Genomic DNA, 53,084 nt, shown 5'->3' with positions numbered 1-53,084 from the left:
GCCCAGGTAAGGTTCTTCGCGTTGCATCGAATTAATCCGCATGCTCCGCCGCTTGTGCGGGCCCCCGTCAATTTCTTTGAGTTTTAGCCTTGCGGCCGTACTCCCCAGGCGGGATGCTTAACGCGTTAGCTCCGACACAGGACCCGGAAAAAGGGCCCCACATCCAGCATCCACCGTTTACGGCGTGGACTACCAGGGTATCTAATCCTGTTCGCTCCCCACGCTTTCGCTCCTCAGCGTCAGTAACGGCCCAGAGACCTGCCTTCGCCATTGGTGTTCTTCCCGATATCTACACATTCCACCGTTACACCGGGAATTCCAGTCTCCCCTGCCGCACTCCAGCCCGCCCGTACCCGGCGCAGATCCACCGTTAAGCGATGGACTTTCACACCAGACGCGACGAACCGCCTACGAGCCCTTTACGCCCAATAAATCCGGATAACGCTTGCACCCTACGTATTACCGCGGCTGCTGGCACGTAGTTAGCCGGTGCTTATTCAACGGGTACACTCACTCTCGCTTGCTCCCCGATAAAAGCGGTTTACAACCCGAAGGCCTCCATCCCGCACGCGGCGTCGCTGCGTCAGGCTTTCGCCCATTGCGCAATATTCCCCACTGCTGCCTCCCGTAGGAGTCTGGGCCGTATCTCAGTCCCAATGTGTCCGTACACCCTCTCAGGCCGGATACCCGTCGCCGCCTTGGTAGGCCATTACCCCACCAACAAGCTGATAGGCCGCGGGCTCATCCTGCACCAGTAAACCTTTCCACCACAAAACATGCATCCCGTGGTCGTATCCGGTATTAGACCCAGTTTCCCGGGCTTATCCCGAAGTGCAGGGTAGATCACCCACGTGTTACTCACCCGTTCGCCACTAATCCGCCCAGCAAGCTGGGCATCATCGTTCGACTTGCATGTGTTAAGCACGCCGCCAGCGTTCGTCCTGAGCCAGGATCAAACTCTCCGTTAAAGACTCTAGATTTCACTCCGAAGAGCCAATCAGTCAAAGACAAAAGAGCCAAATCACCAGCATGAAAACTCAAACTAGCTCAAACACTGGACCACCACAGACGGAAGAATGTGATGTCCAGCAACAACCACTCCACAAAAGCGAAGTGATCGCACCAATATATTATTGGCACTGACATTCATCGGCACACTGTTGAGTTCTCAAAGAACACGCACACACCATCACCAGCGAATCAGAATTCGCTCGCTCAGGGGCTGTTTGTTCGTTGCCGTCAAACCCTTCGGCTTGCGGCGCGACCACCAACCTTACCAGAAGGATTGCGTTGGTGGAAATCGTTCATGCGCCTTCGTCCAACCTCGTTTCCCAGTCCCTCAGGTCCGGGTCGGTGTCCGTGTCGCTCTGACCTGGATTAAGTTACGCGACGATGAATTCGATTCCAAATCGCCAGGTCAGAGGCTTGCCTGTGCGAATTTCCCCTGGTCACGGCGTGTCGCGACGTCCACGCCGCGCAGATCTCGTCCGGGTGACCCGCGGCACATCTTCAGGAGTCGTTGCGGACACGTTCGATTCCGCCGCCGAGTTCCTTGATGATCTCGACGAAACGCGGGTATCCACGGTCGATGTGGTAGACGTCGTGCACCTCTGTGACCCCGTCGGCACACAGGCCCGCAAGGACCAGGCCGGCGCCTGCTCGAATGTCGGACGACCACACCGGAGCGCTCGACAGTTCTTCGACGCCACGCACGACCGCGTGATGTCCATCCGTCCGGGCGTCGGCACCCAGCCGCACCATCTCCTCGACGAAGCGGAACCGTGCTTCGAACACGTTCTCGGTGATCATCGACGTTCCGTCGGCGACCGCGGCGAGCCCGATCGCCATCGGCTGCAGGTCCGTGGGAAAGCCTGGATACGGAAGAGTTGCGAAGTTGACCGCGCGAGGACGGTCGGTCTGGACGACGCGGAAGCCGTCGACTTCCGGGGTGACCTCTGCGCCGGCCGCGCGTAGTTTGTCGAGCACGAGGGCGAGGTGCTTGGGATTGACGCCACGGACCCGGACGTCACCCTGCGTCATCGCTGCAGCGATTCCCCACGTTGCCGCCACGATCCGATCACCGATGCAGCGGTGGGTCGTCGGCGCGAGCGCGGGGACTCCCGTGATGCGCAGGGTCGTCGAGCCGGCTCCACTGATTCGTGCACCCATCTGTACGAGCATGGTGCACAGGTCGACGATCTCCGGCTCCCGAGCGGCGTTGTCGATGGTTGTCTCGCCCTGCGCGAGCACCGCCGCCATCAAGATGTTCTCGGTGGCACCGACCGAGGGAAAGGCCAATCGAATCGTGGCGCCGTGCAGATCGTCGGCTTCGGCGACCACGCACCCGTGCTCGATCGTGCTGTGCGCGCCCAGTAGCCGCAGACCGGTCTGGTGCATGTCCAACGGACGCGATCCGATCGCATCACCCCCAGGCAATGCGACAACAGCGCGCCGACACCGCGCGACGAGCGGTCCGAGGACACAGACCGATGCGCGGAACTGCCGGACGGCCGCGAAGTCGGCACGGTACTGCGGCTGGGCAGGTGTGGTGACCCGAACCTCGTCGCCGTCGAGTTCGACGTCGCATCCGAGACCTCGGAGAACGTCCGCCATCAGGGGGACATCAAGTATGTCGGGGCAGTTGGTGATGACACTGGTGCCTTCGGCAAGCAACGTCGCGGCCATCAGCTTGAGAACGCTGTTTTTGGCACCACCGACGACGACCTCACCCACGAGCCGGCTACCACCGGTGACGAGAAAGCGTTCACTCACAACGCCACAGCGTAACGAGGACTCCGTGTTCATACCCGAGCCGGTACCGTGACGGCCATGGCTGTCCACCTCACGAGGATCTATACGCGCACCGGCGACGACGGGACGACGGGTCTGAGCGATTTCTCCCGGGTCTCGAAGAACGACCCGAGGCTGAGCGCCTACGCGGACTGCGATGAGGCGAACGCGGCGCTCGGCGTCGCGCTCGCGCTCGGCCAGGCGCCGCAGCGTTTCGCACCGGTCCTGCGGCAGATCCAGAACGATCTGTTCGACGCCGGTGCGGATCTGTCGACTCCGGTCGTGGAGAACCCCAAATATCCGCCGTTGCGGATAACTCAGGCGTACATCGATCGCCTGGAGAGGTGGTGCGATGAGTTCAACGAGGACCTCGAGCCGCTGAACTCGTTCATTCTTCCCGGCGGCACTCCCCTGGCGGCGTTGCTGCACACGGCTCGCACGGTGACGCGGAGGGCGGAACGGTCGGCGTGGGCGGCGGTGGAGGCGCATCCGGACGACACGAACGTGCTGCCGGCGAAGTACCTGAACCGGCTGTCCGACCTGCTGTTCATTCTGGGTCGGCTCGCGAATCCGGACGGCGACGTCCTGTGGAAGCCGGGCGCAGGCGCCTGAGCAGGTCGTGCGCGGTTGTGGCAGTCGCAACCACCTGTAGTCGCAACCACCTGTAGTCGCAACCACCGGGACCGCGCACGGAGAGGGTCAGTTCGGGCGGCGGCGTTGCGACCGATCGGACGGACGGGACTCCACCCAGGACAGGAACGCGGTCAGCGCACCGCTGTCGAAGGCGACCTCGAAAGCGTCGGTGCCGTCGGTCAACTCGAGGATGACGATGTCCTCGGTCATGATGTCGTACTCGTTGCCCGTCGGCTTGCGTCGTTCGCGTACCTCGACACCTTGACGGGTAATCCGGGAATCCGGCCCGAGGCGGAGACTGGACAACTTGTAGAAGGCAAGGGTGTTCTCGCCGTACCGGACGATGCCGTGCCGCCAGCCGCTTCCGGCCGCGTTGGGCATGAGCCGGAGGATCGCGGCGGTACCACCGCCGCGCAGACTACGGAGGCGATATAGAAAAGCCGCGACGGCGCCGGTGAGCAGCACGACAAGAATGATGAGAACGATCATTCCTACTGTCACTGCTCGTGGCTCCGTCGCGGCTTCTCGTGACGTCGATCAGGCCCGCTCGACGGCCCGCAGACGGCCTCGGGCCACTGCGATCTCCGTTTCGTCCTGGCTCTCGGCCAGGATCGCCTTCGCGGCGTCGATGTCGATGTCCTCCACAAGATCTGCGTCCTCGGCGAGCACGGTCACCGACGTCGCGGTCACCGACAGGAAGCCCCCGTGTACGGCCGCGACGATGCGCTCACCGTCCACGGTCGTGATGGACACGACGCCACCCTCGACGAGCTGGCCGAGAACCGGCTCGTGCCCCGGCATGATGCCGATCTCGCCCTCGGTGGTCTGCGCGGTGACGAGCTTCGCCGAACCCGACCACACACGCTGCTCGACAGCAACGAGGTCCACGGTCATTTCAGCCATGGCGGACTACTTTCCGGCGATCTTCTTGGCTGCGGCCTCGACGTCGTCGAGTCCACCGCAGCTGTTGAACGCCTGCTCCGGCAGGTGATCGAACTCGCCCTTGCAGACGCGGTCGAACGCCTCGATGGTGTCGCGCAGCGGCACGACCGAGCCGGGCTCACCGGTGAACTTCTCGGCGACGATGAAGTTCTGGCCGAGGAACTTCTGCAGGCGACGGGCGCGACCGACGAGGACCTTGTCCTCCTCGGCGAGCTCGTCCATACCGAGGATGGCGATGATGTCCTGCAGTTCCTTGTACTTCTGCAGAATCCGCTTGACCTCGTTGGCGACGCGGAAGTGCTCGGCACCGACGATGCCGGGCTCCAGGATGCGCGAGGTCGACGTCAGCGGGTCCACAGCGGGGTAGATACCCATCTGCGAAATCGGCCGCGAGAGCTCGGTGGTCGCATCGAGGTGCGCGAAGGTCGTGGCCGGCGCCGGGTCGGTGTAGTCGTCGGCGGGGACGTAGATCGCCTGCAGCGAGGTGATCGAACGGCCACGGGTCGAGGTGATGCGCTCCTGCAGCTCACCCATCTCGTCCGCCAGCGTCGGCTGGTGGCCCACGGCGGACGGCATACGGCCGAGGAGGGTCGAGACCTCCGAGCCTGCCTGCGTGAAGCGGAAGATGTTGTCGATGAACAGCAGCACGTCCTGGCCCTGCACATCGCGGAAGTACTCCGCCATGGTCAGCGCGGACAGGGCGACGCGCATACGCGTTCCCGGCGGCTCGTCCATCTGGCCGAAGACGAGGGCCGTGTCCTGGAGGACGCCCATCTCTTCCATCTCGAGGTGAAGGTCGGTGCCCTCACGGGTGCGCTCGCCGACGCCTGCGAACACCGAGGTTCCGGAGAACTCGCGGGCGATACGGGTGATCATCTCCTGGATCAGAACGGTCTTGCCGACACCGGCACCACCGAACAGACCGATCTTGCCGCCCTTGACGTACGGGGTCAGCAGGTCGATGACCTTGATGCCGGTCTCGAGGATCTCGGTCTTGCCCTCGAGCTGGTCGAAGGCCGGGGGCTTGCGGTGGATGCCCCACTGCTCGCCGTCACGGCCGGTGCCCGGCGCATCGAGGCAGTCACCGAGGGCGTTGAACACGTGGCCCTTGACGACGTCACCGACGGGGACCGAGATCGGACGACCGGAGTCGACGACCGCCGCGCCGCGGACCAGGCCGTCGGTCGGCTGCATCGAGATGGTGCGCACCAGGTTGTCGCCCAGATGCTGTGCCACCTCGAGGGTCAGGGTCTTCGCCACGGACGGCAGAGTGACCTCTGCGTTGAGGGCGTTGAACAGCTCGGGCACGGCGCCCCGCGGGAACTCCACGTCGACGACGGCGCCGATGACGCGCACGACGCGACCGGCCGAGGCCGAGGCCGCACCCGCCCCGTTGTTGGTTGTTGCTGCTGCGGTCATGTGCTTCAGTCACTTCCTGCACTCGAGGCGAGCGCACCGGCACCGCCGACGATCTCGCTGATTTCCTGGGTGATCTGGGCCTGGCGGGCCTGGTTCGCCTGACGGCTGAGGTTGTTCACCAGTTCCGTGGCGTTGTCCGTCGCGGCCTTCATCGCGGTACGGCGAGCAGCCGACTCGGAGGCTGCGGCGTCCAGCAGCGATGCGAAGATTCGCGTGCTGATGTACTTCGGCAGCAGCGCCGCGAGCAGCGTCCCGGCCTCCGGCTCGAAGTTGTAGTCGGCACGTGGCCCTTCGCTGCCCGACGCGCGGCTGCCGTCGGAGAGCATGTCCTCGCCGAGGTCGATCTCGTCCTCGGTGATACTCACCTCGAGCGGCGCCATCCGCCGGACCTCGGGGGTCTGCGTCAGCATCGACACGAAACGCGTGTAGACGATGTGCAGTTCGTCGACGCCCTCGATGGTGCCCTCGCCGTTCGGCGCGGAAACCTCGGAACCGGAACCGGCCATGAACAGCTCCACCAGGTGGCGGCTGGCCTTCGCTGCGTCCGCGTAACCCGGTGCCTGCGAGAAGCCGGTCCATGCGCCGGCGACCCGGCGTTCACGGAAGGTGTAGTAACCCAGGCCCTTACCGCCGAGCACGTACAGCACCGGCTCCTTGCCCTCGCTGATGAGCAGCTGACGCAGCTCTTCGGCTTCCTTGAGGACGTTGGAGTTGTAGCCACCACACATTCCGCGGTCGCTGGTCACGACCAGCACGGCGGCACGCTTGGGGTTCTCACGCTCGTTGAGCAGGGGATGATCCAACGACGCCGACGCGCTGGCCAGCTCCGAAAGGACCTTGGTGATCTCCTCGGAGTACGGCTTCGACGCGGCGACCCGCGCCTGAGCCTTGGTGATGCGCGAGGTCGCGATCAGTTCCTGCGCCTTGGTGATCTTCTTGGTCGAGTTGACCGACTTGATCCGCGAGCGCAGCTCACGCAAGTTCGCCATTTGTCGATCACACTCCCTTCACTGGACGCTGGGTCATGGTCGCCCCGCTCACTTGCGAACGGTGGTGCGCTTGACGGAGACCTGCTCCTGCGCAACCTCGTCGGCACCGAGGGTGTCGGCCTCTGCCTCGTTCACGACACGGCTGCCGTCGGAGGCGATGAAGCCCTCCTTGAACTTGTCGGTCGCGCTGGTGAGCGCCACGATCGACTCGTCGGACAGTGCCTTACCACCGGCGATCTGCTCGTACGCGCCCGCAGCGTTGCGGTGCAGGTCTTCGAGGAGTTCGGTCTCGAAGCGGCGGATGTCGGTGACCGGGACGGAGTCGAAGATTCCTTCACCCGCGAGGTAGATCGACACGATCTGATCCTCGACAGCGATCGGCGAGTACTGGTCCTGCTTGAGCAGCTCGACCAGACGCTGGCCGCGCTCGAGCTGAGCCTTGGACGCGGCATCGAGGTCGGATGCGAACGCCGCGAACCCTTCGAGCTCACGGAACTGCGCGAGTTCCAGACGCAGCGAGCCGGAGACCTTCTTCATGCCCTTGGTCTGCGCCGCGCCGCCGACTCGGGAAACCGAGATGCCGACGTTGATGGCCGGGCGAACGCCCTTGTTGAACAGATCGGACTCGAGGAAGACCTGACCATCGGTGATGGAGATGACGTTCGTCGGGATGTAGGCCGACACGTCATTGGCCTTCGTCTCGATGATCGGCAGTGCCGTCAGCGAACCGCCGCCGAGCTCGTCGGACAGCTTGGCGGAGCGCTCCAGCAGGCGGGAGTGCAGGTAGAACACGTCGCCCGGGTAGGCCTCGCGTCCCGGCGGACGACGCAGCAGCAGCGAGATGGCGCGGTAGGCCTCGGCCTGCTTGGTCAGGTCGTCGAACACGACCAGGACGTGCTTGCCCTGGTACATCCAGTGCTGACCGATGGCCGAACCGGTGTAGGGGGCGAGCCACTTGAAGCCGGCGGAGTCGGAGGCCGGAGCTGCGACGATGGTGGTGTACTCCATCGCGCCGTTCTCCTCCAGCGCCTGCTTCACACCGGCGATGGTGGAACCCTTCTGGCCGATCGCGACGTAGATGCAGCGAACCTGCTGCTTCGGGTCGCCGGTCGCCCAGTTGGCCTTCTGGTTCAGGATCGCGTCGATGCAGACCGCGGTCTTGCCGGTCTTGCGGTCGCCGATGACGAGCTGGCGCTGGCCACGGCCGATCGGGGTCATCGCGTCGATGGCCTTGATGCCGGTCTGCAGCGGCTCCTCGACCGGCTGGCGCTCCAGCACGGTCGCGGCCTGCAGCTCGAGGGCGCGGGTCTCGGTGGACTCGATCTCGCCGAGACCGTCGATCGGCTGTCCCAGCGGGTTCACGACGCGGCCGAGGTAGCCGTCGCCGACCGGCACCGACAGAACGTCGCCGGTCCGCTTGACTTCCTGGCCTTCCGCGATGCCCTGGAAGTCGCCGAGGACCACGGCGCCGATTTCGGTGGCCTCGAGGTTGAGGGCCACGCCCAGCACGCCACCGGGGAATTCCAGCAGCTCGTTGGCCATTGCCGACGGCAGACCGCTGATGTGCGCGATGCCGTCACTGGTGTCGACGACCACGCCGACCTCCTCGCGGGAGGCCTCCGGGGAGTAGCTCGCGGTGTAATTGTCAATCGCGCTACGGATCTCGTCGGAGGAGATCGTCAGCTCCGCCATGTTCTTCCTGCTCTCGGTATCTGGTCTTCGAAAAGATCTCTAGGTGTGTGTTCGGTAGTGGACTACGTGAGGCTCTTCCGCACAGCCGCGAGTCGACCCGCTGCGGTGCCGTCGATGACCTCGTCGCCCACCCGGACGACCAATCCACTGAGGAGCTCGGGATCGACCTCGACGTGGACCGTCACAGGCTTCCCGTAGGTGCGGCTCAGAATCGCGCTGAGGCGCTCGGTCTGAGCCTCACTGAGGGCGGCGGCGCTGCGCACATGCGCGACGGCGCGGTCCCGCTGCGTGGCAGCGAGTGCCGACAGTTCGTCGAACGTGTCGGCCGGGGCCTTCTTCAGGCGTCCGACGGCCTGCACCGAAAGTGCTTCGGTGACTGCCGTGCACTTGCCGTACAGGAGGCGGGAGAGAAGCTCACGCTTGGCCTGCACCGGGGTCGTGCGGTCGGACAGTGCCTGCTCGAGATCTCCGTTGCCGGCAACGATGCGACCGAGCCGGAACAGCTCGTCCTCGACCGTGTCCAGTTGGTTCTGGTCCTCCGCAGCCTTCAGCAGGGCCTCGCGGCCGAGCTGAACGAGCGAGTTGGTCAGGTCGGACTGCGCCGACCAGTCCTGGCCCACCGCGGCCTTGACGGTCGCGAGGGCCGCGGCCGAAACCTTGCCCCCGAAGACCTGCTCGGCCAGCGCCTGACGGACTGCGCCGGGGGTCGAGGCGTCCGCCAGCGCACCGCGGAGGGTGCGTTGGCCGTCGAGCACCTCGACCACCGAGAACAGTTCGGAGCCGGCCTGTGCCGCAGCGGCAGTCGCGGCACCCGCACCAGCGGATGCGGTGCTCGACGCCAAGGCGTCCTGCAGCGCGGATCGCGTATGAGCGAGTGCCTCACGGCTTGCTGCGTACATGGTGCTCACTTTCCGGATGCAGAGTCAGCGCTGAGGGATTCGAGCTCGCTGAGGAAGCGGTCGATGGAACCGGCACGCTTGACGTCATCGGAGAGCGACTCACCGATGATCTTCTCGGACAGGTCTACGGCGGTGCGGCCGAGATCACCACGGAGTTCGGTCACGATCTGCTGGCGCTGGGCCTGCAGCTGCGCGTGACCGGCGGCGACGATGCGGTCGCTTTCCTCCTGTGCCTGCACCTTCATGTCGGCGATGATCTGCTGCCCCTGGGTGCGGGCCTCTTCACGGATCTGCGCCGCCTCGGTGCGTGCCTCGGCGAGCTGGGCGCGGTACTGCTCGAGCGCGGCAGCCGCCTCGGCCTGCGCCTCTTCCGCCTTCTTGATGCCGCCTTCGATCTGCTCCGAACGCTCGTCGAGGACCTTCTGGAACAGCGGAAGTACGTACTTCCAGAAGACGAGACCGACGATGATCAGGGCGACGAGCGACCAAACGATGTCATATGTCGCGGGCAGGAGCGGGTTTTGGGTCTCCCCCTCCGCCGCGAGCAACAGGATGCTGTCAGCCATGGTCGCGACGATCAGAAGATGAAGCCGGCAACGATGCCGATCAGCGCGAGGGCCTCGGTGAACGCGATACCGAGGAACATGGTGGTGCGCAGCTGTCCGGCCATCTCGGGCTGGCGAGCCATGCCCTCGATCGCCTTACCGACGACGATACCGATGCCGATGCCCGGGCCGATGGCTGCGAGGCCGTAGCCGACGGCACCGAGTCCACGGAAGGTGGTCTCTTCCTGCGCGAGGATCTCGACTGCCTGAAGCGCAACGCTCATTGGTGTTCCATTCCCTTTCTAGTGGCTCGGTCCCGGGGATCGGCAACCGAGTCAGTCTGTGATGTTCTCTGGTGGTTCGGTCGGGTCAGTGTTCTTCGGCGTGCAGAGCGAGGTCGATGTACACCGCGGTCAGCAGCGCGAAGATGTATGCCTGCAGCACGATCACCAGCAGTTCGAAGAAGGTGAAGGCGACGCCACCGATCAGCGAGCCGATACCGAACAGCTTCATCGCGCCCTCGGACGAGAAGAAGAAGAACTGGGTGGCACTGAAGAACAGCACCAGCATGATGTGGCCGGCGAGCATGTTGGCCATGAGACGGATGGTGAGCGTGAACGGCCGCAGGATGAACGTCGACACGAACTCGATCGGAATGACGAGCACGTGGAGTGCCGGCGGCAGGTTCGGGATGACGATGCTGCTCTTGACGTAGCGGAAGAAGCCGTACTTCTTGATGCCGACGTAGTTGAACACGATGTACGCAAGAGCGGCGAGCACGATCGGCATACCGATGCGGGCGTTCGACGAGATGTTCAGGAACGGAATGATCGAGGTGAGATTCAATCCGACGACGAGGAAGAAAATCGTCACGAGCACCGGGAGGAATCGGCGGCCCTGTTCCTTGCCGAGAATGTCCTCGGCGATCTGGATCCGAACGAAGTCGATCATGATCTCGGCGACGTTCTGTACGCCGCGGGGCACGATCTTCGGGCTGCGCAGCGCGAATGCGAAGAACGCCGCGACCAGCACGGCGACGACGACGCGGATGAGCATCAGCCGGTCCATTTCGAAGGGGGTGCCCTCGAAAAAGACTGCTGGTGGAAAGAAATCGGCTAGTGACGGCGCGTGGAATTCCCCGGCTGCCAAGGTGGTGACGCTCAGCGCTCTCTCCCGTAGTCGGCCGCAGGCATTGCCGTCTGCGGTTCGATCGGACATTGACGATCCAACAAGTCGACCAGGTCGGCTCGCGTATTCGCCAGCTGCTGTGGGCCGTCGATTCGGCCCAGCGTCTGTCGGTGTCGGCGACTCTCGTCGACTCGGCGGTCATTTGACCATGACCGCCTACAAAGTCACAACCGTGTGGTCCCATCAGGGCTACCGGCCGGTTGCGGCTCGCTTGTGCATCACACTATCAATACATCTACGACAACGCGTAGGCGGGTGCGAAGCCGCAGGTAATTGACAAGTGCAACTACTACTGCTCGTCGTTTCCGGTCTTGTCCGAATCGGGCACGACGTACAACGAGCGCTGTGACACGACGCCGTACGTTTCCGCGCCCAACACGATCACCAACGCGAACACGATCGTCAGGATCAGAGCACCCTTACTGTAGAAGTCCAGCGGCTTGAGCAGCGCCATCACCACGATCGCCAGGATCAGCTTGAGCAGCCACGTCCCGAGCAGCACCGCCCCCGCGGTCGTCGCGGGCAGTCGCGAGGTGAGCAGCACCCCGAGCGCCGTGAAGAGAATGAATCCGCCACCGACCGCGGCCCCGATCAGCGCACCCCACAGGCCCGGCATCCCCGCGACGAGCACCGAGATCACCGCGGACACGACCGTCAGGGCGATCAGCCCGAGCGCGCCGTACCGGACGGCGGCACGCATCGGCGCCGACGGATCGGACAGGGCGGGGAGAGGCTCGGCAGGCCGATCGGAAGAAGTCACGGGTACCAAGCCTATCCGACCCCACCACTTCCCCCGCCTCCACCGGCCTCGGTGTCACCGCCGCCCGGGGTGTCGGTGTCACCGCGGCGCAACGACGGCACCGCCGTGACGACCAGCGCAAACACCAGACCTGCCGCGGTGAGCAGCACCACCGCTCGACGGTCGATGAGCGCCGACCCGACCGCGCCGAATGCGAGGACGCCGACCCACAGGTAGATCAGCAACACGACGCGCCGATGCGAGTGACCTATCTGCAGCAGACGGTGGTGCAGATGCATCTTGTCCGGGCTGAACGGACTGACTCCGGCCCGGGTGCGCCGCACGATCGCGAGCAGCAGATCGAGAATCGGAATGAACATGACCGCACCGACCAGGAGCAGCGGAGACAACAGGCCGAGCAGATCGCGGGTACCGTACGCCGCCAGCGGAATCCGGCCCGACGCACTCGTCGACACCACCGCGAGCATGAGCCCGATCAGCATCGACCCAGAGTCCCCCATGAAGATCCGGGCGGGGTTGAAATTGTGGGGCAGAAACCCCAGGCAAGCACCGGCCAGGGCTGCGGCGATCAACGCAGGCGGATATGCACTGACGTCGCCACCCTGATCCTGCAACAATCCGACCGAGAACAAGCAGATCGCCACGGCCGCGATGAGTCCGATACCGGCGGCGAGACCGTCGAGGCCGTCGACGAAGTTCATCGCGTTGATCATCACGGCCGCGACCGCGACCGTGATCAGACCTCCCTGAAGTTGGTCGAGGACCAGCGTGTTTCCGCTGAACGGATCGAAGATGACGATCCAGCTCACCCCCATCACGGCGAGCATCCCGGCGGCGGTGACCTGCCCGACGAATTTGGTCAGCGCATCCAGTCCCCACCGGTCGTCGATGATGCCGACGACGACGATGATCGATCCGGCGACGAGCGCCGCGCCCATGTCCGGTGTGTATTCGAATCCTCGTGTCAGCGCGGGCAGTTGATACGCGAAAACCAGACCGGCGACAAGCCCGAGATAGATTCCGACCCCGCCGAGTCGTGGCGTCGGAATCACGTGTACGTCCCGATCGCGAGGCGCTGCGACCGCACCGAACCGGATTGCGGCGATCCGGATGAGCCCGGTTGTGAGAAAGGTCACGACCGCAGCGGTGAGCAGAACCAGCAGCAGTTCGCGGAGGGGTACACCCGCGCCGCGACCCGACTGGGCCAGCACGAGTGCAATGTCGACGGAAGTCACCTACGCAGGTCCCTGTCCGTCACTCTCCGCCGACACGCAGGCTGTCCGGGGCGTCGCCCAGAACCTCCGCGATGGCCTCGATCGACACGGCCCCCTCACGGAGCACGCGCGGGCGATCCGAAGTCATGTCGACGATGGTCGAGGCGACCGCATGCTCCGATGGTCCGCCATCGAGATAGACACTCACCGACGCACCCAACTGCCGCCGTGCATCGTCGGCGGTGACTGCCGGCGGCTGACCGGAGACGTTCGCACTCGACACGGCGAGCGGGCCGACCTCGCGCAGCAGTTCGAGGATCACCGGGTGCAACGGCATCCGCAGCATCACCGTGCCGCGCGTGTCACCCAGATCCCATCCCAGCGACGGTGCCTGATGCACAACGAGGCTGAGACCACCCGGCCAGAACGCCCGGATGAGCTCACGAGCCTCGGGACGGACGGTGGTGACCAGTCCGTCGATCGTGTTCCACGAACCGACCAGCACAGGGACCGGCATGTCACGCCCACGGCCTTTGGCGCGCAGCAGACTCGCCACCGCGTCGCCGTCGAAGGCGTCGGCCGCCACCCCGTAGACGGTGTCGGTCGGCACCACGACGAGCCTGCCTGCTTTCAGCGCGCCTCGTGCCGCATTGACACCTGCTGTTCGGGAATCTGGCTGACTGCAGTCGTAGACCGTGCTCACGCGCCCATCCTTCCATCCCGTGCGGCGCGGCCGACATCGCGCCCGGGACTCGTCACCCGTGCGTCCCAGAATCGTCCCCTGCCGGCCCGGCTGCGTCATACCCTGCGGCCCCGGCTGCGCGGGCTCGTTGCGCTTCGGCGTCCGTCGGAACCCGCAGCGCGACGACGAATCGCGGCCGTCCCACCAGGTCTGGGTGTTCGGCGACCTCGCCGAACACTCTGCGCTGGGAAAACAGTGCCGCGGTCAGGTCGCCGTTGGTGTCGTCGTGTTCGACGGCGACAGCGCCGCCGATGCGTAGCCAGCGCGCCACGTTCGACACCAACGGCTTGATGACGGACAGGCCGTCGGGGCCGCCGAACAGTGCGGAATGCGGGTCGTGGTCGACAACCTCGGGTTCGAGTTCGGTGCCTTCCGGGATGTACGGCGGGTTCGCGACGATCACGTCGACGCTGCCTTCGAGTTCGGTGAGCAGGTCGCGGTCGGTGACGTCGCCCTGGTGGAGCACGATAGGGGTATCGCCCTGCGACGCCAGATCCTCGGCGTTGCGTCTGGCCCACGCGAGCGCTTTCGGCTCGAGTTCGACCGCGTGGACGACCGCGTCCGGCCTGGCATGCGCAATCGCGAGGGCGAGGGCACCGGATCCCGTGCACAGGTCGAGCACGACCGGGGATCGCCGTGGGTAGCCCTCGAGAAACGCCAGCGCCCAGCCGAGCAGCAGTTCCGTTTCGGGCCGCGGCACGAACACCCCCGGCCCGACGGCGAGATCGATCTCCCCCATCGCCGACGTTCCGGTGATGTATTGCAACGGGATTCGTTTGGCGCGCTGCGCGATCATCGCCCGATACGCCTCGACCATCGCGACATCGACCAACGGCACCAGACCCAGCCTGGTTCGTTCGATTCCGAGCAGGTGCGCGGCGAGCAGTTCGGCGTCCGCCCGGGGGCTCGGCACACCCGCTTCCTCGAGCACCGATACTGCCTCGATGATGGCCAGGCGCAGAGGTTGACGATTCACGGCGTACAGACTGCCATGCCGGTCACGAACAGCGAACGGATAGGTCACAGTCCGCACGTCCGCGATGGTTCACCGATAGCGTCGGGCGAACCCGAGAAACGGAAAGTGGGAGCGCCATGACGAAGTCGAGAAAGGTCCTACGCGCCGCAATCACGGCCGCATTCGCCGGTGCCACAACGATGACCGCAGCGGGTGTCGCGACCGCATCACCCATCGATATCCAGCCGACACCGCTGCTCTGCCCGGACGGAATCGCCGTCGTCCAGTCGGTCACCCATGATGAGCAGGAGGCCGTCGAAGCCGAGGAACTGCTGTTCGTCGTCAACGAGCAGGGCGGTTCGGGCGGCACGATCAACTGGTTCAATCTCGGCAACGGCACCTCGGGCAACGCGTCGTTCGGCCCAGCCGAGGACTGGCACAACATCCCGGTCGCGCTCGTCGAACCCGAAGCCGGCACGGTGGTCTCGGCCGTGTGGGGCATGTACCAGAACGCGCAGGGGCAGAACTGTTTCCTGCTTCCGGGGATCGACGTCGCCACGGTCCCGGCGGAACCGGACGATCCGGACTAGATCGGCCGCGCGAAGCCCACCCGGCCGTCGGCGGCTCTATTCGGCGGCGAGCCGGGCTTCCCGGTCGGCCTGACCCAGCGCGTCCAACAACGCCTCGAGGTCACCGTCGAGCACGGCGTCGAGGTTGTGCGCCTTGAAACCGATCCGATGATCGGTGATGCGGTTCTCGGGAAAGTTGTAGGTGCGGATGCGCTCGGAACGGTCGACGGTGCGCACCTGGCTGGCGCGGCCCGCAGACGCCTCGGCGTCGGCGGCCTCTTCGGCGGCGGCCTGTAGCCGGGCTGCGAGGACCTGCATGGCACGGGCCTTGTTCTGCAACTGGGACCGTTCGTTCTGACAGGTCACGACGATCCCGGTGGGCAGGTGCGTGATCCGCACGGCCGAATCGGTGGTGTTGACGCCCTGACCACCCTTGCCCGACGAGCGGTACACATCGATCCGCAGATCACCCTCGTCGATCTGCACTGCCTCGACCTCGTCGGGCTCCGGGTAGATGAACACACCGGCGGCGGACGTGTGAACCCGACCTTGAGATTCGGTGACCGGAACCCGCTGCACGCGATGGACGCCACCTTCGAATTTCAAGCGGGACCACACGCCGTCGCGGACGTCGGTCTTCGATTTGATCGAGAGCGTCGCGTCCTTGTATCCCCCGAGGTCGGAATAGGTGACGCCGAGCACCTCGACGCGCCAGCCGGCACGCTCCGCGAAGCGCGTGTACATGCGGGCCAGATCGGATGCGAACAGGGCGGACTCCTCACCGCCCTCGCCCGACTTCACCTCGAGCACAACGTCGTCACCGTCGTGCGGGTCACGTGGCGCGAGCAGATCGGTCAGGGTCTTCTCCAGCTCGGCGACAGTCTCTTCGAGTCCGGGGATCTCGGCGGCGAACGCGGCATCGTCGGACGCCAGTTCACGCGCCGCCTCCAGGTCCTCGCGGGCTGTCGTCAGCTTCGTGTAGGTCGCCATGACGGGGGCGAGTTCGGCGAACCTCTTGCCGACGCGACGCGCAGCCGCCGGGTCGTTGTGCAACGCCGGATCGGACAATTGCAGTTCCAGACCCGCGTGCTCGGCCAGGATGTCGTCGACGGCCGACGGCTTGGTCTGCCCCGCCATGAGTTCGCTCCACTCTGTTTCTGTCGTGCTGGTTCCGGTGACGGTCGCACTCGGACGGGAAATACTCGGGGCAGTCGACCAGCCCCGGAAAGCACCGACGCCCGGTCTGTGACGAGACAGGACCGGGCGTCGGCAGGGCAGCTAGCTGTCGGCAGCGGCCTTCTTCGGGGCGCGCTTGCCGTAGCGAGCCTCGAAGCGGGCAACGCGTCCGCCCGTGTCGAGGATCTTCTGCTTGCCCGTGTAGAACGGGTGGCACTGCGAGCACACTTCGACCGTGATGCGGCCCTGGTCGCTGGTGCTGCGCGTTTCGAATGTGTTCCCGCAACCGCAGACGACGGTGGTCGCCTGGTAGTTCGGGTGGATTCCTGCCTTCATGGTGTCCCTTTCGGTGGCCGCCGGGTCGCCTTCGCGGATCGAAGACGTGAACCGGAACCGGACTCAGCTGGTCGATTATGCCAAACGACGGCCCGGGGACGAAAATTCCCCGGGTGCGCCGGTTAGTCCTGCGATCCCCCAGGCGCGTTCTTCGTGACCTGCAGGAGGAACTCGATGTTGCTCTTCGACTTCTTGAGCTGACCGACCAGCAGATCGATCGCCTGGTGCGAATCGAGACCGGACAGAATCCGCCGCAGCTTGTGCACGACCGCGAATTCGTCGGGGCTCATGAGAAGCTCGTCCTTGCGGGTGCTGGACAGGTTCACGTCCACCGCCGGGAACACGCGCCGCTCGGCGATCTTGCGATCGAGCTTGAGTTCCGCGTTGCCCGTGCCCTTGAACTCTTCGAAGATCACGGTGTCGCCGGTCGAACCGGTTTCCACCAGCGCCGAGGCGATGATCGTCAACGAGCCGCCGTTCTCGATGTTGCGAGCAGCACCGAGGAACCGCTTCGGCGGGTACAGCGCCGTCGAATCGACACCACCCGACAGGATGCGGCCCGACGCAGGCGAACTGTTGTTGTACGCACGACCGAGGCGGGTGATCGAGTCGAGCAGCACGACGACGTCGCGACCGGCCTCGACGAGACGCTTGGCACGCTCGATGGCGAGCTCGGCGACCGAGGTGTGGTCGGACGGCGGCCGGTCGAACGTCGAGGCGATGACCTCGCCCTTCACCGACCGTTGCATGTCGGTGACCTCTTCGGGACGCTCGTCGACCAGCACCACCATGAGATAGCACTCGGGGTTGTTGGTCGAGATGGCGTTCGCGATGTCCTGCAAGACCGTGGTCTTACCCGCCTTCGGCGGCGACACGATGAGCGCACGCTGACCCTTGCCGATCGGCATGATCAGGTCGATCACCCGCGTGGTCAGCACGTTCGGTGTGGTCTCGAGGCGCAACCGCTGGTTCGGGTACAGGGGGGTGAGCTTGTTGAACTCGGGGCGACGCTTCGCAGCGTCGACCTCACCGCCGTTGACCGTGTCGAGGCGCACCAGCGGGTTGAACTTCTGACGCTGGTTGCCCTGTTCCCCCTCGCGGGCTACGCGCACGGCACCGGTGATGGCGTCGCCACGACGCAGGCCGTTCTTCCGCACCATGTTCATCGACACGTACACGTCGTTGGGCCCGGCCAGGTAGCCGGATGTCCGTACGAACGCGTAGTTGTCGAGGACGTCGAGGATGCCCGCCACGGGCTGCAGGACGTCGTCCTCGCGGAGTTCGGGTTCGCGGGTTTCGGTGCCCCCGCCCTCACCGCGATCACGTCCACGTCGCCGCTCGCGGAAGCGACGGCCCCGGCGACCGCGGCCGCCTTCCTCGTCGTCTCCTCCGCGGGGGTCACGGTTGTCCTGGCGCGGGCCCTGACTGCGGTCGTCGCGGCTGCGGTCGTCGCGGTTACGGTCGTCGCGGTTACGGTCGTCGCGGTTACGGTCGTCGCGCTGGGTGCGATCGCCCGGCTCGCGCTGGGTGCGCTGACGACCGTCGCCCTTGTCGTCGCCGCGTCCGTCCTGCTCGGTGTTCCGGTCCACGGCCGGGGACTCGCCCTTCTGTCCCTCGCCAGTTTGGCCCTGGTCCTTCTGGCCCTGGTCACCGCTCTGATCCGTGTCCTGGTCGCCGCCACGGCGACCGCGGCGCTGACGACCACGACGAGGTGATTCGCCTTCGCCTTCGCTGTGCGGATGTTCGGCGGCAGCTGTTGCCGGCTGCTCGGCCTTCGGCTCGTCAGCGGTACCGGCCTTCGGCTGCTCGGCCTTCGGCTGCTCGGCCTTCGGCTGCTCGACCTTCGGCTGCTCGGTCGCTGCGTCCGGTGCCGCTGCGCGGGCCCGACGCGTCCGAGCAGGCCGTGTGCTCTCGGCTGCGGGTTCGTTGACGGCAGATGCCTCGGACGGGGCCTGCGCGGACTGCGCGCTTCCGCCCTGACGGTCCTTGATTGCGGCGATCAGGTCGCCCTTGCGCATCCCTGAGGTGCCCTTGATGCCGAGTTCTGCCGCGAGTGTGCGCAGCTCGGCGAGCACCATGCCGGAGAGGCCGGCGCCGCGGCGCCCGCCGCCGCGCGGCGTGGTGGTCTGTGAAGAATCGTCCGCCTGCGCCCCCGCAGATGACCCCGGGGCGTCGAGAACAGGCGTAGCGATCAGATCCGTATCGGTCACGGAGATCCTTTCCTTCCCTCGCTCGCGCCACGCAGAGTCGAGGGTTCGTTCCCACAGATCGGTTCGTGCACCGATCCGGGATTTGCCGTACGTGTTCACGGAATCGAACGGCCGGCACGTCCGCTATCACGCCATCCTCCGGCACTGACAGTCCCTGGACCCGCCGAAACGAGAACATGTGAGGATCGATCCAGGACCCGGCGTTCCGATGACACTGGAGTCGATATCCTGACGAAGCCGACGGCTGAAACGCACGACGTGCGGACAAACCACAGGATAGCGACGAACTGTACGTTGAGCAAGAACACCCATCGACACACCCGAAACGGATACGGAGAAGTGTGGTCGTCGCCTCCGTCGGGTACCCGAGTTGCGACCCGGCGGTGGACCGGCGATGGAAGAGGCGGATCAGAGTACCTGGACGCCACCCGCGACATCGAGTTCGAGAACGGACAGGTCGTCGGCTTCCGCTGCGGCACGCAGTTCGGCGGGGAACTGCTCGGTCGTCAGTGCCAGCACGGTGGGTCCGGCACCGGACACCGTCGCGGCGATGCCGGCGGCGCGCAGCGCCGCGATCCACTTGGTGGTGAGCGGCAACGCAGGCGCCCGCTGCGCCTGATGCAGCAGGTCCTCTGTCGCGGGCATCAGCAGGTCCGGACGTTCGGTCAGCGCCACCACCGCCAACGCGGCACGACTGACGTTGAACGACGCGTCCCGATGCGGCACCAGGTCCGGCAACAATCCCCGTGTGTGCGCGGTCGACGAACGCACCGACGGAACCAGAACGACTACCTTGATCGCCGGGTGCACCGGCAGCGTGACCGCCCGGTAGGCACGCTGCTCGGCGTCGATTCCCGCTTCGCTCCACGCCACGACGACACCGCCGAGCACGCTCGCCGAGGCATTGTCGGGGTGTCCTTCGAACTCGGACGACAGTTGCACGAGTTGCGCATCGTCGAGAGCGCGCTCCGGCGCGGCCTTGCGCACGAGACCGTTGGCCGCGGCGAGCCCGCCGACGACGGCGGACGCGGACGAACCGAGTCCCCGAGAATGCGGAATAGCGTTGCGGCACACAATATCCAGGCCATCCGCCCACAAGCCGGCTGCCTCGAGGCCGCGCTCGACGGCCCGCACCACCAGGTGCGTGGGACCCCACGGCACTTCCTCCGCGCCCTCCCCTTCGACGCGGATGTCCAGTCCGGATCCGGTTGTCGTGACCGTGATCTCGTCGTACAACCCGAGTGCGAGACCGAGCGAGTCGAATCCTGGTCCCAAATTCGCACTCGACGCGGGAACCCGGGCGGTCACCGAGATCCCTGCCGGCAGAGTCTGCGTCATGTCGTGATTCCCAACAACGTGATTCCGAACAACAGAGGAGGGCGTGGCGGTCACTGTGCTGCGCTCGAGACTGTTCCGGAGCCCTAGGCCAGCTCGAGCGCCGAAGCCACGGCGACCGGGTCGACCGGGATCGGCTGGACCACCGGGACATCACGCAGGGCGGTGTCGGGGTCCTTCAGTCCGTTGCCGGTGACGGTGCACACGACACGCAGGCCGCGCGGCAACCATCCGTCCTTCGCGGCGGCGAGCAGACCTGCGATCGACGCTGCCGACGCCGGCTCGACGAAGATCGACTCGGACTTCGCGAGCAGGTGGTACGCCTCGAGGATCTCGTCGTCGGTGGCGGCACGGAACGCGCCGTTCGACTCGTCCTTCGCGGCGACCGCACCGTTCCACGATGCGGGAGCACCGATCCGGATGGCCGTGGCGATGGTCTCCGGATCCTTGACCGGATGCCCCAGCACGAGCGGGGCCGCGCCGGCGGCCTGCACACCGAGCATGCGCGGGCGACGAGTGCTCACACCGTCCGCGAAGTACTCGGAATAACCCTTCCAGTACGCGGTGATGTTGCCCGCATTGCCGACCGGGAGGACATGCACGTCCGGAGCGTCACCGAGCGCATCGACGATCTCGAACGCGGCGGTCTTCTGCCCCTCGATACGGACCGGGTTGACCGAATTGACCAGCCCGATCGTCTGGAATTCCGCGGTCGTCTTGCGGGCGAGTTCGAGGCAGTCGTCGAAGTTGCCTTCGACCTGGACGATCTTCGCACCGTGCATGACGGCCTGGGCGAGCTTGCCCATGGCGATCTTACCCTGCGGCACGAGCACCGCACAGCCGATACCGGCGCGGGCCGCATATGCGGCGGCCGACGCGGAGGTGTTGCCGGTGGACGCACACAGCACGGCCTGCTTGCCGGTGGCCAGCGCCTCGGTGACGGCCATCGTCATGCCGCGGTCCTTGAAGGATCCGGTGGGGTTGAGACCTTCGACCTTGACGTGCACGTCGCAGCCGGTGATCTCGGAGAGGCGGGGCGCAGGCAGCAGCGGCGTGCCGCCTTCGCGCAGCGTCACCGTCTTCCAGCCGTCACCGATCGGCAGTCGCGCGCGATATGCCTCGATCAGACCCGGCCACGGGGTGTGCACAGGGGCGATGTTCTTCTCGGCCGCGCTCATTCGGCGGATCCTTCCAGTCTCAGGACACTGGTCACAGCGGTTACGGATTCGAGCTGGTCGAGTGCTGCGACGGTACTCGACAACGCTTCGTCGGTGGCCCGATGGGTGAGCACCACCAGTCGCGCACCATCCCCCGCACCCTCTTGGCGCACGACGGAAATGCTGACACCGCGCTTGGAGAATTCGGCCGCCACCGCGGCGAGCACACCCGCCCGGTCTGCGACCTGCAGGTTCACGTAGTAGCGGGTGACGATCTCGCTCATGGGCGCGATCTCGAGATCGGCGTACTTCGATTCCAGGGGGCCCCGACCACCCTGCACCCGGTTGCGCGCCGCCATCACCAGATCGCCCATCACGGCGGACGCGGTGGGTGCGCCGCCCGCGCCCTGACCGTAGAACATCAGCCGGCCGGAAGCCTGAGCCTCGACGACGACCGCGTTGAACGCGCCGGACACGGTGGCCAGCGGATGCTCGCGCGGAATCAACGCCGGATAGACCCGCGCGGACACCTTCTCCTTGCCGTCGGCACCGATGATGCGTTCGCAGATCGCGAGGAGTTTGACGTTGTAGTTCAGCGCCCGCGCCGTGGTGAGGTCGGCGGCGGTGACCTTCGAGATGCCTTCGCAGTACACGTCACCGGCGGTGACCCGGGTGTGGAAGGCGATGGATGCGAGGATCGCGGCCTTCGAGGCCGCATCGTAGCCTTCGACGTCCGCGGTCGGGTCCGCCTCGGCGTAGCCCAGCCTGCCGGCTTCGGCCAGTGCCTCGGCGTAGTCGGCGCCGGTTTCGTCCATCGCCGACAGGATGTAGTTGGTGGTGCCGTTGACGATGCCGATCACCCGGTCGACGCGATCACCCGCCAGGGACTGTGTCAGCGGGCGGATCACCGGGATCGCACCGGCGACCGCGGCCTCGAAGTACAGGTCGACGCGCTTGGCCTCGGCAGCCTCCGCCAGCTCGCCGGTGTACTCGGCGAGCAGTGCCTTGTTCGCCGTGACCACGGACTTACCGGCGTTGAGCGCGGCTCGGACGAGCTTGCGAGGCAAGTCGATTCCACCGATGACCTCGACGACGATGTCGACATCGTCGCGGGCGATGAGGGTTTCCGCATCGACGGTGAGCAACTCGACCGGAATTCCACGGTCCTCGGATACGGTGCGCACCGCGACACCCCGCAACTCCAGGGGCGCACCGATACGTGCTTCGAGATCGGCCGCGTCGTCCCGGATGATGCGGACGACCTCCGCGCCGACGGTGCCGTGGCCGAGCACTGCCACACCGACCGAGCGCCGCGATCGGCCGGTCTCCAATTCGGTCGTCACTCCGTAGCCTCCAAGCTGAGCAGATCTTCCACAGATTCCCGGCGCAGGACGATGCGGGCCGCACCGTCCTTGACCGCCACGACAGCGGGACGTGGCAGCAGGTTGTACCTGCTGGACATCGAATAGCAGTATGCACCGGTGGCGGCGACGGCCAGCACATCACCGGCAGCTACGTCGTCGGGCATCCACGTGTCGCGGATCACGATGTCGCCGCTCTCACAGTGCTTGCCGACGACCCTGGCAACGACCGGATCCGCCTCACTGACGCGTGACACCAGCCGAGCCTCGTATTCCGCCTGGTACAGCGACGTCCGGATGTTGTCGCTCATTCCCCCGTCGACGCTGATGTAGCGGCGGCTCTGTCCGGCCGCGACAGCCACATCCTTGATGGTGCCGACCTCGTAGAGAGTGATGGTGCCCGGCCCCGCGATCGCACGGCCCGGCTCGACCGCGAGTGTGGGGGTCGGCAGGCCCGCCAACGCAGATTCGGTACTCACGATGTCGCGTAGCTTGGCCGCGAGTTCGTCGACGGGCGGCGGGTCGTCGCTCGGCACGTAGGAGATGCCGAGACCGCCACCGAGGTCGACGATGTTCAACTGCGCGGTCTTGTCGACACCGAACTCGGCGACGATGTCGCGCAGCAGACCGATCACGCGATGCGCGGCCATCTCGAATCCGTCGACGTCGAAGATCTGCGATCCGATGTGACTGTGCAAGCCCACGAGACGCAGATTGTCGGTCGCGAAGACCCGCCGAACGGCGGCCATCGCCACTCCCCCGGCCAGCGAGAGCCCGAACTTCTGGTCCTCGTGCGCGGTGGAGATGAACTCGTGGGTGTGAGCCTCCACACCGACCGTGACGCGGATCAGGACGTCCTGGACGATGCCGTGTTCACCGGCGACCGTGTCGAGCCGTTCGATCTCGGCCATCGAGTCGAGCACGATGTGCCCGACCCCGGCCGACACCGCGGCATCCAGTTCCGGGACGGACTTGTTGTTGCCGTGCATCGCGATCTTCGCGGGGGGGAAACCTGCATGCAGCGCGACCGCGAGTTCACCGCCCGACGCGACATCGAGGCACAACCCCTCCTGATGCACCCAGCGCGCGATTTCGCTGCACAGGAATGCTTTGGACGCGTAGTGCACCTTCGCGTCGGGGCCGAACGCGGCGGCGATGTCGCGGCAGCGGGAGCGGAAGTCCGCCTCGTCGATCACGAACAGAGGCGTGCCGTATTTCGCGGCGAGATCGGTGACGGAGACGCCGGCGATGTGCACGACCCCGTCGTCGCCTCGGGTCGTGCTGCGCGGCCACACCTGCGGATGCAGCGCGTTGAGTTCCTCCGCGGTCGCGGGTCGTTCGGGCAGTCCCGGTGCGTGCTGGATCTCGGCGTGCCGGGGCCCGGCCGGATGCGCGTTCACATCCGCTCCGGGGCGGTGACGCCGAGCAGTCCGAGACCGTTGGCGAGAACCTGGCGTGCCGCCGCGCACAGGGCGAGGCGCGCGGTGTGCAGATCGCCGGGTTCCTCGTCGCCGAGCGGGAGGATCCGGCAGGCGTCGTAGAACCGGTGGTACGTGCCGGCGAGTTCTTCGAGATAGCGGGCGACCCGGTGGGGTTCGCGTAGTTCCGCGGCCTTCGCGACGACCCTCGGATACTCCCCGATGGTGCGGATCAGGTCTCCTTCGCGGTCATGGGTGAGCAGCGCGAGGTTCGCGCCCTCGCCGCCGAGGCCGAGGTCGGCGGCGTTGCGCGCGATCGACGACAGCCGGGCGTGCGCATACTGCACGTAGTACACCGGGTTCTCGTTGCCGGTCGACGTCCACAGTTCCAGGTCGATGTCGATGCTCTGGTCGACCGACGAGCGCACCAGCGAGTAGCGTGCCGCGTCGACACCGATCGCCTCGACGAGGTCGTCGAGGGTGATGACGGTGCCGGCGCGCTTGCTCATCTTCACGGCCTGCCCGTCGCGGACGAGGTTGACCATCTGGCCGATCAGAACCTCGACGGTGTCGGGATCGTCGCCGAACGCGGCAGCCGCGGCCTTGAGGCGGCCGATGTAGCCGTGGTGGTCGGCGCCGAGCATGTAGATGCACAGGTCGAAGCCCCGCGCGCGCTTGTCCTGGAAGTAGGCGATGTCGCCGGCGATGTACGCGGCGTGGCCGTCGGATTTGATGACGACGCGGTCCTTGTCGTCACCGAAGTCGGTGCTCTTGAGCCACCACGCACCGTCCTCGTTGTACAGGTTGCCGGAGCCTTTGAGCGTCTCGACTGCCTTGTCGACCGCACCGGACTCGAACAGCGAGTTCTCGTGGAAGTACACATCGAAGTCGACGCCGAAGTCGTGCAGTGTGCGCTTGATGTGCGCGAACATCAGATCGACGCCGATCGAACGGAACACCTCGTGCCGGTCGGCCTCGGGCTGGTCGAGGGCGTCCGGCCGCTGCTCGACCACGGCGTCCGCGATCTCGGTGATGTAGTCACCGGCGTAGCCGTCCTCGGGCGGGGGAAGCTTCGACGCGGAGGCGATCAGCGAGCGGGTGAAGCGGTCGATCTGTCCGCCGTGATCGTTGAAGTAGTACTCGCGGGTGACCGCTGCTCCCTGCGTCGACAGGATCCGGCCGAGCGCATCGCCGACGGCCGCCCAGCGGGTACCGCCGAGGTGAATCGGGCCGGTGGGATTCGCGGAGACGAACTCCAGGTTGATCTTCTGTCCGGCGAGGGCATCGGCATTGCCGTATGCCGAGAGCTCGGTGAGAACATTCGCGACGATGGCGCCCTGTGCGTCGGCGGCGAGCCGGATATTGAGGAAGCCCGGCCCGGCGACATCGGCGGAGTCGATACCGTCGGCGGCGGTGAGCGCGGCCGCCAGCCACGTTGCGAGCTCGCGCGGGTTCACACCTGCCTTTTTCGCGACCTGCATCGCGACGTTGGTCGCGTAGTCGCCGTGCTCGGGGTTCCTGGGTCGCTCGACCGTGAGGGTGTCGGGCAGGACGGACACGTCGAGGTCACGCTCGGCGAGCACCCTCGCGGCGGTCTCGTGTAGCAATTCTGCAAGGTCGGCAGGAGTCACAGGGGTTCATCCTATTGGCTGGGCCCGACGAGCACCGACGGTGCCCCGGATGAGTGCGCCCGTACAGTTGTGGGGGCACGCGACCCCAGGGGTCGCCGTCTCGTTGTCCATCCGATCGAAAGAGCTACCAGCGATGCCCAGCGGTTCGGTTAACGGTGGTTCCGGCAAGAAGCCCGGCGCCAAGTCCGCGAAGGCCATTTCGGCCGCAGCGAAGAGCGGTGGGGGCCGCGGGCTTCCCAAACAGCGCCAGATCCCGTGGATGGTGATCGGCGGCGTCGTCGTGGTGATCGCTCTGATCGCGGTGATCGCGGTGAGTATCGTCCCGAAATTTCAGGATCAGCAGGAGCTGGCGGTATGGACGCCGTCGGAATCGAACCAGAACCCGTCCACCGAGATCGACGGCATCGTGACGGCCGAGTATCCGGCGGGGCGGCACATCGATTCGACGCAGCGCGTCGCCTACGACCGGACACCGCCGTTCGGTGGGCCGCACGACGCGATCTGGGCGACCTGCACCGGGACCGTCTACCCGGAAGCGATCCGCACGGAAAACGCGGTGCACTCGCTCGAGCACGGCGCGGTGTGGATCACCTACAACCCGGATCTGGTCGACGACGCCACCATCGACACACTCGCGGCGCGGGTCGACGGTAACTCCTACACCATGCTGTCGCCGTATCCGGGACAGTCCGCACCGATCTCGCTGCAGGCCTGGGGTCACCAACTCGCGGTCGATTCGGCCGACGACGAACGGATCGGTCACTTCATCGCGGCGCTGCGCCTGAACAAGTACACGTATCCCGAGGTCGGTGCGAGTTGCTCGACGATTCCCGGATCGTTCGATCCGTCGAATCCCCCGCCGTTCGATGCGTCCGCGCCCGGCCCGGATGCGGTGCCGATGGACGGCGGTGCCCTCGACCCCGCCGAAGCGCAAACCGACATGCAGGCCCCGGCGGGTAGCTGACGATGACCGACGATGTCGCGCAGGATCGCACGGCCCCCGGTTCGGGGCAGCGTCGAATGCTGGTGGTACTCGGGGTGATCGCCGCGCTCGCGGTCGGATTCCTGCTCGGTTTCCTGGCGCGGATTCCCTTCGGGGATTCACAGGCCGCTCCGGCAGCCGATTCCGTGGATGTCGGGTTCTCCCAGGACATGACCGTGCACCACAATCAGGCGATCGAGTTGGCCACGATCGCGCTGACCGAATCATCGGATCAGCGCGTGAAGAATCTGGCCTACGACATCCTCACCACCCAGCAGAATCAGGTGGGTCAGATGCAGGGCTGGCTGGCGCTGTGGGATCGCGCGCCGCTACCGGCCGGTGCGTACATGACCTGGATGGGCGAGGACGGCGAGCACGCACACGACGGTCACGACGGTCACGACGGTCACGGATCGGACGGTCACGGATCGGACGATGTCGGGACCGGACCGATGCCCGGGATGGCATCGTCGCAGGACCTGACCGATCTGCGTGCTGCCTCTGGTCCGGAACTCGACGTGCTGTTCCTGCAGTTGATGCTGCGACACCATGAGGGCGGACTGCCCATGATGGAGTACGGGGCCGAGCATGCGGAGGTCGCCACCGTGCGCACGCTGGCGCAGACGATGGTCGACACCCAGACCAGCGAATCGCAACTGATGACCTCGATGCTCGCCGAGCGCGGTGCGCAACCGCTTCCGATGAACTGACGATCTCGGGGTGAAAACCGCCGTTGACCAGGCGATGTGGCGTATGGCCGACAATGCGCTAGGCTAACTCCGCGCCACCGGTCAGCCGGTGGTTCCGGATGCCCTCGTAGCTCAGGGGATAGAGCGCTTGCCTCCGGAGCAAGAAGTCGCAGGTTCGAATCCTGCCGAGGGCACCACGAGAAGACGGGCCCCGCTTCGATTTCGAAGCGGGGCCCGTCTTCTTTCGTCCGGGTCTACTCGGCCGGCGCGGCCAGCGACCCCATATCGAAGTAGTCCCGCCACGCGGCGATCTTCCCGTCGGCCACCTCGAACGACCCCATGACGGGCACCTCGACCGGGCACCCGTTCACAGTCAACACGTCGACGCGTTCGTTGAGGACCAGGGTTCCGTTCGCCACCTGCCGGTGGATGCGGAAGTCGATACCGCCGAACGACGCGACCATCCCGGCGAAGTACTCCTCGATGGCAGCCCGGCCGTGGACCGCCTCCAACGGAATGTTGTGGTACACCGCATCGTCGGTGAAGTACGCGGCGAGCGTGGCGGGTTCCGGATCTGCCCAGGCGGCGCAGAATTCGGTCACGAGCTGTTCCGGTGTCATCGCGTTCCTCCTGATGCAGTCCGATCTGTTGCAATCCGATCTGTTGCAATCCGATCTGTTGCAATCCGATCGGGGATCACACGCGGACGAAGCGCGCCGGGTCGGTCCCCGGAACACGACGGGCGCGCCCCCGTTCGATGAGGTGCCGGATGTGCGCCGAGCCCTCGGACATGGCCATCTGCTTGCCACGCGGCGGGGTTTCGCCCCACGGCCGGTACCACGTCATGCGCTCGGTGGCCTGCCACAACGTCAACTCCTCGTCGCCGAACGCGTCGTACAGGTCGTCGAGGCGGTGTTCGTGGTGTTCGACGAGCGCCTCGGTGCGGGCCGCGAGGTCGTCGATCGGCTGCCGGTGCGCCGGCAGGGTACGCCGGGCGGGCAAGGTCGCAACGGCGCGCAGCGACTCGAGGAATTCACCCAGCGCGTCGCGTTCCGCGACGGGGAAGTCGAACTCGCCGACGTGCGGGGTCGTCGTGGCGAGCACATGGTCGCCGCTGAAGAGGATGTCGTGCTCCTCGATGTAGAAGCAGGCATGGCCGGGAGTGTGACCCGGGGTGAATACGGTGCGCAATGTCCGGCCGGCGAGCGGGATCGTCTCGTCGTCCTTCAGAATCCGATCCGGCATCTCGTCCGGGATGCCGTCGCGATCCCGCTCTGCGGCGAGGAAGACGTCGATCTGGTCTGCGGGGGCACCGGCCTTCTGCCATTGGTCGAGGTCTCGGCTTGCCCAGTCGCGGCTTGCTCGGTCGTGGCCGGCCATCATGTGCCCGAGTTGCTCGAAGTCGGCTTCGTGCATGCCGACCCAGCATCCGGACGCTTCACGGATTCGACCGGTGAGGCCGACGTGGTCGGGATGGAAGTGCGTGACGACGACGCCTTCGACGTCGGCGACCGACAACCCGGCCGAGGCGAGTCCGGATTGCAATGCGGCCCAGGATGTGTCGTTGTTCCAGCCCACGTCTACGAGGATCACCCCGCCCGGGGATTCGACCGTGTACACCTGGGTGTCGCCGACCGGAAGGTCTGCGACGGGCACCGGTATCGCATGGATTCCGTCACCGATATCGCGCGCTTGATTCATGTTGCCTCCACAATGTGCACTACTGCATCTTCCTCAACCTCTCTACATCTACGCCGCCGATCGAAAAGGTTCAACTATTCTGCGGATGCGGTTCGATAATCGCGACGATCGAGCGGATCTCCCCCGCCGGGATCGCGAAATGCTCGGTCACCGCCACCGTCACTTCCGCACCCGCACCCGCGTCGATGTCCAGCAGGAATCGCGCGACGACGTCGTGGTGCCACTCGCGGAACGTCAGGTCACGGACCCGCCGGAGCGGCCGATACTCGGGCCCGTTCTCGAGCCGGTCCCGGATCTCCGGGCCACTGTCGCCGGTGCGCTCGCCGTTCTCCACCCGCCACGCGTCGGCGGCCAGTCGCACGTGCGACGCGTCGTGACCGATCAGCGACGTGATGTAGGCGCGCGCCATCGCGACCCGCGGACTGTCGACGGGAGCGGTCGCGTGCTCGGCGATCGCAGCCATGAGCGTCGGGGCCCAGTCACGCCGGCAGATCACCAGATCCGGCAGGTACGGGTGCGGGCGGTTGTATTCGAGATCGCTGCCGTCGATCCGCGCACAGAACAGTCCCGCTGCCTGTGCGACCGCCACCGGGGCGGCCGAATCCCATTCCCATTGCCCGCCCGCGTGGACGTATGCGTCGGCCTCACCGCGGACCACCGCCATGGCTTTCGCCCCTGCCGAGCCCATGCGCACGAGATCCGCTCCGACGGTGGTGGCCACCGCCCCGATGAACTCCGGCGGACGGCTACCGCTGATCACGATGCGCGGCCGGCCGTCGCCGAGTGCGCGGCGCTTCGCGGTAGGCACGTGCTCGGTGCCGTAGACGGCGCCGAACGCCGGTTGCGCGACCGCGCCCGCGGTGAGTCCGCGCCCCGATTCCCACAGTGCGACGTGCACTGCCCAGTCGGTGCGCCTCGGCATTCCGTACTCCTTCGACCCGTCGAGCGGATCGATGATCCAGACCCGCTCGGCGTCGACGCGGGCCGGATCGTCGGCGGATTCCTCGGACAGCACGGCGTCGCCGGGGCGGCGACCTGCGAGCAGGTCGAGGATCAGGGCGTTCGCGGCGTGGTCGCCGTGGCGGCCGAGTTCGCGACCGCTCAGGGTGTCCCCTTCGGTGGCGCGGACCGTCAGGAGCAGTTCTCCCGCGGCTGCGGCGATCTCGGCCGCGAGGGCGGCGTCGTCTGTCATGCGCCCAACACTTTCATGATTCGGGCGGCCTGCGCGGCCGGATCACCGTCGGCAGGTCGCAGCACCAGTTCGGGCGCGAGGGGCGGCTCGTACGGGTCGTCGACGCCGGTGAATCCGGTGATCTCGCCCGCGCGCGCCCGGGCGTACATGCCCTTGGGATCACGTGCCTCGCAGTCGGCGATCGGGGTGTCGACGAACACCTCGACGAACGGGATACCGGCCGCGGTGTGCTGCTCCCGGATCCGGTCGCGGTCGGCGCGGTACGGGCTGATCAACGAACACACGGCGACCAGCCCGGCATCGGCCATCAGTTGCGCGACCGCACCGACGCGGCGCACGTTCTCGGCACGGTCGTCGGGACCGAACCCCAGGTCGGCGTTGAGCCCGTGACGCAGATTGTCGCCGTCGAGGCGGTAGGCCGGAATGCCTGCGGTGAGCAGCCGCCGTTCCAACTCGGACGCGACCGTGGACTTCCCCGAGGCGGACAGCCCGGTGAGCCACACCGTCGTGCCCGCGGCGCCGCGGTCGGCACGCCCGGCCTCGGCGGTGTGCCATACGACGCCGGCGTCGGTGAGAGTCGGTCCGGTGATCATGCCTGCCGCGACGGTGCTGCCGGTGGTCTCGTCGACGAGGATGAAACTGCCGGTGGTGCGGTTGCGCCGATACGGATCGAACAGCAGTGGCTGCTGCGTGCGCAGCTGGACCCGTCCGATCTCGTTGAGGCCCAGCGTGGTCGATGTCTCGTCTCGATGCAACGTGTTGACGTCGAGGCGGTAGTCGAGTCGCACGGCGCGGGCGTGGACCGACTTCGTGGTGTGCGCCAGCACGTAGCGGGCGGCCGGATCGAGACTCGAACGCTCGGTGAGCCAGCAAACCATCGCGTCGATCTCGGTGCCGACGAGCGGGCGGTTGTTGGGTCTGCACAGCATGTCGCCGCGGCTGATGTCGCGTTCGTCCTCGAGTTCGATGCACACCGCTGCGCCGGCGAACGCGCGGTCGAGCGATTGTCCGCCGGGGCCCCAGATGCGTTCGACCCGGGTCGCGAACCCGGACGGCAGTGCAACCACCTCGTCGCCCGGCTTGAAGACACCGCTGGCCACGGTGCCCGCGTATCCGCGGAAGTCGCGCTCGGTGCGGATGACGTACTGGACGGGCATGCGCGCGTCGATGAGGTTGTGGTCGGAACCGATGTGTACCTGTTCGAGGTGATGCAGCAGCGAGGTTCCCTCGTACCACGGCATGTTCGCGGTGCGCCCGACCACGTTGTCGCCCTGCAGCGCCGAGATCGGCACGAAACTCAGGTCGTGGATCTCGAGTTTGGCCGCGAATCCCCGGAACTCGTCACAGATGTCGTCGAAGCGGTCCTGCGACCAGTCCACCAGGTCCATCTTGTTGACACACAGCACGAGGTGCGGCACGCCGAGCAGGCTCGACAGGAAGGCATGGCGACGGGTCTGTTCGACCATTCCTTTGCGGGCATCGACGAGGATCAGCGCGAGATCGGCGGTCGAGGCGCCGGTGACCATGTTGCGGGTGTACTGCTCGTGCCCCGGCGTATCCGCGATCATGAAGCTGCGGTGCGGCGTCGCGAAGTAGCGGTACGCGACGTCGATGGTGATGCCCTGTTCGCGTTCGGCGCGCAAGCCGTCGGTGAGCAATGCCAGGTCGGTGTGCTCGGCGCCGCGGGACCGGCTGGTGCGGGCCACGGCCTCGAGTTGGTCTTCGAAGACGGCCTTGGAATCGAACAGCAACCGGCCGATCAGCGTGGACTTGCCGTCGTCGACGCTGCCTGCGGTTGCGATGCGCAACAGTCGGGACATCAGAAGTACCCTTCCTTCTTGCGGTCTTCCATGCCGGCCTCGGAGATCCGGTCGTCGGCGCGGGTGGCGCCGCGTTCGGTGATGCGGCTCGTGGCGACTTCGGCGACGACCTGGGCGGCGTCGGTTGCGGTGGATTCGACGCATCCGGTGCAGGTGGCATCGCCCACGGTGCGGAAGCGCACGAGCGCCTCGCGGGTTTCTTCGTCGGGCGTCGTCGTCAGGAATCTGGTGTGCGCGAGCAGCATTCCGTCGCGCTCGACGACGGGCCTTCGGTGCGCGTAGTACAGCGAGGGCAGGTCGATGTTCTCGTCACGCACGTACGACCAGATGTCGAGTTCGGTCCAGTTCGACAATGGGAACACCCGGATGTGTTCACCCTTGCGGTGCCGCCCGTTGTACAGGTGCCACAGTTCGGGTCGCTGGGACTTGGGATCCCATTGCCCGAATTCGTCGCGGAAGCTGAAGATGCGTTCCTTGGCTCGTGCCTTCTCCTCGTCGCGGCGCGCGCCGCCGAAGACCGCGTCGAATCGGCCGTCGCGGAGGGCACGAAGCAGGGTGCCGGTCTGCAACCGGTTCCGGCTCGCGTGCGGGCCGGTGTCCTCGACGGCGCGGCCGGCGTCGATGTCGTCCTGGACGGACGCGACGATCAGGCGGAGCCCGAGCGTGCCCACGATACGATCGCGGAATTCGACGAGTTCGTCGAAGTTGTGACCGGTGTCGATGTGCAGTACTGGGAACGGTAGCGGGGCCGGCCAGAACGCCTTGGCGGCGAGGTGGAGCATCACCACCGAATCCTTGCCGCCGGAGAAAAGCAGCACCGGCCGCTCGAAGGTGGCCGCGACCTCACGGAAGATGTGCACGGATTCGGCCTCGAGTGCGCCGAGCGGCGTCAACTCGTAGGAAGGTGGTCGGAACGGCTGTGCCGTGGTCATCGTTGCTCCCGGCCGGTTGGTCCAAATATGTACCGATATGGTCGAAACTTCTCGGCCAACGATAGAACGAGTTCCAATTCCGGGTCAACGACTTCCCGTTCCGAGTCAGCGCCCGGGGCGACGACCCCCCAGTTCCGCTGTGATCGCGTCGGCCGCCGCAACGAGTGCCTCGCCGCGCTGCGCGATCTCCTCCGCCTCGATCTCGCCCTCGACATGCAGGGCCAGCACCAGCGACTGGTGCCCGTCCGGGTCGTAGGCCGGCGCGGCGATCAAGTTCACCGCGTGGACCTGCCCGGAAGGCATCGCCGACGGCAGCAGGACACGCTCACCCGGACTGGACACCAGTTCGCCCAGCAGCTCACGCAGTTCGGGGGCGAGATCATGCGCGACGACCCCGGCCATCAGCGCGTACAGCCGTCGACCGCCACGGGTGAGCGACTCGACGAGGTAGCCGGTGCGCCGGCACTCGTCCACGACCCGTTGTACGTGCGGGCGATCGAGCCGCACCGGCAGGGTCGGTTCCCGTCTCAGCCACCGCTCGAGCCGTTCGTCGGCATCCCACAGGACGTACATCAGACCCACCGGCGGCGCGAACGGGTACACCTCCCCCACCCGCGCTGCCGCGGTGGCACCGCGAGGACCGACGACGTCGAGCACCGCGATCCGGTCGCCGACCACGGCCGACGCAGTGCAGGCCGCGTCGAACCGCACGCTGAGATCCGCCAGATGCTTGTGTGCCACCGGCCCCACCGCGAAGCCGCGCTGCGCGGCCCGGCCGGCGACGATCAGCGCCGGGCCCAAGCCGTAGGTCTTGCCGACCGGGTCGCGCAACAGGTAGCCCGCGTCCACGAGTGCGGTCAGGATTCCCAGGCAGGTCGGCTTGCTGAGGTCGAGCTCGCGGGCCAGTTCGGACAGGCCGAATCGGCTCCCCGGGTGGGCGACGAGGTGGTCGAGGACCTGGACGACCCGCTCGGTGGGCGGCGAACGGCGTGCGGAACCGGCCTCCGGTTCCGTATCGCCGGTGATCGACGCCGAGTCGCTGCGAACCATTGACCACTCCCTGTAACACGTTCTATCGTCGGCTGACCGAAGCCTACCGCAGCGGTACATATTTGGACCATAGGGAGATCGAAGTGCTCACCGATCCGCTCACCGCGGCGATCGCCGAAGCCGAGAAGCTCGTCGCCACCGCGCCGCACATCCGCACCGACCAGGACCTCGTCGAGGGATACGGCTACCTTGCCGGCGGCATCGCGGCATGCGTGCACGCGGCCTGGGCACACAGCAGCACCCACCCCGTGCTCATCACCGGCACCGATCCCTACTCGAAGATGGGTCTGGACAATCCCGACACCCTCTACTGGGGTGCCGCGGTGCGCGAGGACGCCGAGTACGTCGTCACCGGGCGTCGCGGTACCACCTGCGACCTGAGTTTCCAGGTGCTCGCCGGCAACTACACCGACGCGAACGTGCCCGGCAACGTCACCGCCTTCGACGACCGCGCAATCCGCATCGCCGACGACGGCACATTCGAGGTGCGTTTCGGCCCCGGACCCGCCGACCCCGCGAACAACTACTTCACTCTCGCGCCCGGCTCCTCGCAACTCGTCGTCCGCGAGGTGTACAGCGACTGGTCACAGCGGCGCGGGACGGTCCGGATCGATCGCGTCGACACGCTCGGCGTGCCCGCCCCCCAGCCGACGCACGCCGATGCCGTCAAACGCTACGAACGTGCCGGCCGTGCACTCGTGTCGCGGGTGAAGACGTGGCTGCAATTCCCGGAGTGGTTCTACCTGAAACTACCCGTCAACACCGTCACCGAGCCGCGCCGCACTCCCGGCGGCCTCGACACCCAATACTCGTCGGTGGGGCACTACGAACTCGCCGACGACGAGGCGATGATCCTCACCGTCCCCGCGTCCGACGCCCCGTATCTGGGCTTCCAGATCGGCAGCCTCTGGTACATCTCGCTCGACTACATCCACCACCAGACGTCACTGAACAATACTCAGGCCCAGGTCGACCCCGACGGCAACGTGCGCATCGTCGTCGCACACCGCAACCCCGGCGTCGTGAACTGGATCGAGACGCTCGGCCGCAGCCGTGGCATCCTGCAATTCCGCTGGCAGCGCGTCGACCGCGACCTCGCCGCCACGGACGGCCCCACCGCACAGGTGGTTCCGTTCGACGACGTCGCCGAGTCCCTGCCGTTCCACGAATCCAACCGCATCACCACCGACCAGTGGTCGCAGCGGATCGCCGCACGCCAGACCGCGATCGCCGATCGGATGCAGGCATGAGCGCGCCGGCCGGACTGCTCCGCGACCGGGTCGTCGTGATCTCCGGTGTCGGACCGGGTCTCGGGCGCACGCTCGCGATCCGGTGCGCCGAACACGGCGCCGACGTCGTTCTCGCCGCCCGAACCCGCGAGCGGCTCGACGAGGTCGCCGCCGAGGTCACCGCCCTGGGGCGGCGCGCCCTGAGCGTGCCCACCGACATCACCGACGACGAGTCCGCCGCCGCTCTCGCCGCGACCGCCGTCGACGAGTTCGGGGCTGTCCACGCGCTCGTCAACAACGCGTTCTCCATTCCGTCCATGAAACCGCTGGCACGCACCGACTTCCAGCAGATCCGTGACAGCGTCGAATTGACGGTGCTCGGCGCGCTCCGCCTGACCCAGTTGTTCACCCCCACCTTGACGGACTCGAACGGCGCTGTGGTGAACATCAATTCGATGGTTCTTCGGCATTCACAGGAGCGGTACGGCAGCTACAAGCTCGCCAAGTCGGCGCTGCTGGCGGTGTCGCAGTCACTGGCCACCGAACTCGGACCACACGGTATTCGCGTGAATTCCGTTGCTCCCGGCTATATTTGGGGTCCGATTCTGCAGGGCTACTTCGAGCATCAGGCGAGCAAGTACGGCACCACCGTCGAACAGATCTACGACCACACCGCTGCGGCCACCGACCTGCGGCGCCTGCCCACCACCGACGAGATCGCCGATGCCGTGATCTTCCTGGCCTCGCCGATGTCCTCGGCGATCACCGGGCAGTGCCTCGACGTCAACTGCGGCGAATTCCATCATTGATCCGTGTGCCTTTTGGGCCCCTGGAGGGGCCGACAAGGCACACGGGAGGAGGCCCCATGAACGACCGCACCACCATCGGCAGCGCCGAGTCGCTGCACGAATCCGCCACCCGACTGACCGGACTGACCGATTTCGGCACCGACGACTACCGCGACGGCATCGACATCCTGCTCGACTCGTACGCACGCGACGAAAAACTGACCCCGCTCGGCAGCAAGATGTCGCGGGTGTTCCTGCGCGGGGCACTGGTCGCGCGACTGCTGTCCGAGGCCGCGTGGAAGCAGCATCCCGAGCACGCCGACGTCGAGATCACCCGTCCCATCTTCGTCACCGGACTGCCCCGCACCGGCACCACCGCCCTACACCGCCTGCTCACCGCCGACCCCGCCCACCAGGGCCTCGAGATGTGGTTGACGGAAATGCCACAGCCACGACCGCCACGCAACACCTGGGCAGCCAATCCCGTGTTCGCCGGCATCGAAGCGGGCTTCGCGCAGCACCACGTCGAGCATCCCGAGTTCATGGGCGTGCACTACATGTCCGCGGGCGAGGTCGAGGAATGCTGGCAACTGCTCCGCCAGTCGTTCCGGTCCGTCTCGTACGAGTGCCTCGCGCATCTCCCCACCTATTCGCAGTGGCTGGCCGGGCAGGACTGGACGAGCGCGTACGTCCGGCACCGGCGCAACCTGCAACTCATCGGCCTGCCCGATGCCGAGAAACGGTGGGTACTCAAGAATCCCAGTCACCTGTTCGCGCTCGACGAGTTGCTCACCGTGTATCCGGACGCGCTGGTCGTGGTCACCCACCGCGACCCGCGCACCATCATTCCGTCGATGTGCAGCCTGGCGGCACACGCCACGAACGGCTGGTCCGAGGCGTTCGTCGGTGACACCATCGGCCGCAGCCAACTCGACCTGTGGGCGCGTGGCTTCGACACGTTCACCGAGGCACGCGCACGCCACGACCAGGCTCAGTTCGTCGACGTCGACTACCGCGAGTTCGTGTCCGACCCGCTGGGCACCATCGGATCGCTCTACGACAGCTTCGGCATCGAACTCGGCTCAGCGGCGGAATCCGCGATGGCGGCGATGCACACCGACAGTCGCCAGGGCGACCGCAAACCCGCACACCGCTACACCCTGGAGGAGTTCGGGCTCACCGTGGCCGATGTCGACGAACGATTCCCCGACTACGCGTTCCGCTGACGTTGGTTGCGTCGTCCGCCGCCCTGCCCGACTGTCGCCGGCTGATACCCGGGTCGACCGACGCCGGCGACCGTCAGGCGGGGCGTGGGACGGCGTCGAGCAGGGGCAGACGCCGTCAGGCAGGGGCAGACGGCGTCGGACGGCGGCACGGCGCGATCTGGGTGAGTAGTGGAAACAACGCCTCCGCGATGCGGTCGCCCACCTCCATGAACGCGCGATCGGACAGGCCGACCGGATCGGCGATGCGCTGCGCGTCCGCCGTGACGCTCGGGTCGCGAAAGACGTCGAGCCTCGCGACGGTGTCCGCGCCGGTCAACATCGCGATGCGATGTGCTTCGGGGAGCGTGAAGGATTTCGGTGAGGCGCCTGGAGCGAGCGTGGATGCCCGGTCTCGCTGATCGTCGGTCATCGCCAGGATCAGATCCGCTGCCGCCACCATGCGTTCACTGAGCCGACGGGCCCGGAAACCGGTGGGATCGCCGCCGAGGCCACTGATCACCGCGGCGGCGCGCGGTTCGACGGGGTAGCCTGCGAGACCGCGGATCCCCGCGCTCTCCGCGGTCAGTTCGGTCAGGCCGCACTCGACTGCGTACGCGCGGGTGAGCCGCTCCGCGATCACCGAACGACACACGTTGCCGCTGCAGACGAACAAGATGTGCACGGGGCGGGACTCTATCGGGCGCGAAACCCGCGGCAACAACGCATAGTTGGCGGCCATCACCGATACATCGGACGTTCCGGCAGTAGACATCCACCGTTTACCGCCGCAGCGGCCACCCGATACCACGTCCACAACCCGACCTGGCATTCCGCCGTGGGATGATCGAGATATGCCTGCACCGCTACCGCTCGACCCGATCGCCGAAGCGCACCGCCAGTGGACCGACCACGGCTGGGGTGAGGTCGCGGACGGCATGGCCGTGGTGACCTCGTTGATGCGGGCCCAGCAGATCCTCATGGCGCGGGTCGAAGAGGTACTCAAACCGTTCGGCCTGACCTTCGCCCGCTACGAGTTGCTGACGTTGCTGCACTTCACCCGCAGCGGGGCCCTTCCGATGGCCAAGGCCAGCGCGCGACTGCAGGTGCATCCGACGAGCGTGACGAACGCCGTGGATCGGCTCGAGTCGGCGGGCCTGGTGCGCCGGACCCCGCATCCGAGCGATCGTCGCGCGACGCTCGTCGAACTCACCGACAGTGGTCGGGCGTTGGCGATCGAAACGACGGAGAAACTCAACGCCGAGGTGTTCGCCCGGCCCGGTGTTCCCGACGATCAACTCGAGCCGCTGTTGCGCATCCTCGCCGGGATGCGGCACGGTGCCGGTGACTTCGACACCGGCGACACCCCGACGAAATGGTGACGCACTTCCGGTCCGAGAGTGACTGCGGATTCATCGAAAATGGCTGCGGGACCGACTCTTCCGAGACGGTCCCGCAGTCGTTTTCGTTCAGCCGTGCGTGAACTCCGGTGTGCGCTTGTCGATGAACGCGGCCATGCCTTCCTTCTGGTCGGCGGTGGCGAACGTCGAATGGAACACGCGCCGTTCGAACTTCACGCCCTCGGCGAGGGTGGTTTCGAATGCGCGGTTGACTGCTTCCTTCGCCATGATCGCCGCGGGCAGCGACATCGACGCGATGGTGGCCGCGGTCTCCAGTGCAACATCGAGCAGTTCGGCGGCAGGGACGATACGTGACACCAAGCCGGCGCGTTCGGCTTCCTCGACGTCCATATTGCGGCCGGTCAGACACATGTCCATGGCCTTCGCCTTGCCGACGGCGCGGGTCAGACGCTGCGACCCGCCGATGCCGGGGATGACACCGAGCTTGATCTCCGGCTGACCGAACTTCGCGGTGTCCGACGCGATGATGAAGTCGCACAGCATCGCCAGTTCGCAGCCACCGCCGAGCGCATATCCGGAGACCGCGGCGATGATCGGGGTACGGGCGTGCGAGATCTTGTCCCAGTCCGAGAAGAAGTCCTCGCTGTACGCCTCGGAGTAGGTCTTCGGTGCCATCTCCTTGATGTCGGCTCCGGCGGCGAACGCCTTCTCCGAGCCGGTGATGACGATCGCGCCGATCCCGCGGTCCGCGTCGAGTTCCTCGACGGCCGCGACCACTTCGCGCATCAGCCGGCTGTTGAGCGCGTTGAGTGCCGTGGGCCGGTTGAGGGTGATCAGACCCACGCGGCCTGTGCGGTCGAGCAGGATGGTCTCGAAGTCGGTCACTGGTTGTCCTCTGCGGTCGAACGGGCACGGATGTCGGTGACGATGGCGGAGAAGTCGAGCCCGCCACCGCCGCCGGTGTTGAAGCGATGGTAAAGCTCTGCCGCGCGCAGACCCAGTTCGCCCTCCACACCGTTGGCCCGCAGCGCGTTCGCGGCCAGGCCGAGGTCCTTGTCCATGAGCGCGGCGGCGAAGCCCGGCTGGTAGTCGTTGTTCGCCGGGGTGGTCGGGACAGGACCGGGGACTGGGCAGTTGCTGGTCAGCGCCCAGCACTGGCCGGACGCATTGGAGGCCACATCGAACAGCGCCTGGTTGGTCAGGCCCAGCTTCTCGCCGAGTACGAACGCCTCACTGATCGCGATCATCGACACACCGAGGATCATGTTGTTGCAGATCTTCGCGGCCTGCCCGACTCCGGAGGCACCGCAGTGCACGACCTTGCGGCCCATGACGTCGAGCAGCGGTTGCGCGGTAGTGAAGTCGTCCTCGGAACCGCCGACCATGAACGCGAGGGTGCCCGCGGTGGCGCCGGCGACGCCGCCGGACACGGGTGCGTCGATGGCGCGGTGCCCGGCTTTGTGGGCGCGGTCGGCGGCTTCGCGGGCGTCGGCGACGTCGATGGTGGAACTGTCGACGAACAGCGTGTTCGCCTTGGCCGCGGGCAGGATGTCGTCGTAGAGATCGAGCACGAGGTTGCCGTTGGGCAGCATGGTGACGACGATGTCGGCGTCGCGGACGGCGTCGACGGCGGAGGCCACGACGGTCAGTCCGTCCGCGGTCGCCTGTTCCTGCGCGGCAGGTACCGGATCGAACCCGGTGACCCCGTATCCGGCTTTGACGAGGTTCGCGGCCATCGGCCCGCCCATGTGGCCGAGACCGAGGAATGCGACGGCGGGGAGAGCACTCATGTCATTCTCCTTCGGGTGCGGCAAGCCCGAGTTCGAGCTCGCCGAGCGACTGGAAGTAGGCGTCGACGTCGGCGGCGGTCACGTCGGCGAGGGTGGCCGGCGACCATCGCGGATTGCGGTCCTTGTCGACGACCTGGGCGCGGATGCCTTCGACGAGATCGTGTGAGTTCAGGGATGCCAGCGAGACCCGGAACTCCTCGTTCAGGACCTCCTCGAGCGACGCGGCGGTGCGTGCGTGCCGCAGCGACCGCAGGGTGACCTTCAGTGCGACCGGTGACTTGCCGAGAATCTGCTCGGCTGCGGCTCGGGCTTCTGCTGTGTCCGCGAACTGCAGTCGTTCGACGATCTCCTCGACGCTGTCCGCCGAGTAGGCGGTGTCGACCCACGATTGCTGTGCGAATAGTTCGGATTCCGGTGCAGAGCAAGAGTATTCGGAGAGCGCATCGTCGAGTCCGACCGTCCCGATCGCGGCGACGAACTTGTCGAGTGATTCGGACGGGACGAAGTGGTCGGCGAATCCGAGGGCGATCGCGTCACCGGCCTTCATCCGTCCGGTGGTGAGCGCGACGTGGGTGCCGAGTTCGCCGGGGGCACGCGAGAGCAGGTAGGTGCCGCCGACGTCCGGGATGAACCCGATGCCGACCTCGGGCATGGCGATGGTGGAGCGTTCGGTGACGATCCGCACGTTGCCGTGCGCGGAGATGCCGACGCCGCCGCCCATCACGATGCCGTCCATGATCGCCACATACGGCTTCGGATAGCGGCCGATCGCGGCGTTGAGGATGTATTCGTCGCGCCAGAACTCCTGCGATCCGGTGCCGCCGTCCTTGGCATCGTGGTAGATCGACACGATGTCGCCACCGGCGCACAGACCTCGCTCCCCGGCACCGTCGACGACGACCGCGGTGATGGTGTCGTCGACGGACCATTCGAGGAGCTTCTCGGCCATGATCCGGACCATGCCGTGGTTGAGCGCGTTGATGGCCTTGGGTCGGTTGAGGGTCAGGCGGCCGACCCCGTCCACCACCTCGGCGAGAACTTCCGGTTCCTGCCCGGTCATGCCACTCCTGTCTGCGCCGAGGCCACCACGCTGCGCGCGACGACCACCCGCATGATCTCGTTGGTTCCTTCCAGGATCTGATGCACGCGCAGATCCCGCACGATCTTCTCGATACCGTACTCGGCGAGATAGCCGTAGCCGCCGTGTAGTTGCAGCGCCTCGTTCGCTGCGTCGAATCCCGCGTCCGTGGCGAAACGCTTTGCCATCGCGCACAGTTCGACGACGTCGTCGGCGCCCTCGTCGAGCGCGTCCGCCGCCCGCCACAGCAGGGTGCGGGCTGCCTCGAGTTCGGTGCGCATGTCCGCGAGGCGGAACTGCAGCGCCGGGGAGTCGAGCAACCGCTCGCCGAACGCCGTGCGTTCGGCGAGGTAGCCGACGGTCCGGTCGAGGGCGGTCTGGCCGCCGCCGACCGAGCACGCGGCGATGTTGAGGCGACCGCCGTTGAGGCCCTGCATCGCGATGCGGAAGCCTGCTCCCTCGGGCCCGAGCAGGTTCTCGGCCGGCACCCGCGCACCGTCGAAGATCACCTGCCGGGTGGGCTGGGCGTTCCAGCCCATCTTTTTCTCGTTCGCCCCGAAGGACAGACCGGGGGTGTCCTTCGGGACGATGATCGCGGAGATGCCGCGCGGGCCGGGTTCGCCGGTCCGCACCATGACCACGTACACGTCGGAGGCGCCGGCGCCGGAGATGAACTGCTTGGCGCCGGTCAGCACGTACTCGTCACCGTCGCGGACGGCCTTGGTGCTCAAGGCCGCCGCGTCGGAGCCCGCGCCCGGTTCGGTGAGGCAGTAACTGCCCAGATGCTCCATCGAACACAGCCGCGGCACCCAGCGCTCACGCTGATCGTCGGAGCCGAACTTGTCGATCATCCACGTGACCATGTTGTGGATGGACATGTAGGCGGCGATCGACGGACAGCCCTTGGCGAGTTCCTCGAAGATGCGGACCGCGTCGAGCCGGCGCAGCCCCGAGCCGCCCACGTCTTCCCGGATATAGATGCCGCCCATGCCGAGAGCTGCGGCCTTGCGCATCACGTCGATCGGGAAGTGCTTGTTCTGGTCCCATTCCACGGCATTCGGGGCAAGGTACTCGGTCGCGAAGTCGCGGGCGGTGTCGCGGATCGCCCGGTCGTCGTCGGTGAGGGTGAACATGGTGGTCCTGTCTCGATCCGTCGTCAGTCCATCGTGGGGATGACGAAGTGGTCGGTGTCGCCCACGTGGGCACCCTCGAGGTCGCCCTCCTTGACACCGGACGGCCAGCGCTGCGTGATGGTCTTGGTCTTGGTGTAGAAGCGGAAGGCGTCCGGGCCGTGCTGATTGAGGTCGCCGAAGCCGGAGGCCTTCCAGCCGCCGAAGGTGTAGTACGCGATCGGCACCGGGATCGGGACGTTGACGCCGACCATGCCGACCTCGACACGGCGGACGAAGTCGCGGGCGGTGTCGCCGTCGCGAGTGAAGACGGCGACGCCGTTGCCGTATTCGTGTTCGGTGGGCAGCCGCAGCGCTTCCTCGTAGTCGGCTGCGCGCACGACGGTGAGGACGGGACCGAAGATCTCCTCGCGGTAGATCGTCATGTCGGAGGTGACCTTGTCGAACAGGGTGGGACCGGAGAAGAATCCGTCCTCGTGGCCGTCGAGGACCAAGCCGCGGCCGTCGATGACGAGTTCGGCGCCTTCCTCGACGCCCTTGGCGATGTAGCCGTGGACGCGGTCGCGGGCCTCGGCCGTCACGAGCGGACCGAAATCGGCCTTCTCGTCGGTGCCGGGACCGACGCGCAACTCGGCGATGCGTTCGGTGAGTTTGGCGACGAGCCGGTCCGCGGTGTCCTGACCGACGGGTACAGCAACGGACAGGGCCATGCAGCGTTCACCGGCGGCACCGAACGCAGCGCCGACGAGCGCGTCGACGACCTGATCCATGTCGGCATCGGGCATGATGATCGCGTGGTTCTTCGCGCCGCCGAAGCACTGGGCCCGCTTGCCGTTCTTCGCGGCGGTTTCGTAGATGTACTGTGCGATCGGCGTGGAGCCGACGAAGCCGAGGGCCTTGACACGCGGGTCTTCGAGCAGGACGTCGACGGATTCCTTGTCGCCGTTGACGACGTTGAACACTCCGGCGGGCAGGCCGGCCTCGAGGAAGAGTTCCGCGAGACGCAGCGGGACCGAGGGGTCGCGTTCGGAGGGCTTGAGGACGAAGGCGTTGCCGCTGGCGAGAGCCGGGCCGGCCTTCCACAGCGGGATCATGGCCGGGAAGTTGAACGGGGTGATGCCGGCGACGACACCGAGCGGCTGACGCATCGAGTAGACGTCGATGCCGGTACCGGCGGAGTCGGTGAATTCCCCCTTGAGCAGGTGCGGGGCACCGAGGCACACCTCGATGACCTCGAGTCCCCGCTGGACGTCGCCGCGGGCGTCGGGGATGGTCTTGCCGTGTTCGCTCGACAGGAGCGCAGCGAGCTCGTCGATGTTGTCCTGCGCGAGCTGGAGGAACCGCATCAGCACCCGGACCCGCTTCTGCGGGTTCCACGAACCCCACACCTTCTGGGCCTCTTCGGCGTTCGCGATGGCGGCTTCGACCTCGGCCTTCGTGGCGAGCGGGACGCGCGCCTGAACTTTGCCGGTGCTGGGTTCGAAGACGTCCGCGAAGCGTCCGGACGTCCCGGCGACGTGTTCGCCGCCGATGAAGTGGGTGAGTTCACGAATGCTCATGGTCGCGAGTCCTTTGCTGATCGGTTGCGGACGTGGGCACCCGACAGTGCCCCTAAAGTCTGTGCTCATCCTATAGTTGGAAGTCCATGTATGTCTACCGTCACATGCCGCGGGCCGCCGAACCCGCCGCGTCAGCGCAGGCGACGGTAGAGATCCTCGAGATCGGACACCGCCCGGATCACGACGGCCTCGTCGGTACCACCCGCGCGCAACGCACGCCGCAACAGCATCGGGTCCAGATCCTCGAGCGCGGGCCGGAACCGTTCCATCGGCAACTCCGGCAATTCGGTGTCGTCACCGTAGAAGTCATCGGACGGTGGCGCCGCGTCGACACCACCGATCAGCATCCCGAGACCGACACCACGCAGCGTGAGCACCGACAACGGGTCCTCGTCGACATGTTCGGCAAGCAGATAGGCCACCGCCGCCGCATGCTTGCACGGCCACCCGTCGTCGGGGCACGTGCAGTCGAAATCCAGTTCGCCGGCGCGGCGCGGCAACAGCAGCGGCCCCAACTCCTCCGGCAACGCGCCGGCCGCCAGGCGCGCCAGCATGCCGGGCGCCGACCGCACCTGCGCGATCAACGCGGCGCTCGCATCGTCGTCGAGAGCCCGCACCGTGACGGTCGCGGTGAACGGACGCAACTGACTGCCCTGCACATCCCCGACCACCGAGCCCGGTTCGAGACGCAACGACAGTACCTGCCCCGAGCGCGCGTAGGTGCGCCCCCGCGCCAACCGGGCCTTGTCGGCAACCTTCTCCATCACGCCGATCAGTTCCTTCGACCACCAACTGCGCCCGATCGCGCCGCGTTTGGTGCGTGCCTCGATACCACCGTCGACCCGAATCGGTCTGGGTCGGTCGCGGAAATCGTTTCGAGACATATTCATTCACCCACCGCGTCGTCGCTCAGAGCGAGCAGGGCATGGAGCTGATCGGTGGACAACTCGGTCACCCAGTTCTCCCCCACCCCCACCGCAAGGTCCGCGAGTTCCTGTTTACCGGTGAGCATTTCGTCGATTCTCTCCTCGACCGTGCCGACGCACAGCAGCTTGCGTACCTGCACGTCGCGTCGCTGACCGATCCGAAATGCCCGGTCGGTGGCCTGGTTCTCCACCGCAGGATTCCACCAACGATCCAGGTGCACAACATGATTGGCCGCGGTCAAGTTCAAGCCGGTTCCGCCGGCCTTGAGCGAGAGCAGCATGATCGGCGGTCCGCCCGGTTCCTGAAATCCGGTGACCATCGCGTCACGGCGACTCTTGGACACCCCGCCGTGCAGGAAGGGCACGTGGGTGGAGAACCGCTCGGCGAGATACGGAGCGATGAGCTCACCGAACTCGCGGAACTGGGTGAACAGCAGAACCTTCTCGCCGTCGGCGAGCACCGATTCGACGATGTCCTCGACCAGGCCCAGTTTGCCGGAGCGATGCCGGCCTCGGCGCAACACCGGAGATCCGTCGGCGAGATAGTGCGCCGGGTGGTTGCACACCTGTTTGAGCCGGGTCAGTGCCGCGAGGACCGCACCCTTGCGGGCCATACCCTCCTTCTCCTTGATCTTGCGCATCATGTCGTCCACGACCGCCCGGTACAGCGCGGCCTGCTCGGCGGTGAGGTTCGCGCGGACGGTCTGCTCGAACTTCTCCGGCAGGTCGGCGATCACATCCGGGTCGGTCTTGACTCGGCGCAACACGAACGGAGCGGTCAGCGCCCGCAGTCGGGCCGCTGCCGCGGCGTCGCGTTCACGTTCGATGGGCACCGCGAAGCGCGCCCGGAACGACGTCGCCGAACCGAGCAACCGCGGATTCGCGAAATCGAGGATCGACCGCAACTCCTCGAGCCGATTCTCCACGGGGGTGCCGGTCAACGCGATCCGATGCGAAGCCGCCACCGCGCGAACCGCACGCGACTGCGCCGTGTTCGCGTTCTTGACATGCTGCGCCTCGTCGAGCACCACCCGATGCCACGGCAGTGCCCGCACATGCGCGAGATCGCGGGCGACGATCGAGTAGGTGGTGATGACGAGGTCGCTGTCGTCGACCGCGGCGGCCAGGTCGTCGTCCCGCAGCCTGCCCGACCCGTGGTGCACGTGCACCCGCAGGTCGGGGGCGAATCGCGCGGCCTCGCGCTGCCAGTTGCCGACCACCGACATCGGGCACACCAGCAGCGTGGGCCGAACCCGCCCCGGCATACGGTCCCGTTCGTGGACCAGCAATGCCAGCACCTGCACGGTCTTACCGAGACCCATGTCGTCGGCGAGCACCGCACCGAGACCGAGACTGCTCATGAACGCCAACCAGTCCAGACCACGCTGCTGGTACGGACGCAGAGTCGCGTTCAGACCGTCCGGCGCCGGAACCGGCTCCGGACGCGCCTGGCCGTCCAGCAGCGTCGCGACCCACCCGGACGCACCGATGTCGGTGACCTCGACCGGCGGCACATCGTCGCCGGTGAACTGGGCGAACAACGAACCGAGCGTGGTGTCCCGCCCAGAATTGCGGGTCACGTATCGGGCGGCCTGGGCCAGCGCCGCCGCGTCCGCCTTCACCCATTTGCCCCGCAACTTGACCAGGTCGCTGTTCGCGGCGACGAGTTCTTCCATTTCACCGGCGCTGAGCAGCATGTCACCCACGGCCAACTGCCATTCGTACGACACGATCGCGTTCATGCCGACCGCGCTCTCCTCCGCTGCGACCGGAGCGGCAGCGGATTCCACGCGCAACCGCAACGACGGTTCGACGGTCGACCACGCCCGCGGCAACAACAGCGACACGTCGGCATCCTGAAGTACCCGCGCGCCGTGCTCGACCAGGTCGATGACGACGGGCGTGGGCAACAGCAGATCCAGACTGTCGGGGTCGCGGGGCACATCCTGCAGTCGCGGGTAGGCCTTCAATGCGGTACCGAGCTTTCGGATGCCGATCTGCAGCAGTTCCGCGTCGGTGCCGCCGACCGGTACCGGTACCGGAGCCTGCCCCTCCGACCGCAGACACACCTCGAGCCGCCACAGGGCGCCGGCGGGATCGTCGCCTTCGTCCGGTTCGACGAGGCGCAACACCAGGTCGGGTTCGTTGCCGGACAGACTGGCCCGCCATTCGGTCAGTGCGTCGGCCATGCGCTGACTGCCGCCGTGATGCGGAGTCGCTTCCGACAGCGCCGCGATCAGCGGATGCAGCGACGTGCCGGACCCGAGCATCGCCCGGGTGATCGGATCGGTCAGCTCGGTACACAGGTTGTCGAGTAGCGCCGACGGCGTCCCGAGCTGTCGCTGAACCGGCGGCATCGCCGCAACCAATTCGGCCTTCCATGCGCGGGCCCGGTCGCCACCGAGCAACTGCCACCGCACCCACCACTGCTTCTCCGCGCGGTGCATCTCCGGTGCGACCCGTCCGGCCTGTGCCCACCGTTCGATGCCGCGGGCGACGTGCGCGAGAAAGCGAAGGTCACCGGAGACGCCGGACGCTCGGCGCGGAAGGTCGAGCAGGAGCTCGGCGGCATCTGCCGGGGCGACGGCGATCGCGGGCAGCGTCCGCGGCTCGTCGTCGCCGGGCAATCGCAGCTCGACACGATGCCGAAACGGGCGGTCGGTCCAACGCCGCAGCGCCGACGGAAGCGCGTCGTCGTCGTGTGAAACGGAAGGGTCGCGCCACAGCAACAGACCCGATCCCGGTGACCAGACCCCGTGCAACATGCCCACCATGGTGCCAGGAGTGGGCGGCTGCGCCGCCCGTGTGCCGTTTGGGCCCCTGCTGGGTCCCAAACGGCACACGGGTGGCGGCGCCACCTTACGCTGGGCGACATGCCCCTCGCCTACGGTTTCGCCGAGTACGGCGGCCCGGACACCGAGCAGTTTCTCGACCCCGAGGTTCCCCGGCCCGGACCCGGACAGTTACTGGTGGCGGTGCACGCGGCAGGCGTCGATCCCGCCGATTGGAAGGTCCGCGCAGGAACCCGCAAGGACACCGTCCCGGTGACATTGCCGGCGGTGCTGGGCAGGGAAGTTTCCGGTGTCGTCACCGCCGTCGGCGACCGCGTCGACGGGTTCGCGGTCGGCGACGCGGTGTTCGGCTCGACTGCCACCGGGTTCGGCGGATACGCCGAATACACACTGCTCAACGCGCACAGCGCCGCACACAAGCCGGAGCAGGTGAGCTTCGCCGCCGCCGCCACCATCCCGGTGGCAGTGGGCACCGCCTTCGACATCGTCGACGCGCTCTCCGTCTCGGATGCCGACACCGTGCTCGTCATCGGCGCAGGCGGAGGCGTCGGATCCGCTGCCACCCAACTCGCACGCGCGCGCGGGGCGGCCGTGTTGGGGGTCGCGTCGGCAGGCAAACAGGATCTGGTGGAGGCCAACGGCGCCACCTGGATCGAATCCGGCGACGGCGCGACCGGCCACGCCGCCGGCACCACCGCGATCGTCGATCTGGTCGGCGGCACGACACTTCGGGCATTCGCCGCGTCGGTCCCGGAGGCACGGATCGTCAGCGTCGCCGACCCGTCCGGCGCGACCGACCTGGGCGGTGCCGGGGTGCAGCGGCGTCGCACCACCGAGGTGTTCACGACCGTCGCGGCACTGATCGCCGACGGTACCGTGGACCCACACATCGAACGAACATTTCCGCTGCTGGAGGCGGGTGCGGCGCTCGCCGTCGTCGAGGGCGGTCACGCACGCGGCAAAGTCGTCGTCACCGTTCGCTGAACACGCCAACCGATCCGGCGCGTGTCGTGAGGACGCCTGGGACACTGGCGGACAGGTCTCTCACCAGGAGTTCACCATGTCGATTCTGATCCAGGTCCTCGAACAGACCTACAGCTCCAATACGCCGTGGGAGCAGGTCAAGTACGCGTTCGTCGATTCCGGTCATGTCGCCACGCTGCGACTGGACGGCCAATGCGGGGTGTGGCTCGACGGCAGCAAACACGGCGAGTCCCATCGACTGGCCGCGACCGCCAGTCCCGAGGAGGCGATCTTCTTCCTGCTCACGGTGTTCGATCGGATCGCCCAGTGCAAGCAGAGCGGCGGATCCTGGATCGTCGGCCACGACGGCCGCACGGTCGCCTCGATCCATGCCGCGCGGTTTCCGCTGACCGTCGACGGATAACGGCCGGGCCGACAACGACGCGGCCGTCACTCGCTCTCGGCTGTCGGTGCCTGCTGCGACGATCGCGCGGTGCGCGGGGGCAATAAGATCTGGATTCTGGTGGTGACGGTCGCGGTCGCCGCATCGATGCTGTGGGAGCGGGCCGAACCGTCGGGGCCGGCGCCAGGCAGTCCGTCCCGCGAGGAGCTCGGACAGTTGCTCGCGAGCGTCACCGTGGTATTCGAGCGCCCACACGTTCCCGGCTATCAACGCGGCTGCGACGCCGGTGAAGCATGCGCGTTCGGTCCGGCGTGGTCGGACGACCATCCCGGTCGCGGTGGGCGCGACGGCTGCGACACGCGCAACAACGTGCTCGCCCGCGACCTGCGCGACGCCACGTTCCGGCCAGATGCTCGCACCTGCGTCGTCCTGTCGGGGGCACTCGACGACCCGTACACCGGAACCCGAATCATGTTCCACCGCAACAACGCCCGAGCCGTCCACATCGATCACATTTTTCCGCTGGCGGCGGCGTGGGATCTCGGGGCGGCGACATGGCCACCGGCTCTGCGTCGGCAGTTCGCCAACGACATCGACTTCAACCTGGTAGCCGTGGACGGAACTGCGAACGAGGACAAGCGCGACCACACCCCCGCCGACTGGCTCCCGCCCGAACCCGGCACCCGATGCTGGTTCGCCGGAAAGTATCTGACGGTCGCGGTGCGGTACGGACTGCCGGTGACCGCAGCCGACCATCGTACGCTCACCGACGCGGCCGCCACCTGCCCCGACGCGAACCCTGCCTGAGCACGGACGGATGCCGATACATCTCGAACGCGGAAAACGCATGTTCGACGACGATGCGCTGACGACCGGATCCGAGTGCGCGAGTCCGCCTCGTCCCCTCGGTCGCGTATGACCGATTCATCTGGACGCGTTGGGCTCCCCCCTCCCGGGGGGATGGTGACGGACACCGGATGAGATCACACTGGGAACATGGCCAGGACAAGTGAGCAGTCCCGCAGCTATCCCATCGCTCCCGACGTGCCGATGCCGTGGCTCACCCGCCTGCGGGCGGTGCGCAGATTCGACACCGGGCTCGAGCAGATCCGTGACGCCGGCGGACCGGTCGCGCTCGTGCACCTCGGACCGACAGGACGGTTCCCGACCGTCGCGATCGTCACGTCGCCACAGGGGGCACACGACGTCCTCGGCGGTGCGGACGGCGCGTTCGACAAGGAAATGGTCGTCCACGTCGAGAATCGTGTGTGGGCCGGTACCAATCTGTTCAACCTCGCGCATGAACCGTGGCTGGGGCAGCGCCGTGCACTGCAGCCGCTGTTCACCAAGCAGCACGTCGCGGTGTACGCCGAGTGCATGGCCGAGAGCGCCCGTGTGCTCGCGGAGTCCTGGGCCGCCGCCGGTTCGATCGATCTCGACCTGGAAACACGAAGTCTCACGCTGGGTGTCCTCGGGCAGTCCCTGTTCGGGATCGAACTCGGCGACCGCGCCGAGACCCTCGGGCGCCCACTGGCCCACACCGTGCAGTTCGTCGCGAGTCGGTCGCTGCAACCGGTTCGCGCGCCGACGTGGATGCCGACACCGGCGCGGCATCGGTTCCGCACGGCGAAGGCATCCGTCGACAGGGTGATCGACGACGCGATCGCCGCTGCCCACGATCCGAACAGTCGAGCCGAGTTGATTCGGCGGTTCTTCGACATCATCGATCCGGCCACCGGTGCACCCTTCACCGATGATGCGATCCGTCACGAACTCGGGGCATTCCTGTTCGCCGGGCACGACACGACCGCGACCACGCTGGCGTACACCCTGTGGGTGCTCGGACGCGATCATGTGATCCAGAACCGGGTGGCCGACGAAGCGGCCGCGGCCGCCGATCGCCCTTGCAGGTGGCGGATCTCGCCGCGCTGCCGTACACGGTCCGGGTGATTCACGAGTCCCTGCGGATGTGCCCACCCGCGGCGACTGTTGGACGAATGGCCATGCGCGATGCCGTCGTCGACGGCTACCGGGTGCCTGCCGGCACGAACGTCGCAGTCGGAATCTATGCGCTCCACCACGATCCGCGGCTCTGGGTCGACCCGGAGAGATTCGATCCGGACCGGTTCACGCGGGAACGGTCAGCGGGGCGCGACCGCTGGCAGTATCTGCCGTTCGGGGGTGGACCGCGGACGTGCATCGGCGATCACTTCGCGATGCTGGAGGCGGTGCTGGGGTTGGCATCGATCATCCGGTCCGTGCGCGTCGAATCCGTCGCCGAGACGTTCCCGCTCGCGACACCGTTCACGGCGGTCGCGGCCGGTCCGGTTCCGGCTCGTGTCAGCGCCCGGGTGACCGCGGCCTGAGGAGGTGGTGCACCCGGGCATCCGGTCGCGGGCGGGTTTAGATTGTGTCATGGCCTCGCGGATCACCAAGGACACCCGGTTGTGCATCTCCCTGTCGGGCCGTCCCAGCAACATCGGCACCCGATTCCACAATTGTCTGTACGACGAACTCGGGCTGGACTACGTGTACAAGGCGTTCGCACCCACCGACATCAAGGCTGCGGTCGCGGGCATGCGGGGGCTCGGTATCCGAGGTGCCGGTGTGTCGATGCCGTTCAAGGAGAAGGTGATTCCGCTCGTCGATGTGATGCACGAGTCGGCCCGGGCGATCGATTCGGTGAACACGATCGTCAACGAGGACGGGGTGCTGCACGCCTACAACACCGACTTTCAGGCGGTGCTCGATCTGCTCGTCGATCAGCGGGTCGATCCGACGCTGCCGGTCGCGGTCGCAGGTAGCGGCGGCATGGCCAAGGCAGTCGTCGCGGCGGTGCACGCACACGGCTGCGCCGACGTGACCGTGGTCGCCCGGAACGAGACCGCAGGCCGGGCGCTCGCCGGCCGGTACGGATTCGCTTGGCGCGGCGACGTCGACGACTGCACGCCTGCCGTCCTGATCAACGCGACGCCCGTCGGTATGGCAGGCGGGCCGGAGGCCGAGTCGTTACCGTTCCCAACCGCCGTGATCGAGGCGGCAGCGGTGGTCGTCGACGTGGTGGCGATGCCGCCCGAGACCCCGCTGCTTCGGGCGGCACGCGCGCACGGTCACCCGGTCATCTCCGGGGCCGAGGTGATCGCGTTGCAGGCAGCGCTGCAATTCGCGCTGTACACGGGGGTGACCCCGACACCCGCGCAGGTTCGGCGGGCATCGGAGTTCTCCCGCTCCTGACGAACCGACCGGGCGAACCCGCCGGACTTGTGCACGCCCAGGCATGCACGTTGCGGAAGAATCCGGTCGATGACCACCGATTCACGGCTCCCGGCGCCACTCTCCCAGCCGATCGGCGCCGGGATCGTCACCGCACTGGTCGGGTTCACAAGTTCGTTCGCGGTCGTCCTCACCGGGCTGCGCGGGGTGGGCGCATCCGAAGCCGAAGCCGCATCCGGTCTGCTCGCGCTGTGTGTGACGCAGGGAATCGGCATCCTGTGGCTGGCCCGCCGCTATCGCACTCCGATCACCCTGGCCTGGTC

49 protein-coding genes, 1 tRNA gene, 1 rRNA gene and 1 pseudogene are annotated in these 53,084 nt (G+C 66.8%); 15 read left to right on the top strand and 37 right to left on the bottom strand.

From position 1 onward, the window contains the following. Together WAX14_RS01025 and murA are read right to left on the bottom strand one after the other, a co-directional pair. Positions 1-968: ribosomal RNA gene (locus WAX14_RS01025) — 16S ribosomal RNA — on the bottom strand; the annotation flags it as partial. Positions 969-1,509: 541 nt separating this feature from the next. Beyond that, complete coding sequence (gene murA, locus WAX14_RS01020) at positions 1,510-2,772, bottom strand: UDP-N-acetylglucosamine 1-carboxyvinyltransferase (RefSeq protein WP_422626234.1); 1,263 nt, start codon at positions 2,770-2,772, stop codon at positions 1,510-1,512. A gap of 57 nt (positions 2,773-2,829) precedes the next feature. Between murA and WAX14_RS01015 the strand changes: the two genes are divergently transcribed. Next, positions 2,830-3,402 (top strand): cob(I)yrinic acid a,c-diamide adenosyltransferase, encoded by a 573-nt coding sequence (locus WAX14_RS01015; protein ID WP_422626233.1) that lies wholly within the window; start codon positions 2,830-2,832, stop codon positions 3,400-3,402. 87 nt (positions 3,403-3,489) lie between these two features. Here the strand turns inward: WAX14_RS01015 and WAX14_RS01010 are convergent, their stop codons facing one another. The 13 genes from WAX14_RS01010 to prmC form a co-directional block, all read right to left on the bottom strand. Then, positions 3,490-3,912 carry a DUF2550 domain-containing protein gene (locus WAX14_RS01010; RefSeq protein WP_422626238.1) on the bottom strand — a complete coding sequence of 141 codons (423 nt, stop codon included), beginning with the start codon at positions 3,910-3,912 and terminating at the stop codon, positions 3,490-3,492. A gap of 48 nt (positions 3,913-3,960) precedes the next feature. After that, positions 3,961-4,326: a F0F1 ATP synthase subunit epsilon gene (locus tag WAX14_RS01005; RefSeq protein WP_422626232.1), complete on the bottom strand. Its 366-nt coding sequence runs from the start codon at positions 4,324-4,326 to the stop codon at positions 3,961-3,963. Between the two features lie 6 nt (positions 4,327-4,332). Continuing rightward, the gene (gene atpD / locus WAX14_RS01000) at positions 4,333-5,784 is read right to left on the bottom strand and encodes a F0F1 ATP synthase subunit beta (protein WP_422626231.1); all 1,452 of its coding nucleotides are present in this window, start codon (positions 5,782-5,784) and stop codon (positions 4,333-4,335) included. 5 nt (positions 5,785-5,789) lie between these two features. Continuing rightward, on the bottom strand, positions 5,790-6,773 hold the full coding sequence (locus tag WAX14_RS00995; protein ID WP_422626230.1) for a F0F1 ATP synthase subunit gamma: 984 nt from the start codon (positions 6,771-6,773) through the stop codon (positions 5,790-5,792). Between the two features lie 48 nt (positions 6,774-6,821). Then, positions 6,822-8,465 (bottom strand): F0F1 ATP synthase subunit alpha, encoded by a 1,644-nt coding sequence (gene atpA, locus WAX14_RS00990; RefSeq protein ID WP_422626229.1) that lies wholly within the window; start codon positions 8,463-8,465, stop codon positions 6,822-6,824. A gap of 62 nt (positions 8,466-8,527) precedes the next feature. Further along, a complete protein-coding gene (locus WAX14_RS00985) occupies positions 8,528-9,364 on the bottom strand; it encodes a F0F1 ATP synthase subunit delta (protein ID WP_422626228.1) in 837 nt (278 codons plus the stop codon). A 5-nt stretch (positions 9,365-9,369) separates the two neighbouring features. Further along, complete coding sequence (locus WAX14_RS00980) at positions 9,370-9,930, bottom strand: F0F1 ATP synthase subunit B (protein WP_422626227.1); 561 nt, start codon at positions 9,928-9,930, stop codon at positions 9,370-9,372. Positions 9,931-9,941: 11 nt separating this feature from the next. Continuing rightward, positions 9,942-10,193 carry an ATP synthase F0 subunit C gene (locus WAX14_RS00975; RefSeq protein ID WP_422626226.1) on the bottom strand — a complete coding sequence of 84 codons (252 nt, stop codon included), beginning with the start codon at positions 10,191-10,193 and terminating at the stop codon, positions 9,942-9,944. A gap of 85 nt (positions 10,194-10,278) precedes the next feature. Then, on the bottom strand, positions 10,279-11,127 hold the full coding sequence (gene atpB, locus WAX14_RS00970) for a F0F1 ATP synthase subunit A (RefSeq protein WP_422626225.1): 849 nt from the start codon (positions 11,125-11,127) through the stop codon (positions 10,279-10,281). A 259-nt stretch (positions 11,128-11,386) separates the two neighbouring features. Continuing rightward, positions 11,387-11,857 carry a hypothetical protein gene (locus WAX14_RS00965; RefSeq protein WP_422626224.1) on the bottom strand — a complete coding sequence of 157 codons (471 nt, stop codon included), beginning with the start codon at positions 11,855-11,857 and terminating at the stop codon, positions 11,387-11,389. Positions 11,858-11,868: 11 nt separating this feature from the next. Next, the gene (locus WAX14_RS00960) at positions 11,869-13,092 is read right to left on the bottom strand and encodes an MraY family glycosyltransferase (RefSeq protein ID WP_422626223.1); all 1,224 of its coding nucleotides are present in this window, start codon (positions 13,090-13,092) and stop codon (positions 11,869-11,871) included. A gap of 19 nt (positions 13,093-13,111) precedes the next feature. Further along, complete coding sequence (locus WAX14_RS00955; RefSeq protein ID WP_422626222.1) at positions 13,112-13,774, bottom strand: L-threonylcarbamoyladenylate synthase; 663 nt, start codon at positions 13,772-13,774, stop codon at positions 13,112-13,114. 52 nt (positions 13,775-13,826) lie between these two features. Beyond that, a complete protein-coding gene (prmC, locus tag WAX14_RS00950; protein ID WP_422626221.1) occupies positions 13,827-14,789 on the bottom strand; it encodes a peptide chain release factor N(5)-glutamine methyltransferase in 963 nt (320 codons plus the stop codon). Positions 14,790-14,905: 116 nt separating this feature from the next. Here prmC and WAX14_RS00945 point away from each other — a divergent pair, with 116 nt between their 5' ends. Continuing rightward, the gene (locus WAX14_RS00945; protein WP_422626220.1) at positions 14,906-15,358 is read left to right on the top strand and encodes a hypothetical protein; all 453 of its coding nucleotides are present in this window, start codon (positions 14,906-14,908) and stop codon (positions 15,356-15,358) included. Between the two features lie 36 nt (positions 15,359-15,394). On the opposite strand, the gene prfA is transcribed toward WAX14_RS00945, so the two are convergent. The 8 genes from prfA to argS all read right to left on the bottom strand — a co-directional run bounded on the left by prfA (position 15,395) and on the right by argS (position 25,961). Further along, the gene (prfA, locus tag WAX14_RS00940; protein WP_422626219.1) at positions 15,395-16,474 is read right to left on the bottom strand and encodes a peptide chain release factor 1; all 1,080 of its coding nucleotides are present in this window, start codon (positions 16,472-16,474) and stop codon (positions 15,395-15,397) included. A 141-nt stretch (positions 16,475-16,615) separates the two neighbouring features. Beyond that, positions 16,616-16,849 carry a 50S ribosomal protein L31 gene (gene rpmE, locus WAX14_RS00935; protein ID WP_422626218.1) on the bottom strand — a complete coding sequence of 78 codons (234 nt, stop codon included), beginning with the start codon at positions 16,847-16,849 and terminating at the stop codon, positions 16,616-16,618. A 122-nt stretch (positions 16,850-16,971) separates the two neighbouring features. After that, positions 16,972-19,059 (bottom strand): transcription termination factor Rho, encoded by a 2,088-nt coding sequence (rho, locus tag WAX14_RS00930; RefSeq protein ID WP_422626217.1) that lies wholly within the window; start codon positions 19,057-19,059, stop codon positions 16,972-16,974. A gap of 408 nt (positions 19,060-19,467) precedes the next feature. Next, positions 19,468-20,397, bottom strand: coding sequence for a homoserine kinase (gene thrB, locus WAX14_RS00925; protein ID WP_422626216.1), 930 nt, complete (start codon positions 20,395-20,397; stop codon positions 19,468-19,470). A gap of 83 nt (positions 20,398-20,480) precedes the next feature. Beyond that, entirely contained in the window at positions 20,481-21,572 is a 1,092-nt protein-coding gene (gene thrC / locus WAX14_RS00920; RefSeq protein ID WP_422626215.1) for a threonine synthase, read from the bottom strand. Then, on the bottom strand, positions 21,569-22,894 hold the full coding sequence (locus WAX14_RS00915; RefSeq protein WP_422626214.1) for a homoserine dehydrogenase: 1,326 nt from the start codon (positions 22,892-22,894) through the stop codon (positions 21,569-21,571). The genes thrC and WAX14_RS00915 overlap by 4 nt, the downstream gene beginning before the upstream one ends. Next, positions 22,891-24,312 (bottom strand): diaminopimelate decarboxylase, encoded by a 1,422-nt coding sequence (gene lysA, locus WAX14_RS00910; protein WP_422626213.1) that lies wholly within the window; start codon positions 24,310-24,312, stop codon positions 22,891-22,893. Before lysA ends, WAX14_RS00915 begins: the two co-directional genes overlap by 4 nt. Continuing rightward, on the bottom strand, positions 24,309-25,961 hold the full coding sequence (gene argS, locus WAX14_RS00905) for an arginine--tRNA ligase (RefSeq protein WP_422626212.1): 1,653 nt from the start codon (positions 25,959-25,961) through the stop codon (positions 24,309-24,311). Before argS ends, lysA begins: the two co-directional genes overlap by 4 nt. Positions 25,962-26,094: 133 nt before the next feature. On the opposite strand from argS, the gene WAX14_RS00900 reads away from it, so the two are divergent. The 3 genes from WAX14_RS00900 (at position 26,095) to WAX14_RS00890 (ending at position 27,829) form a co-directional block, all read left to right on the top strand. Continuing rightward, positions 26,095-26,925, top strand: coding sequence for a DUF3105 domain-containing protein (locus tag WAX14_RS00900; protein WP_422626237.1), 831 nt, complete (start codon positions 26,095-26,097; stop codon positions 26,923-26,925). A gap of 2 nt (positions 26,926-26,927) precedes the next feature. Next, the gene (locus tag WAX14_RS00895) at positions 26,928-27,653 is read left to right on the top strand and encodes a DUF305 domain-containing protein (RefSeq protein WP_422626211.1); all 726 of its coding nucleotides are present in this window, start codon (positions 26,928-26,930) and stop codon (positions 27,651-27,653) included. Between the two features lie 100 nt (positions 27,654-27,753). Then, positions 27,754-27,829, top strand: a tRNA-Arg gene (locus WAX14_RS00890). Positions 27,830-27,886: 57 nt separating this feature from the next. Here the strand turns inward: WAX14_RS00890 and WAX14_RS00885 are convergent. The 6 genes from WAX14_RS00885 to WAX14_RS00860 form a co-directional block, all read right to left on the bottom strand. Continuing rightward, a complete protein-coding gene (locus WAX14_RS00885; RefSeq protein ID WP_422626210.1) occupies positions 27,887-28,252 on the bottom strand; it encodes a limonene-1,2-epoxide hydrolase family protein in 366 nt (121 codons plus the stop codon). A 76-nt stretch (positions 28,253-28,328) separates the two neighbouring features. Beyond that, complete coding sequence (locus WAX14_RS00880) at positions 28,329-29,333, bottom strand: MBL fold metallo-hydrolase (protein WP_422626209.1); 1,005 nt, start codon at positions 29,331-29,333, stop codon at positions 28,329-28,331. A 70-nt stretch (positions 29,334-29,403) separates the two neighbouring features. After that, positions 29,404-30,525 (bottom strand): 3'(2'),5'-bisphosphate nucleotidase CysQ, encoded by a 1,122-nt coding sequence (locus WAX14_RS00875; RefSeq protein ID WP_422626208.1) that lies wholly within the window; start codon positions 30,523-30,525, stop codon positions 29,404-29,406. Further along, positions 30,522-32,345, bottom strand: a complete 1,824-nt coding sequence (cysC, locus tag WAX14_RS00870) for an adenylyl-sulfate kinase (protein ID WP_422626207.1) — start codon at positions 32,343-32,345, stop codon at positions 30,522-30,524. Before cysC ends, WAX14_RS00875 begins: the two co-directional genes overlap by 4 nt. Next, positions 32,345-33,277, bottom strand: coding sequence for a sulfate adenylyltransferase subunit CysD (gene cysD / locus WAX14_RS00865; RefSeq protein ID WP_422626206.1), 933 nt, complete (start codon positions 33,275-33,277; stop codon positions 32,345-32,347). Before cysD ends, cysC begins: the two co-directional genes overlap by 1 nt. A gap of 105 nt (positions 33,278-33,382) precedes the next feature. After that, positions 33,383-34,327 carry an IclR family transcriptional regulator gene (locus WAX14_RS00860; protein WP_422626205.1) on the bottom strand — a complete coding sequence of 315 codons (945 nt, stop codon included), beginning with the start codon at positions 34,325-34,327 and terminating at the stop codon, positions 33,383-33,385. 83 nt (positions 34,328-34,410) lie between these two features. Here WAX14_RS00860 and WAX14_RS00855 point away from each other — a divergent pair, with 83 nt between their 5' ends. Genes WAX14_RS00855 through WAX14_RS00845 form a run of 3 tightly spaced genes read left to right on the top strand, consistent with a single transcriptional unit; the run spans position 34,411 to position 37,570 of the window. Continuing rightward, on the top strand, positions 34,411-35,577 hold the full coding sequence (locus WAX14_RS00855; protein WP_422626204.1) for a hypothetical protein: 1,167 nt from the start codon (positions 34,411-34,413) through the stop codon (positions 35,575-35,577). Continuing rightward, positions 35,574-36,365 carry an SDR family oxidoreductase gene (locus WAX14_RS00850; RefSeq protein WP_422626203.1) on the top strand — a complete coding sequence of 264 codons (792 nt, stop codon included), beginning with the start codon at positions 35,574-35,576 and terminating at the stop codon, positions 36,363-36,365. The genes WAX14_RS00855 and WAX14_RS00850 overlap by 4 nt, the downstream gene beginning before the upstream one ends. 56 nt (positions 36,366-36,421) lie before the next feature. After that, positions 36,422-37,570, top strand: a complete 1,149-nt coding sequence (locus WAX14_RS00845; RefSeq protein WP_422626202.1) for a sulfotransferase family protein — start codon at positions 36,422-36,424, stop codon at positions 37,568-37,570. 115 nt (positions 37,571-37,685) lie between these two features. On the opposite strand, the gene WAX14_RS00840 is transcribed toward WAX14_RS00845, so the two are convergent. Then, positions 37,686-38,231: a low molecular weight phosphatase family protein gene (locus WAX14_RS00840; protein WP_422626201.1), complete on the bottom strand. Its 546-nt coding sequence runs from the start codon at positions 38,229-38,231 to the stop codon at positions 37,686-37,688. Positions 38,232-38,400: 169 nt separating this feature from the next. Between WAX14_RS00840 and WAX14_RS00835 the strand changes: the two genes are divergently transcribed. Beyond that, positions 38,401-38,928, top strand: coding sequence for a MarR family winged helix-turn-helix transcriptional regulator (locus WAX14_RS00835; protein ID WP_422626200.1), 528 nt, complete (start codon positions 38,401-38,403; stop codon positions 38,926-38,928). A gap of 87 nt (positions 38,929-39,015) precedes the next feature. Here WAX14_RS00835 and WAX14_RS00830 read toward each other — a convergent pair whose 3' ends face one another. The 7 genes from WAX14_RS00830 to WAX14_RS00800 all read right to left on the bottom strand — a co-directional run bounded on the left by WAX14_RS00830 (position 39,016) and on the right by WAX14_RS00800 (position 48,155). Beyond that, positions 39,016-39,792 (bottom strand): enoyl-CoA hydratase, encoded by a 777-nt coding sequence (locus WAX14_RS00830; RefSeq protein WP_422626199.1) that lies wholly within the window; start codon positions 39,790-39,792, stop codon positions 39,016-39,018. Next, positions 39,789-40,697 (bottom strand): 3-hydroxyisobutyrate dehydrogenase, encoded by a 909-nt coding sequence (gene mmsB, locus WAX14_RS00825; protein ID WP_422626198.1) that lies wholly within the window; start codon positions 40,695-40,697, stop codon positions 39,789-39,791. Before mmsB ends, WAX14_RS00830 begins: the two co-directional genes overlap by 4 nt. A gap of 1 nt (position 40,698) precedes the next feature. Continuing rightward, entirely contained in the window at positions 40,699-41,757 is a 1,059-nt protein-coding gene (locus WAX14_RS00820; RefSeq protein WP_422626197.1) for an enoyl-CoA hydratase/isomerase family protein, read from the bottom strand. Beyond that, entirely contained in the window at positions 41,754-42,908 is a 1,155-nt protein-coding gene (locus tag WAX14_RS00815) for an acyl-CoA dehydrogenase family protein (protein WP_422626196.1), read from the bottom strand. The genes WAX14_RS00820 and WAX14_RS00815 overlap by 4 nt, the downstream gene beginning before the upstream one ends. Positions 42,909-42,931: 23 nt before the next feature. Then, complete coding sequence (locus tag WAX14_RS00810) at positions 42,932-44,464, bottom strand: CoA-acylating methylmalonate-semialdehyde dehydrogenase (RefSeq protein WP_422626195.1); 1,533 nt, start codon at positions 44,462-44,464, stop codon at positions 42,932-42,934. 131 nt (positions 44,465-44,595) lie between these two features. After that, entirely contained in the window at positions 44,596-45,348 is a 753-nt protein-coding gene (locus WAX14_RS00805) for an SWIM zinc finger family protein (protein WP_422626236.1), read from the bottom strand. A gap of 2 nt (positions 45,349-45,350) precedes the next feature. Next, on the bottom strand, positions 45,351-48,155 hold the full coding sequence (locus WAX14_RS00800) for a DEAD/DEAH box helicase (protein WP_422626194.1): 2,805 nt from the start codon (positions 48,153-48,155) through the stop codon (positions 45,351-45,353). 108 nt (positions 48,156-48,263) lie between these two features. On the opposite strand from WAX14_RS00800, the gene WAX14_RS00795 reads away from it, so the two are divergent. The 6 genes and pseudogenes from WAX14_RS00795 to WAX14_RS00770 form a co-directional block, all read left to right on the top strand. Beyond that, positions 48,264-49,166, top strand: a complete 903-nt coding sequence (locus WAX14_RS00795; RefSeq protein WP_422626193.1) for an NADP-dependent oxidoreductase — start codon at positions 48,264-48,266, stop codon at positions 49,164-49,166. A 76-nt stretch (positions 49,167-49,242) separates the two neighbouring features. Next, complete coding sequence (locus WAX14_RS00790) at positions 49,243-49,569, top strand: hypothetical protein (protein WP_422626192.1); 327 nt, start codon at positions 49,243-49,245, stop codon at positions 49,567-49,569. Between the two features lie 126 nt (positions 49,570-49,695). Further along, positions 49,696-50,355 carry an HNH endonuclease family protein gene (locus tag WAX14_RS00785; RefSeq protein ID WP_422626235.1) on the top strand — a complete coding sequence of 220 codons (660 nt, stop codon included), beginning with the start codon at positions 49,696-49,698 and terminating at the stop codon, positions 50,353-50,355. 189 nt (positions 50,356-50,544) lie between these two features. Next, a pseudogene (locus WAX14_RS00780) lies at positions 50,545-51,914 on the top strand (cytochrome P450). A gap of 49 nt (positions 51,915-51,963) precedes the next feature. Then, positions 51,964-52,782 (top strand): shikimate 5-dehydrogenase, encoded by an 819-nt coding sequence (locus tag WAX14_RS00775; protein ID WP_422626191.1) that lies wholly within the window; start codon positions 51,964-51,966, stop codon positions 52,780-52,782. Positions 52,783-52,851: 69 nt separating this feature from the next. Beyond that, on the top strand, positions 52,852-53,084 hold a 233-nt coding region (locus tag WAX14_RS00770; RefSeq protein ID WP_422626190.1), incomplete at its 3' end, for a benzoate/H(+) symporter BenE family transporter.

It is taken from the genome of Rhodococcus sp. (in: high G+C Gram-positive bacteria), assembly GCF_049299235.1.
In the GTDB taxonomy this organism is placed as follows: Bacteria; Actinomycetota; Actinomycetes; order Mycobacteriales; family Mycobacteriaceae; genus Rhodococcus.
Note: the sequence above shows the minus strand (reverse complement) of the source record. Positions and strands in the feature narration are given on the sequence as shown.

Bases quoted from the DNA above. Each gene is read 5' to 3' on its own strand.
- WAX14_RS00815 (WP_422626196.1), bottom strand. From the start codon at position 42,908: ATGTTCACCCTCACCGACGACGACCGGGCGATCCGCGACACCGCCCGC.
- WAX14_RS01005 (WP_422626232.1), bottom strand. From the start codon at position 4,326: ATGGCTGAAATGACCGTGGACCTCGTTGCTGTCGAGCAGCGTGTGTGG.
- cysD (WP_422626206.1), bottom strand. From the start codon at position 33,277: ATGACCACGGCACAGCCGTTCCGACCACCTTCCTACGAGTTGACGCCG.
- thrB (WP_422626216.1), bottom strand. From the start codon at position 20,397: ATGACGCAGACTCTGCCGGCAGGGATCTCGGTGACCGCCCGGGTTCCC.
- atpA (WP_422626229.1), bottom strand. From the start codon at position 8,465: ATGGCGGAGCTGACGATCTCCTCCGACGAGATCCGTAGCGCGATTGAC.
- WAX14_RS00995 (WP_422626230.1), bottom strand. From the start codon at position 6,773: ATGGCGAACTTGCGTGAGCTGCGCTCGCGGATCAAGTCGGTCAACTCG.
- WAX14_RS01015 (WP_422626233.1), top strand. From the start codon at position 2,830: ATGGCTGTCCACCTCACGAGGATCTATACGCGCACCGGCGACGACGGG.
- WAX14_RS00850 (WP_422626203.1), top strand. From the start codon at position 35,574: ATGAGCGCGCCGGCCGGACTGCTCCGCGACCGGGTCGTCGTGATCTCC.
- WAX14_RS00835 (WP_422626200.1), top strand. From the start codon at position 38,401: ATGCCTGCACCGCTACCGCTCGACCCGATCGCCGAAGCGCACCGCCAG.
- WAX14_RS00985 (WP_422626228.1), bottom strand. From the start codon at position 9,364: ATGTACGCAGCAAGCCGTGAGGCACTCGCTCATACGCGATCCGCGCTG.
- WAX14_RS00945 (WP_422626220.1), top strand. From the start codon at position 14,906: ATGACGAAGTCGAGAAAGGTCCTACGCGCCGCAATCACGGCCGCATTC.
- mmsB (WP_422626198.1), bottom strand. From the start codon at position 40,697: ATGAGTGCTCTCCCCGCCGTCGCATTCCTCGGTCTCGGCCACATGGGC.
- WAX14_RS00810 (WP_422626195.1), bottom strand. From the start codon at position 44,464: ATGAGCATTCGTGAACTCACCCACTTCATCGGCGGCGAACACGTCGCC.
- WAX14_RS00795 (WP_422626193.1), top strand. From the start codon at position 48,264: ATGCCCCTCGCCTACGGTTTCGCCGAGTACGGCGGCCCGGACACCGAG.
- WAX14_RS00775 (WP_422626191.1), top strand. From the start codon at position 51,964: ATGGCCTCGCGGATCACCAAGGACACCCGGTTGTGCATCTCCCTGTCG.
- WAX14_RS00845 (WP_422626202.1), top strand. From the start codon at position 36,422: ATGAACGACCGCACCACCATCGGCAGCGCCGAGTCGCTGCACGAATCC.
- atpD (WP_422626231.1), bottom strand. From the start codon at position 5,784: ATGACCGCAGCAGCAACAACCAACAACGGGGCGGGTGCGGCCTCGGCC.
- atpB (WP_422626225.1), bottom strand. From the start codon at position 11,127: ATGTCCGATCGAACCGCAGACGGCAATGCCTGCGGCCGACTACGGGAG.
- WAX14_RS00880 (WP_422626209.1), bottom strand. From the start codon at position 29,333: ATGAATCAAGCGCGCGATATCGGTGACGGAATCCATGCGATACCGGTG.
- WAX14_RS00895 (WP_422626211.1), top strand. From the start codon at position 26,928: ATGACCGACGATGTCGCGCAGGATCGCACGGCCCCCGGTTCGGGGCAG.
- WAX14_RS00975 (WP_422626226.1), bottom strand. From the start codon at position 10,193: ATGAGCGTTGCGCTTCAGGCAGTCGAGATCCTCGCGCAGGAAGAGACC.
- WAX14_RS00805 (WP_422626236.1), bottom strand. From the start codon at position 45,348: ATGTCTCGAAACGATTTCCGCGACCGACCCAGACCGATTCGGGTCGAC.
- WAX14_RS00820 (WP_422626197.1), bottom strand. From the start codon at position 41,757: ATGACCGGGCAGGAACCGGAAGTTCTCGCCGAGGTGGTGGACGGGGTC.
- prfA (WP_422626219.1), bottom strand. From the start codon at position 16,474: ATGGCGGGGCAGACCAAGCCGTCGGCCGTCGACGACATCCTGGCCGAG.
- WAX14_RS00885 (WP_422626210.1), bottom strand. From the start codon at position 28,252: ATGACACCGGAACAGCTCGTGACCGAATTCTGCGCCGCCTGGGCAGAT.
- WAX14_RS00980 (WP_422626227.1), bottom strand. From the start codon at position 9,930: ATGGCTGACAGCATCCTGTTGCTCGCGGCGGAGGGGGAGACCCAAAAC.
- rpmE (WP_422626218.1), bottom strand. From the start codon at position 16,849: ATGAAGGCAGGAATCCACCCGAACTACCAGGCGACCACCGTCGTCTGC.
- WAX14_RS00785 (WP_422626235.1), top strand. From the start codon at position 49,696: ATGCTGTGGGAGCGGGCCGAACCGTCGGGGCCGGCGCCAGGCAGTCCG.
- WAX14_RS01010 (WP_422626238.1), bottom strand. From the start codon at position 3,912: ATGATCGTTCTCATCATTCTTGTCGTGCTGCTCACCGGCGCCGTCGCG.
- WAX14_RS00875 (WP_422626208.1), bottom strand. From the start codon at position 30,525: ATGACAGACGACGCCGCCCTCGCGGCCGAGATCGCCGCAGCCGCGGGA.
- WAX14_RS00900 (WP_422626237.1), top strand. From the start codon at position 26,095: ATGCCCAGCGGTTCGGTTAACGGTGGTTCCGGCAAGAAGCCCGGCGCC.
- cysC (WP_422626207.1), bottom strand. From the start codon at position 32,345: ATGTCCCGACTGTTGCGCATCGCAACCGCAGGCAGCGTCGACGACGGC.
- thrC (WP_422626215.1), bottom strand. From the start codon at position 21,572: ATGAGCGCGGCCGAGAAGAACATCGCCCCTGTGCACACCCCGTGGCCG.
- WAX14_RS00800 (WP_422626194.1), bottom strand. From the start codon at position 48,155: ATGTTGCACGGGGTCTGGTCACCGGGATCGGGTCTGTTGCTGTGGCGC.
- WAX14_RS00860 (WP_422626205.1), bottom strand. From the start codon at position 34,327: ATGGTTCGCAGCGACTCGGCGTCGATCACCGGCGATACGGAACCGGAG.
- WAX14_RS00790 (WP_422626192.1), top strand. From the start codon at position 49,243: ATGTCGATTCTGATCCAGGTCCTCGAACAGACCTACAGCTCCAATACG.